This window comes from Desulfosarcina sp. (assembly GCF_046496365.1).
In the GTDB taxonomy this organism is placed as follows: Bacteria; Desulfobacterota; Desulfobacteria; order Desulfobacterales; family Desulfosarcinaceae; genus Desulfosarcina.
This window is the reverse complement of the sequence record NZ_JAWOHB010000074.1, coordinates 1-52798: the sequence shown is the minus strand read 5'-3', so window position 1 is coordinate 52798 and position 52798 is coordinate 1. Positions and strand designations below refer to the sequence as shown.

Below are 52798 nucleotides of genomic sequence, written 5' to 3'. Positions count from 1 at the left end.
CCAGAAACAAAAATATCCAGGGGTGCCACTGGAAAAAACTCCGAAGGTCCGCCTGGCCCATCTCGAAAAATTGGCTGATGTTAAAAGTGAAAAAACCGGCACCGCAAGCCGGTGATCTCCCGCCGATACAGGAGGACCTTCAGCAACCCCGACAGGCCGATGCGCCCGTTGAGACGCTTGAGCAAAGGATTGATATCGGGCAAAATTACGCACACCCCTGCCGGTTCATCCTCAAAATAGATGAAGAAGGCCAGGTCTGGATCCGCAATTTTTGCCATGCTGTTTCCGACCTCCACCATTTCATGATCGGTCATGGGCACGTACCCCCAGTTGTCGGACCAGCAGTCGTTGTATATCTCCCTGACCAAGGCAAATTCAGGGTCCGGATCCTTTAGCCGAAAACCCCGGATGTGAATCCCTTTTTTTTGAGCCATCCGTTCCGCAAGCCGATTCATCCACTCAGGCAATTGGTAGGGCGCATCGATCAGGAAGGCAAATAGATCCTTTTCTTTGGTGAAACCGCACGATTCGACCAGACTCGGATAATAAGGCGGATTGTAAGGCATCATCAAAGCAGGGGGATACTCAAACCCGTCAATTAGCAACCCCACCTCGTAATTGACCGATGGGTTGAGAGGGCCTCTCAGGAAGGTCATCCCCTTGCTTTGAGCCCAGGTCTCCACCGAAGAGAAGAGCGCTGCGGCCGCCCCCGGGTCGTCCGCACATTCAAAGAATCCCCATATACCCATCTGTTCGCCGTGCAGATCGTTATGATGGCGATCAATGATTCCCGCGATCCTGCCAACCGTCTCCGCGCCGCGTCGGGCCAGCAGGAGGATGCGCTCGGAAAACTCCCAGAAAGGGTGTATGCCGGGATCCAGCATCCGGCGGAGCTCTTTTTTGAGGGGAGGTACCCATTTGGGGTACTCGGCATAAATTTTCCAGGGCAGATCAATGAAGTCCTTGAGTTCCCGATTTCTTTCTACAGTAATGATCTCAATGCCGGCCATATCTGCTCTTTTATAAGGTCTCATTGCTATAGCCAATTTTCATTTTTGTACCAGGCGACGGTTAATTCAGCTCCCCGGGCAAGTGCGATCCGAGGCTTGAAACCCAATAAAGTTTTGGCTTTGGTGGTGTCGCAGAGCCAATTCTTACAGATCATTTCCCTTACCTTGCCTCTGCTCAGGATCGAAGGCTTGCCGGTGAATCTGGCGCAACATTCTGCAAAAAAGGCCAGGCCGAAAAGCACTTGTCCGGGAAGGCGGAGCGGCCGTGCGCTTAACTCCATCGCTTGCGCAAAGGCGTCTCCAATTTCCTCCATCCGGTAGTCATAACCATCTGACAGGAAAAATACTTCCCCGTTCATTGTATGGGCCTCGGCCGCCAGGAGGATCGCATGGACAAGATCCTGCACATAGCACATGCTGATGCATTGATCGTGGTCGGAGAGGCAAGGCTTGATGCGCCTGGAGAGGCATTTGAAAAGCGCGTAAAAGCCTTTATCCCTGGGGCCATAAACGGCACAGGGCCGCAGGATGACCAGAGGCAGCTCATGGGAATGGGACAGGGCCAATTCCTCCCCCAACAATTTGCTTTTCCCGTAGGGCGAGACCGGTTCACAAGGGTCCGATTCACTTTTCCGCCCTCCGTTTCGACCCGGACCCGCAGCTGCCTGGCTGGAAAGATAGATAAACTTTTTGAGACGGGTATTGTTTTCGAGGCAGGCCTGAACGAGGTTCTCCGTACCCAGTCCATTGACTTCGAAATACGTTTTTTCCTTGATGGCCGTTATCGCACCCGCCAGATGAAAAACCTGATCGACATTCTGAACAGCCTGTTTCAGAGAACGCTTCTCCTGGCAATTTCCGACCACAAACTCAACAGGGAGGTTTTTCACCCATCCTAAGCGCCGCATATCCCGTACGAGGCATCTGACCTGGACCCCTCGTTGCACCAGGGCTTCCACCAGGTGGCTGCCGATAAACCCCGTCGCTCCTGTAACCAAGGCCTTCAATTGCCATTTTCTCCCTTTTCAAGAACCCGGCGGCAGACATTGGCGATATTCAAAGCCGCCGAGTCGTTCTGAAGAGGCATAAGGCGCCGCAATGTGTCCATATCGAAGTCCGAGTAAGTATCCTTGCCGAGCGCAACTCCGACGAAGGCAGTCGACGAAAATCGCGTAATCAGGGCATCGCAGTTAGCAATCATTTCTTCCGCGCTTGCAGTCGCCAACACCATGGCTTCCGGTGCATGCGCTTTTATTTCACGGTTGGCGCGCTCGATATTTTCGTTCGGGTGCAGCTTAAAGATAAGCTGCCGGTTCCCGGCGATCTCCACCGCCCTGCGGATGAAGGCCGGGCGGTCCTCACGCCGGAATAGCTCCCTGAGGTTCGACGTGCAGGCCAGCACGTAGTGCCTGTAGGGAAAGTCGTTTGTGCAATATCGCCGGCAGTTATCAAAATTGGGTATCCCCGTAACGACGATCTTCTCGGGACGCGCACCTTTTTGGATGAAGAAATCGCGATATCCAGCACTGGCAACACAGAAAAAACGGTATCCATCGCTGAGACCGGTCATCGCTGTGTCCGCCATCCAGTGAGGAAGAAATCGGAACCGTTTGACGAGATGGAACATAATGGATTCCGGATCGATAATTCCTTCCTGAACCAGTACGATCCTGCTGTCTCGAATGTTCTTCTGGATGTAAACGTCCGAGCAGGTAACCACCAGATCGTAGGGCCGCTTCTTGCCCTGGAAGTCGATGCGGAGGCCATGATCCTGCAGATAGGTCCGACAGCGTTCCACCATCCTGTTGCCTGCTATCGTGAATTCGATCAACCCGAGCCTTCGAAGAATCTCGTCAAAGCCGTGGCAATAGTAGGGCGAGAAGGAATGCTCGTACTCGGAAAGGTGCCTGGAGATCTGGACCATCTGGGTTGTCTGATTCATCGAACCACAGATGAAGAAGATCCTTTTTCCCATTCGCCCTCCGCCGTTTTCCATTCGGCTTCAGGCCGATCAACACAAGCATTGCCATCCTGAAAGCCGTGATGTGCGTAAAGTTCCTATGTCCTGCCCATTATTTCCTTATTTTCTTCAAAACTTTATGTAGCATTTTGGTACCTCTCATTACAATTTTATTCTCCCCCTGATGGAATTTTGGTTGCATGCATCAATGGTTGTCAGTTGTGCGGCGCGTATCATGAGGGTCGAAAATTTTATTGCCCACGCCGAACGGCAAATCGATCCAATCCGCCGTCGCGTAATAGCGGGTGAAACCACCCCTCATCATGAAGTTGACGGTCCTAAAGGCGCGGCAATCCCAGATATTGGGGGGCATTCGTGTTTATCGGTGAGCCGTGAGCATTCATCAGAATCCATATCCATGACACCAATTTCTGAATTCTGTCCCAAGGAATAGCGGGGGGGTGTTTTTTTGAGGACCAATCAATTGTCATCGTTTACTGGTGATTAAAACCAAAAGCCTTGCACCGTCGCACCATAGAACACCATCTATCTGATGCCAGCGATAGGAAGGTATGGGCGCTTCTTTAGATTTTCAGAGCCCATTCGTTTAATCTACGCCCCCATTCAAATCTATTTAGAACGAGGACAATCAAAAAAGCAATGCCGCCCACAATACACGCTGAAATAAATTTAAACTTTTCCATCTTACCTCCTTGGTACTCAAATTACTTTTTCGGTCTCATGGTCAGCAAAAACCACTTTAATCCGAATTAATTCAAGGAATGTAATTATGGTTCACGCGGCAAATATTTTGTTCACATAAATTCGACCCCAAAGCCGCATTACTTAGCCATTGAATGCAACCGCCACGTAATAATTGGTCTATCATCTAGAAAGCAATATGTGTGCCAAAATAATTATATTAAATAATCATAGTAGGTTATTGTGATTGAAAGGTGTGGATTGAATTGAAAATCAGCAAATTGAGAGGATTCAGCCAAAAAATATAACCTTTTTTACATAGATATTGAGAAAAGGTCAATTTTTTTTACCCAAAATAAATCTTGATTCTGACATGAAATCAATATATTGGAATTGAAGATTTTCGGTCAGCCAAGAATTACAGACGCAAAATCCACCGGGGGCAACTCCGGGCCGCTTCGATTCCGGCCTCCGGCGCCAATACGAATAAAAACGGCGACCGGCGTTCAAAGGCGCGCCGTTTTTTTAAGGTCGCTGAGGTCAATTATGTCCTGCTTACCCAGCGGCGGCAACCGCGGCCGGCGTTAAGGAAACATACCACTCAGGAGGCCTGTCGATGTGGATTCAGATCAAAAAATATATCCTTATCGGTCTCATCGTCGCCGCCGGATATCACATCCTGAACCATCACTTCATTTATTATAAACGGGCGTTTTCCCTGTTGCCCAAAGCGGAACTGACCCTTAAATACACCTTCTACAGTCTAGAAAACAAACGCCCGGAAACGATTTTAAAAGTCGATGAACTGCGCTGGGCCGGAATTGGAGACATCATGGTGGAAAAGGGAATTATTTCCGAGAGCCAGATGCGGATGCTGGAAAACAAGGCGGAGATGGCAGCGGATAATTAAAAGCTCCCAGATGCTGATCATCTATTTAAAATTGCTGTTGACCGCCTTTTTTTGGGGGGGAACCTTTATTTCCGGTCGAATGCTGGCCGGTTCCGTTCCCCCGTTTTCCGCAGCATTTTTTCGTTTTCTTATTGCCGCAGTGTGTCTCTATGTCATTGTTGTGCGGCGCGAAGGCAGGATCCCCAGACTGCAGAGGCATCAGATTCTGCCCGTGTTGCTGCTGGGACTGACCGGCGTATTGGCTTACAATGTATTTTTCTTCAATGGATTGAAGCTGATACCCGCTGGCCGGGCCTCCATCATCATTGCCAATAACCCGATTGTCATTTCTGTTTTATCGGCCCTGTTTTTTAAGGAATCCCTGACCCCGATCAAGACTGCAGGTATTCTGATTTCCGTAACCGGGGCTGTCACCGCGATTTCCGGCGGAGATCCGCTGGCCCTGTTTACCGGCGGCATCGGCATTGGGGATTTATTCATTTTCGGATGCGTGTTGAGCTGGGCGGCCTATTCGCTGCTTGGTAAACGGGTGATGCGTGACCTTTCCGCTTTGGCTGCGGTATCCCATTCCGCGGGCGTCGGTGTGATGACATTACTGATTCCAGCCTGCATGGAGGGAATGCCTTTGGCCGCACCGGCATATTCACTGGCGGACTGGGGCAATCTGGCCTACCTTGGCTTATTCGGGACGGTATTGGGATTTGTCTGGTACTACGAGGGGATCCGCGTGATCGGTCCGGCCCGGGCCAGCATGTTCATCAATTTTGTGCCCATCAGCGCGATCTGCCTGGCTCACATCGTCCTCAAAGAACCACTCACGCCGTCACTGCTTGTCGGAGCCCTTTTGGTGGTAGTCGGCGTCACCTTGAACCACCTGCCGGTTTCAGGTTTCCACTTGGCCAAATCCAAGGTGCGCTTTTGAAACGCAAAAGCGCGCACGGCTTGACTGTCTGCGGTTGAGTTGACAAGCACGTCTGACTTCGACGAGCGACCGCTTTGAAAGGAGAACACCATGGCGTCTTTACAGATACCCGGTTTTGGAACGTTGACGCTTGAGAATCTTGTGCTCGACTATAATGGTACGTTGGCCGTTGATGGTGAGTTGCTTCCCGGTGTCAGGGATGCCCTCAACCGCCTCTCGTCCGAGATGGCGATATATGTGGTCACCGCCGATACTTTCGGCAAGGCTGCCGACGGCCTTGCGGGCGTCAATTGTCGGCTGACTGTTTTGGCGCCGGGGTGCCAGGACATGGCCAAGGTCAACTTTATCAAACAGCTGGGCGCGGATCGAACGGCCAGTATCGGCAACGGACGAAACGATGCGCTGATGCTGGCGGACTCCGCCCTGGGCATCGCGGTGATATTGGGTGAAGGGGCTTCCATGGCGAGCTTGAAAGCGGCGGACATCGTCTGTACGGATATCCTTTCGGCCCTTGAATTGCTCATGTATCCGTTGCGGCTCACGGCAACGCTGCGAAAATGATAAGAGGGCCCAAAGCCAGAATAATTGCCAATCCAGCACCACGTTGACGATTTGAAGGCGCAGTATGAGAACATGTGGAAAGCGAAATGGATGCATTAAATTATCTCATGGAAAATGGTGAAGAGGCCAACCGCCTTGAGATTAAAGTAGATGTCGACCAGATTACCGCACAGGTCAAATGGTCGGGTTTAAAGGCGGGCATGCGCATTGCGGATATGGGCTGCGGACCGGGGAAAATTACCGCACTTCTCCACCACTTGGCTGCCCCGGGCGGCAGGGCGGTAGGCATCGATAACTCTTTAGACCGTATTCAACATGCCGTTGACAATTATGGGGGGCCGGAGATCACCTTTGCGTGCAGAAATATTTTGAACCCACTGGATGATCTCGGCAGGTTCGATTATGTATTGATACGTTTTGTTCTCGAGTACTATCGGACCCGGGCATTCGATATTGTCAGCAATGTAACCCGTATGGTCAAGCCCGGAGGCATCTTGTGCCTGATTGATTTAGACCACAACTGCCTGAATCAATACGGCATCCCTGCTCGATTGAAAAACGCCATCCGTGCAATTATCAGCAAATTGGGTCGGGATGCTGATTTTGACCCCCATATGGGAATCAAGCTATACTCCATGCTATACGACCTTGATTTTAAATCCATCGACGTCACCATGAATACGCACCACCTAATCTTTGGAGAACTGGACCAGGTCCAGGATTACGATTGGACCAAAAAGGTGGAGGTGGCAGCCCAAAATTCAGGATATGGCTTTGAAGAATACGCAGATGGGTATGCCGGGTTCTATTCTGAATTTAAATCCGCTTTTGCCGATCCACGGCGCTTCATCTACACACCGGTCATTTGCTGTCGAGGTGTTCGAACCGGGTGAACCGCGATAGCGAGCGCACGCCTCGCCGCTTGCGGCGGGGTCAGCGAGCGGGGAATCGATTTTCATCCGTGCGCGTTTTTTACTGATGGCGAGGGCTGCGACGGAATTGGAAAGCGGCACGCTTTTTTCGGCAACGCTGCTTGCTTCGCCGCGGATGGGGGCAAACTGGATCGATGTCTTGTTTCAGGAAACCCGCTGCATCCGGATCATGTTTTCCTCCTCAAGGAATTGAGTCTCAAGTAATTCCTTTTCATAGTGTCGGGTGAAGGCATCAACGACCTTTTCGTCAAAATGAATTCCACGTCCCTTCTCCAATAAACGCAAGGCGTAATTAATGGGAAGCGGATCTCGATAATGGCGTTTAGCAGTCACAGCCTCAAAGAAATCGGCCACGGCGATGATTTTAGCCCCCAAAGGAATCTCATCTCCTTTAAGGCCATTGGGATATCCGCTTCCGTCCATCTTCTCATGATGGGATCCGGCAATTTCCGGGACCTGGCTGAATATCCCTTCGAAGTTGATTTGTTCCAGAATGGTTTGTGTCTTCTGGGCGTGGGTTTTTACCTTCTCGTACTCATCTTTGGTCAAGCGCCCCGGTTTCTTTAAAATGGAATCAGGGACACCGATTTTACCGTAATCATGCAAAAGGGAGGCAACACGTATCATTTCTCTGTAATTGGTGGACAGGTTCAACTCGTCACAGATCCCCAGCGCAAATTCGGTGACCTTCTCCGAATGGCCGGCGGTAAGGGGGTCCCTGGCGTCAATGCTTGCCGCCAGCACGTGCAGGATGGAACCAAACTGACGCTGTCGGGCCTCCAGCAGATCCGCGTTGTTGATGCTGATGCCGATCACCGATGCGATGCCCATGAGAAGGCTTAGATCACTTTGAACCAAGGGACGTTTGGATCTAAGGTTGTCGACAGCGAGTATGCCGATTGACTTTCCGTCACAGATAATGGGGCAGCAGATAAAAGACTGTGTGCCCATCTGGTGGGCAAATGCCAGGCTTCTTTTGGAAAGGTTGGGACTGATCTCTTCAATATCATTGATGAGAAAGGGCTTTTGCTCTCGAAAGGAAACGACAAAGACACCTTTTGAGTCCGCTTTATTCAAATGGAACGCGGATTTTTTTATGAAATCAAGTTTTTCCTGATCATATCCGAAACCGGCACGAAATTCCAACAAAGATCGGTCTTCATTGACCAGCAGGATGAAACCACGGTCGTAATCCAGGCGTTTTTCAAAAAGGGAGGCTACCGTTTCCATTACATCTTTAATATTGGTGAATTTGCTGATGGTCTGTCCGATTTCATTGGTCAGCAGTGTATTGTTGTAGTTAATCTGAGTTTCATCCATCAGTCGGTCAGCTGAGTCACTGAGGATATTCAAACTCTTTTTTAGCTCGCGTTGCTGAAACAGCAGGTGGGTGCATCCTAGAAACAAGAAAATGATCAGGAATAAGGGAAAATAAAACGAAACCGTTTCTTCAGGTTTGAAAAAAGCCAGCACGATGCAGGAAAAAATCAGAAAAAGTGTCAGGTAGTTCTGAATGATCCGGAAAATTTCAGAACTCGATATTTCCCAAGAAATTAAATATTTACAAGTTTCTGCGCCCGTAAAAATGCATTGGGTATGTTCGATCCGGGGAAGCTTGTTGGTAAACCCGATGGCAATGGCTTCTAAAAGGCCCATTCTGTTTTCACACTGATAGGGCTTTTCATTAACCCCGGGCTTTGGTGTTACGGTGATTTCTACTTTGTTGGCGGATATTTTTTTGGTTTGATAATTAGACGATCTGGCGTAGTTTTCAGAAGCGTGGCCGATGATTTGATATACTTTTCCCGGCCCCAACTGACCAAAAATGAAATGACCCAAGGCGGGAACCAGGGAGGGCGAGGCGGCGAAACGTCCCGCCTCTCTTGCAATATTCGTATTACCGGTAAGTTGGGCTACTTTCTCATAGAAGCGGTCAATCTGGACCTGGGTAAACCAGTGACCCTGGTCGGCGATTTCATACGGCTTCATGCCCGCATGGTCTAAAACCTCTTCAATATTCACATAGCTGTATTTCTCTTTTAGCAGCCTGACCCATACATTTATCCCCCGGCTGTTATACAGGGCGCTGTCTTCAGTGAATGTTTTTTTTGGGGGTTCGGGAGATGACCGCATAATCACGTTTTAATGTTTGAAGAATTTTAATAACCGCTTCAAATATCTAAAATAATCATCCGTATAGTTCAGGTCGAAAATCCACAGATTATATAGTTTTTCCATGGGAATGCCCAATGCCCTTGCGCTCTGCGCCGGATAGGTAAGTACGGGCATGTCTTCGAGCTGCAACCTGTCGAAGAGATCCGACAGGCTCGTTTGAATGATCTGACCATCAAGGCCCTCATGGTTCAGGATGATGATTTTGACGCAGTTGGTCAAATCGGACATGTTCAATCCGATATCGGCGATGTCGATAATGATCACGATTTTGAGTATATCCGCCATCTTGAGCGTAAAGAGATGGCGGCATCGAAGCAGCCCGATTTGCGCAAAGGCCTGCTCCGTCTCCTTGATGTCGTGGTTATCGGCACTTAAATCCAAAGCTTGAATCAGCAATCCACCGGATTGTTCTTCGTAGTAACACTCAAAATCGGCAAGGTCGCTGTCTGTTATGGGTTCAATGTGCCAGCCTTCGGGCAACTTGCATCCCCGATGCTCGATTTTTCGGAAATGATAATAGGCAAACTGGTCAACGGAGCATCTTTTGGGGTTTAGGATGCTTTTGGCCGCACCTCCGAACACATGGTTGGGGAATTTGTTGTCCGGGCGGTAGTAACAGAAGGCGTAACTCATCTTTATGGAGTTGAGCCGGTGCGAATCATTGATGAAACTGCCCATCTGGTTAAACACCGCCAAGCCTCCCCGATTGCTTGAAGATCGAATGGCAGCCAGGTGATGCATCATCCATGCCTTCTCGTAAAAGCGGACCACGGCCATGTGCGCCAGAATCTGGCCATTGCGCTGATGGATGAAGTGCCGGGCAATATTTGGATTTTGCGTGTAAAGTTTTTTGTAGGTCTCTTTGATGCGGGCTTTATGCTTCTCGATATATTCATATTTCTGGGGGTAAATGAAACCGGTTTCAAAGAAAAAATCCCACAGGTCATCCAGATTGACCCGGTGGCAGATATAGGCATTCTTGTTGTCGGTCTGATGAATGAGGGAGAGCACCTTAACGTGTTCATCCGCGGGAATGTCCAGAATTGCAAGTCCACACCGGATCATTGCCGTTTTGCCGACATCCTCGATCTGCTGGCTGTAGACCACCTGCACTGAACAGGTAACATGGGACCCGTCGCCAAAGCAGATTTGAAGGTCCGGAATGATCAATCCCGGCAACAGCATTGCGTGCTTGAACTCTTCCCGAACCGCCAGGCCGGACCCGGACAGGTTGAGCACTTCCAGGTTGACCTGTTTTTTTGATAACGGATGGACGAAGCTGATGGTCGGCAAGGGGACCATCAGCTGGCGGGTGCTTCTGAACTCTTTCGGATTGAACCGTCGTAGATGCCTGTTAACGGGTGTTACGATCCAGTCCTGACTTTTATGGCCGTGGCTTTTCTTGACAATTCGGCATGCTCCGGAAAATAAGGTTCGGCTGCCATCAAACAGGATGACATTCATCGGCAGGTCGTTATTCATCCAGTCAAAGGTCTGGGGCGGGGTGGTCCGAACCTGGATTTTGAAGGAGAAGGTGGAAAAATCAATCATCGAGCCATAAAACAAGGCCCCGTTCTGGGTCACATAAACGTTGACGCCCCTGCACGGGTAACGCCTCGTGCTGCGGGCGTCCTGGGCCCTGCAGGTTTCCGGAAGAATGAGCTGGATCGAATGTATATCGATTTCTTGTACATCCGGTTCGACCACCAGAAAACGCCTGCCGTCGGGGATGAGAATGTTCTTGAAACGAAAGGACTCCGGATGGTTGACAACGCTGCAGGCATCCTGCTGCCACAGGCAGGTTAAATGGTTGTCATGGCAGGGCTGCGGTTTGGCTTTCAAGGACAACCCCCGGTGGTAGGCTTGATGGCGAAAAGTAACGTAAAGGGGCTTGTCAAGAAAATTGAGGTGGTTGAGCTTGTTGATTAATTGGCGCTGGCTGATCTGTGTGGCGGTGCAGGCGGCCTCCATAACGGGTGATGGGGGGGGCGGGGCGGAAATGAGCAATTTTTCGTTTGGACTGACTGCCGTGTCTGCTTGGGCGGCATCCGGGTACAGGCTTGCCCGTTCCATGGTTGAACCTCAGTGTCGGCTACCGGATCAATGCAAGAAATTCAGATGAAATTGCTGTTCGGAACCAAGGTACCCGGATGGGCAGGTTGGTATCCCTGCATTCATCCGTAGAAACGCCTAACATAAATTCCCTTTTTATGCAAAGGGTTATATTAAAATTGGAATTGTGTCGGTGCGAAAATGGACAAGCAGGGGATGCCAACAAGGGGTAGTGGTCTGTCAACCACCGATACCCTGCATCTGGTCTTTAACGGTTGTCATACCGTCAGGGCAGAGCCGGTGTTTAGCCGCTTTTTGCTGCACGACAATTCGAAAAATCTCTGCCAGTTGTCCATCCGACCCACCGCTTCTTAACAACTCCCTGAGGGGGGCGTGGTGATCGGACAGCAGACAGGCGCGAAGCTTTCCGTCCGCCGTCAACCGCAGGCGGTTGCAATGGCTGCAGAAATGCTGGCTCAATGCGCTGATGAATCCGACCTCTCCCTGCGCACCTTTCAGGCAAAAGCGTCTGGCCGGACCGTCATTGTGACCATTGCTGACCGGAATCAACTCCCCGATGGTGGCAATCCTGGCTTGGATTTCCGGGGTCAGAATCTGATCACGGGAGCTGGTCCGGCTGTTTCCGATGGGCATGTATTCGATAAACCGGATGTGGAAGGGATGATTCAGTGAAAGCCTGCCGAAGTCCAGGATTTCGTCGTCGTTGATGCCTCGCATGGCAACGACATTGATTTTAATGGGCATAAAGCCGATTTCGAGAGCCCGCTCAATTCCCGTCCACACCTGCTTAAACTGGTCGTAGCCGGTGATCTGGGCATATTTTACCGCGTCCAGTGAATCCAGGCTGATATTGATCCGGCGAATGCCGGCATCAAATATGCGTTGGGCGTTGGGGGCGAGGAGAACGCCGTTGGTCGTCAATGAGACATCTTCCAATTCGCGTATACGCGTCAACTGGGCCAAAAAATCAATCACCCCTTTTCTAACCAGGGGTTCTCCGCCAGTGACGCGTACTTTACGGATGCCGAGGCCAATGCCGATGTGCACCAGTCGCAGAATCTCTTCGTAGCTGAGGATATCCCCATGTGGGAGTTTGGGAATTCGGCCCTCCGGCACGCAATAAAGGCACCGGAGGTTGCAGCGGTCGGTTATGGAAATCCGCAGGTAGTTCAGGTGGCGATTTTCCCGATCCACCAATTCACAGCCAATCCCTATCCCTTTCTCAAACGGGTTGCCCATAGCTGTTCCTGACACCAGCCGATGCTGGTGGATAAAATTTTCACAAAAAATTAACCACGGTAGCCCAAGATTGCCTGGACAAGACCGGGAATCGTGTACGTATCCGCCTCAATTGCAACCGAAAGGCCCAGATCCAGGGCTGTCTGGGATGTAATGGGGCCGATACTGGCCACGGTGACACCCTGCATCAGCCGTTCAGCACGGTCCGGTGGCAGCAGTCGGCAAAAGTTTTTCACTGTTGATGAACTGGTGAACGTGACCATGTCGATGGTGCCGGCAGCCAGGCGGGCGATCATGTCCTCCGCGTTGTTTGCCGCTTGAAGGGTTGCATAAGCCGTCACCTCATCCACAGTCGCACCCATGCGGGTCAACTCGAGCGGAAGCACGCTGCGCGCTTCCCTGGCCCTGGGCAGCAGGATCCTGCCGCCCTTTAGCGTCGTGGTGGAGAATGCCTTAACCACAGATTCGGCGCGGTAGCTTTCAGGGAGGAGGTCGCTTTTCAACCCCCAGGCCCTTAACCGGTCTGCAGTCGCAGGGCCGATGGTGGCGGTTTTGATGTGTCCCAGGGACCTCACATCCAGACCGTTTTCAAAGAGGCGCCGGAAAAAGTAATCCACCCCGTTGACGCTGGTGAAGACGACCCAGTCATACTGGGAGAGGATTCCGATGGCTTTGTCTAAAGATTCCCAGTTCGGGGGCGGAACCACCTGGATGGTGGGGCACTGAATACATTCGGCACCGCATTCCGTCAACTGGTGAACCAGGTCACTGGCTTGCTCACGGGCCCGGGTAACTACGATGCGCCGACCCATCAGGGGCCGGGTCTCAAACCACTGCATAGTTTTTCGAAGATTGACCACGCCGCCGACAATGATGATGGCAGGGGCTTTGAGTCCGGCTTTGCGGGTTTCGTCGACAATCGTATCCAGGGTGCCGGTCACGGTCTTCTGTTTGGGGGTGGTACCCCAGCGGATAACCGCGACGGGCGTATCGGCTGCACAGCCGTTGGAAACCAGATTTGCGGCGATGGTCGGCAGGTTCTTAACCCCCATAAAAAACACCAGCGTGCCGATGCCTGTTGCCAGGGCCTTCCAGTCGATACTGGATTCGGCCTTGGTCGGGTCCTCGTGGCCGGTGACAAAGGCAACATCGGATGTATAATCCCGGTGGGTCAACGGAATTCCCGCATAAGCCGATGCCCCGATGGCGGCAGTGACGCCCGGAACGACCTCGAACGGGATGCCTGCGGCGATGAGGACTTCTGCTTCCTCACCGCCGCGGCCGAAGATAAAGGGGTCCCCTCCCTTGAGTCGCACCACCACTTTTCCCTGTTTGGCTTTTTCTACAATCAGGGCGTTGATGCCGTCCTGGGGCAGGGTGTGGTCGCCCCCTTTTTTGCCAACGTAAATCATTTCCGCGTCCGGGTTGGTCTCCGCCAGCAGGACCGGCGACGCCAGATAGTCATAGACCACGACATCGGCCCCGGCGATGCAGTTCCGGCCCTTTACGGTGATCAGGCCGGGGTCGCCGGGACCGGCGCCTACCAGGAATACCTTGCCTGTTTTGTTTTTACTGTACATCTTCGTTCAGTCTTTCCAGGATCTCTCCGGCCCCCATGTCCAGCAGCGTTTCGGCCAACTCCAGGCCGATCCGTTCGCTTCGGATCACGGGACCGGTTCGTGATTGTTTGATTTGATGGGAGCCGTCGACATCGCACACCAGACCGGTGAGGGTGTATCCTTTTTCGTCGATATGCCCATGCCCGGCAATGGGAACCTGGCAGCCGCCTTCGAGGCGGTTTAAAAATGCTCGTTCGCCCAGAACCACCTGCCGTGTTGGTAAATGGTCCAGGGCGGCAACCACCGGGCCAACCCGCGGGTCTTTATCCCTGATTTCGATGCACAGAGCGCCTTGTCCCACCGCCGGAAGCATGACTGATTCCGCCAGGATTTCGGTGATTCGGTGGGCCAGCCCCAGACGGCGGACACCGGCGGCTGCCAGCACGATGGCTTCCAGTGCCTCGCTGTCCAACTTTTTCAGGCGGGTGTCCACATTCCCCCGCAGGGGAACGATGATCATGTCGGGGCGCACATGCAGCAGCTGGGCGGAGCGGCGAAGGCTGCTTGTGCCAACCCGGGCTCCCTTTTCCAACCGATCCAACGTCAGACCGCTGCGGGTGATCAGAACATCGCGGGCTTCTTCCCGATCAGGGATGGCACCGATGCAGAGACCATCGGGAATATCAGCGGGCATGTCCTTCATGCTGTGAACGGCAAGATCGATGCGCCCATCCAACAACGCCTCTTCGATTTCCTTGACGAACAGTCCTTTGCCACCCACTTTTGCCAACGGTACATCCAGAATCTTGTCTCCCCGGGTTTTGATGATGGTCAGTTCGACGGTTAGATCCGGATGGTGGCGGCAAAGGGAATCTTTCACCCAGTTCGCCTGCCAGAGAGCCAATTGGCTGCCCCGGGTTCCGATGGTGACGATGTCACCGGCCATCAGTGGCCACATCCGGCACAGCTTGATGCGCTGCATCCGGAGCATGACGACGATGAGGCCGATGTGTTCACCGTCTGGCCGCCGCTGCCTTTGCTGACAAAACCGCAGGTGGACATGAGTCGGCAAACCGTGTCGGCCTTGCACACGGGGCACTGGTCCGGTTCGCCGCCGCCCAGCACCAGATACTCGAAATCGTGGCCGCAGCCGTTGCAGTGGTATTCATAGATGGGCATGGAACATTCACTCCTTTTTTTTGCAAATTCAGGCATCATGGCAATCCCCGCGACAAGCCACGGGGAGCAATTATCATAAGCACGAAAGACGGGTTAACAACAGCCACCGGTCGCGCTTGACCATACGGACGGGCCGGCCCTGGCCACGCAAGGCACGGTTTAAGAAGCCTTTGCCTCCATCATGCGGTCCTGGGTTGCCGCGATCTGCGGTTGGCTGTCATGACCCAGCGCCACCGCCAGCTCAAATTCCGCCAGTGCATGGCCCAGTTTCCCCTGGTTTAGGTAAACATGACCCAGGCGGTGCCTGAAAATGCCGTTGTCCGGGGATAGCCGGACGCTTTGCTCGCACAGCACCGAAGCCACATCCAGGCTTTCACCCCGCTGGCTGTAGAGGCGGCCCAAAATTGAGAGCGACTCTGCGTCGACAGGGTTTATTTTAACTGCCCGCTTGTAAGCCTGGATCGCTTCCTTGGTCAACCCCAGCATTTCCAGGCATCGTCCGAGGCTTTTACATGCGGGTCCGGATCGGCGGTTGGCCCGGGAGGCGGCCTCCAGGTAGGGTCGGGCCTTTTCGGTGGCACCCATTTCCATGAACGTCTGGCCGAGGTGAAAGATCACTTCGAAAACATTGGGTTCCCGGGCATCTGCATCAAGGAAGCATTCCAGGGCCTGCTCGCGTTTGCCTTTGAGCAGGAGAATATATCCTTTGTTGTATATGGCCATCATTTCCTGCGGAGAAAGCCAGATTGCATTGTCAAAGGCGGTCAGGGCGTTATCGTAATCTTTTAAAACACCATGGCAGACCCCCAGGCTGTTGTGCAGGTTCATATCCACAGGATCAAGCCGCAATCCCTTTTGGTATTCAGCCATGGCGCCGGCGATATCGCCAGCCTGGTAATGGCGGTCTCCGCTGATGTTGAGGCTCACTGCATCGAAATCGATAATCGTGCCGGGACCGATAAATCCTGCGTGTTCAAGGGCTTTTTCAGCGTTTTCCACAGTTTGGCTGCGGGTGAAGTTGATCGTCGGGTATGTGGCCACGCCGATGGTTGTCAGCGGGCGCTGTTCGCCCTGGAATGCATCCAGAAGATGTCTGGCCGCGAGCCTGCCTTCAGCAGCGCCAAGCTGCGGCAACACGCAGGTGATACGATTGCGGGCGATCTGCGACCACGCGCCGCGGTGCCTTTGGCAGATTGTGGCGATGGGAATGATTGCCTCTTCCGGGAGGGCTGTCCGCGCCTCATCATCCGCTTTCACCCCGGCCGCCCACTCAAACCTGACCGCAATGGCACATAGTTTAGACGCGCCATGCAGGTGGGTGTCGATGAAAGCCAATAACTCCGTTCGGTCGAGCATGTCGGCAAAGTGACTGCGGGGTGCAGCGTTGCCGTCGCAACCGGTCAGGATGCCGGGCGACGTCTGGTCGTCCATGCCGTCATCTGAATGGGAGTAGAGGAATTCTTGTGTCGCGCTTCGATTTTTAAACAGATCCGGGGAATGTCTTGCCATTGATTCACCTTCTCGCGGCGCTGTCGGCCAGCATGTCTGTAAAGGCCTTTTCAATGATATCCAACTCTTCTTCCTGCAGGGTTCGCGGGTCGATGATAAATTGGTCATTTTCGATTCGGCCGATAATGGGCGGCGTGTTGTTGCGCATCCACAGTTCGACCGTATTGACCGAAACCCCGTCTACGGTGACACCGACACAGCGGCTGGGCAATTCCAAAAGGGGGAGCGAACCGCCGCCGGCCTTTGAAGAAAGATCCAGCAGCACTGCGCTGAGCCGTCCATCGAAATTCCTTTCCAGACGAGATTTCAATTCGGCGGCGCGCGCCTGGATGACGGCCAATGGCAGGGTCAGCATCCGCAAGGTGGGAATCTGAAGCACCGCCTGGTTCTCGTCACGGTAGAGCTGCAAGGTGGATTCCAGTGCGGCCAGTGTCAGTTTGTCGATGCGCAGGGCCCGGGTCAGCGCATTGGCCTTGATCCGGTCGATATGCTGCCTGGCACCCAAAATGATGCCTGCCTGGGGACCGCCCAGCAGTTTGTCACCGCTGAAGGTGACCACATCCACACCCGCAGCCAGGGATTCCTGGACGGTGGGCTCTTTGATCAGGCCGTATTTGGAAAGATCGACCAGGGTGCCGCTGCCCAGGTCTTCCATGACAGGCAGGTTGTGGCGCCGACCCATGGACACCAAATCGGGAAGTGACACCGCGGCCGTGAATCCCACGATGCGGTAGTTGCTGGTGTGGGCCTTGAGCAGCAGTCCGGTCTTTTCACCGATGGCGTTCTCGTAGTCCCGCGGATGGGTCCGGTTGGTTGCTCCCACTTCTTTAAGGATGGCACCGCTTTTTGCCATCACGTCGGGAATGCGAAATGAACCGCCGATTTCCACCAGTTCACCGCGTGAAACAATCACCTCCCGGCCTGCGGCCAGCGTATCCAGGCATAGCAATACGGCTGCGGCATTATTGTTCACGACCATGGCGGCCCCGGCTCCGCTCAACTCACACAGGATACCTTCCACGGCGCTATAACGGGAGCCACGCCGTCCTTTTTCAAGATCAAACTCCAGATTAGAATAGCGGCCGGAGATGGATGTCAAGCGTTCCATGACCACCGGCGAGAGCAATGAACGCCCTAGATTGGTGTGCACCACTACGCCGGTGGCGTTGACGGTGCGTTTCAGCTTTGGCGCCAGGGTTCGCCCGGCTCTTTTTTTAACCTCAGCCACAAGGCTGTCGCGGGAAAAGCGATCGCTGTCCAGGGGCGTCTGCGAAGTCAGAACCATGGCCCGCAGGTCGTCGATTGCAGCTCGGATGGCAGGGATCAATACCGATTTGGGGATGTGGTCGAAGTGTCGGCCCTCTGCCCCATATTCGAGCAAACGGTCCACCCCGGGGAGTTGTCTCAACTGTGTCTGCTTGTCTTCTTCCATGGACTCGGTTCTCAATCGGGTGTCGGGTCAGCTGCCGTTTTCATTTGGCTGCATGGTTGATTCCAAAATTTTGCTTGGAATCAGATCCACAAGTTCGTTGAACTGTCCGCTCGACAGGCCAAGGCGTGACAGGTGGTCGGTTAGATTTTCCGTGCCCATGCGCTCCAGCTCGAGACCGGAGTGAAACCTGGACATGAGCAGATCCGCCAGATAAACAATGGTGGTCAGGGCGTCGCTGCCCTGGTTCTCTTCCGGCCTGTGGTGAAATCGGATGGCGTTGGCCAGGCAGTCGGGCAGGGACCACCGCCTGGCCAGCAATGCACCCACACGGGTATGATCCATGCCAAGGATTCGGGTCTCCACGTCGATGATTTCTGACTGGCGGTTCTGAAATTCACGGTAGAGCATCGGGTAGGCCCCGGTGATATACTGGTCCAGGACGACCTTGCCGATATCGTGCAAAAGCCCGGCCGTGTAAGCGATGCCGGGCAAGGCTGTTGCGGTCAGGCCGGCAATCTTTTCAGCGAGCCTGGCCGTGCCGATGGCGTGATGGTAAAGGCCCCCTTTGCACAGGCTGTAGCCGTTGCCGCTCTGGCTGAAATAGCTTTGTACGGCAGCGGAGATGACCAGTCGGATAAACAGTTCCTGGCCAAGGAAGACCAGGGCATGATCCAGCGATGCCACATCGTGATGCTTGGTGAACATGGCCGAGTTGCACAACTGGATGGTTCGGGCGCTGATGACCTGATCTTTTTTCACCTCTTCGGCCACTTTATCGATCTCGTAGGCGCCTTCCTCGATGATGCGCAGGACCTTCAGGGCGACCTGGGGTATCGGCTGGATGGATTCGATGGTCTGCTGGACGTCTGCAGCCTGTGGTGACGCCTCGTCGCTGGTCATCCCCACCGCGTCGAACCCGACCGGTTGGATAGCGTATTGCCAGTTCTGCATGTCCAGTTCGATGCAGCAGGTGAAAAAACCGCCCGTCTCCGATCGCACCATCTGAATTCCTTCGGCATTCAGTGTAGCGATCACTTTTTCCGCGGTTCTGCCGCCGATATCCAGATGTATGTCCTGAGGCGTCAATGGGCCCACTAGTGCACCGCCGGCAATTACCGCCTGCATTTTTTTCCGGGTGGCGCCCAGTTCCAGCAGTTTGTTCAAAAACAGCGGCATGCCGGTGGTGGCAAATTTTTCAGGCTGGTCCATGCTTTGGATGCTGACGGGTTCCGGCAACAGCAGGTGGATAAGCCCTCCGACACCGGCGGTGTCATCGAACACGGCCACGCCGACGCAAGTGCCTAAAAATGCCTGAAGCCGGCGGGGTTGGGTGTTGCCCACCTCGAAGGATCCAGAGGCCACATGATAATTCTTTGATATTCCCATTCTGGCCTGCTTTCCATTCACGATAATTTCTAACCGCGAAGCATACCATTAATAACCTATGGTTTTCAACCATGGGATCACCTTTTCCAGATAGTTCCGGTGAACGCAAATCAGCCGGATTCAAGGCATTGGTCATTGACAGGGATGGGGATTTAACTTACAAGCGGGTGTAAAGGTGCGTTTCGCTTAATAGGGAATCCCGTGAGAACCGGGAGCGGTCCCGCCGCTGTAACCCTTCCCCTTTCGTCTGGACGAAAGGGAATCGTTGGGCCATATGCCACTGTCCCGGAATGCCGGTGTGGGAAGGCGCCCGGCGTTTGGGGAAGCCAGAAGACCTGCCTTGCACATGTGCCGGAGAAGCCTTCCTGGAAAAGCGTTCTCGGCCATTTAAATAGTTAAGGGCCAAGTAAACTGGGTGCAACCCTTCAGACCGGAAAACAGGTTTGAAGGGTTTTTTATTGGTTCAGGTAAAATCAAGATTCAACCAGACCCCGGAAGACCCATTTCACAAACGGGTTTTTCAAGCTGTGCCCGCTGGACCGGGTACCGGTTAAAAAATACCCGCAGAGACAGAACAACCATGCCCGACGCATTGTCCCAGAACCCGCCCAAACGCCTCCAGCACCACAGCCGTCTTTTGGTTGTGCTGCTGGCCCTGGCATTGCTGCTGACCATCAGCCTGTCGGCCGGTATGGGCTATCTGAAGATCGCCTGGCTGGATGTGCTGCGGGTTGTGGGCGGCAGCCTGACGGGAAGCGCAGCGTTGACCGCCGGCCTTGACGAATTGACCCGGGTCATCATCATGGAGGTTCGGTTGCCGCGCATTCTTACCGCTGCGGCGGTAGGCGGCGGGCTGGCGCTCTGCGGGGTGGTGTTTCAGGGCATATTGCTCAACCCGCTGGCTGATCCATACACCTTGGGGGTTTCCGCCGGCGCCGCCTTTGGCGCTGCCCTGGCGCTGTTGCTGAACCTGACCGCGGCGGGTATCTACAGCGTACCGGTGTGCGCCTTCATCGGGGCCACCGGTACGCTGCTGCTGGTCATTTACCTTTCTTCCTCCGCAGGTGGGGCCAACGCGAACAACCTTATCCTGTCGGGCATCATTGTGGCGGCCATCCTCTCCGCTGGCATCAGTTACCTGAAGTTCGTGGCCGACGAACAGGTGTCGGTGATTATTTTCTGGCTGATGGGCAGCTTCGCATCCAAAACCTGGACCGATGTGGGCTTGAGCGGCGCTTTCCTGCTCGTCGGCCTGGTGGTATTCGTCTTCTATGCCCGCGACCTGAACCTGCTGTGCCTGGGACGCCGGGCAGCCGCATCTTTGGGGGTGGACGCCCGCCGGGTTCCCTGGATTCTGCTCATCACCGCCTCACTGGTGGCGGCAGCCTGCGTCTCCGTTTCAGGCATCATTGGCTTCGTGGGGCTGCTGGTTCCCCATATGATGCGGGCCCTGGTGGGGCCGGACAACCGGCGCCTGCTCCCCCTTTCCCTTCTGGGTGGAGCGATTCTGCTTCTGTGGGCGGATACGGTGACCCGGGCGGTGCTGCCCCATGAGATCCCCATCGGCGTGCTCACGGCACTGATCGGTGGTCCCTTTTTCTGCTACCTGTTCCGCAAACGCCAGACCGGTACGAGGGGGATCTAAAGGTGGGATTTTCACTTTGCGGAGTTGGATTCGCCCATCCGGGCAAGACCCTTTTCGACGACCTGGATCTGGACCTGCGTGGCGGCTGTTTTACCGGCATCATCGGCCCCAACGGGTGCGGCAAGACCACCTTGCTGGACCTGATCTGCCGGCACCGGGTACCTCATAGGGGTGATCTGCGCTACAAAGATAAACCCCTGGCTGCCTACGGCAAGCGGGCGCTGGCCAGGCAGATCGCGCTGGTGCCCCAGGATTACGGCATCAACTTTCCCTTTACGGTCGAAGAGGTGGTCTTTATGGGGCGTTACCCCCACACCCCGCGGTTCGGTGCACCGTCCGTTGAAGATATGCAGTGGGTGGCGCAGACCATGGCTGACTGTGATGTGCGGGTATTCAAGGATCGTCCCATTACCTCCTTGAGTGGTGGGGAGCGCCAGCGGGTCATTTTTGCGCGGGCGCTGGCCCAAAATACACCGGTGCTGGTTCTGGACGAGGCAACCGCCAACCTGGACGTCTGCCATGCCCTGACGCTCCTGGATCGGGTGGCAGACCTGGTTCAGACTGAAAGACGGACGGTGATTGCCGTGTTTCAGGACCTGAATCTGGCTGCGGCTTACAGTCAGGAGCTGGTTATGCTGAAAGCGGGCCGGGTGGTGGCCGCCGGTCCCACAGAGGATGTGCTGACGCCGCAGAACCTGAAAACAGTATTCAACGTTCAGGCCCGGGTGGCGATTGATGACTTCACCGGACGCCTCCAGGTCCGCTGCAAAAGAACGTGATCGGGGAAATCAGACATTGAAGTGCAAATGGACAATCTGCAGCGTTGTGATCGCCGGGCTGTTTTGGGGTGGTGCCGGCTTTGCCACTGAATTTCAGCTGGATGAATCCGTTTGGAACCAGGGTCCGTATGGCCGCATCATTTCGCTTTACGGTGCTCATACCCAGAACCTGCTGGCCATGGGTGCAGCCGATCGGCTTATCGGCGTCGACGGCCAGTCATCCCGCCTGCCCGGAGCCGAAGGACTGCCGATTTATTCCTATCACGACGACCCGGAGCGGTTTCTGGCCGCCCGTCCGGACCTGGTCCTGATCAGGCCCATGATCGAACGCGGGTACGCACGGCTGGTGCAGCGGTTGGAAAAAAGCGCAATCCAGGTGGTGTCGCTGCAGCCTACCAGCGTGGATCAACTGGAGGAATACTGGCGGATTCTTGGCACGCTCTGCGGTCGGGAAGCGCAGGCCGACGACATGGTTCGTACTTTCAAGATGGCGGTGCACGATTTCAAACGTCTGGCTGCGCAGGTCGAGAATCCCCAGCGGGTCTATTTCGAGGCCATTCACAGCAAAATGAAAACGTTTGCACCGCAGGCCATGGCCATCTTTGCCCTGGAAACCGCCGGTGGAATCAATGTGGCCACGGATGCCCCGGTAAGGGCTGACAACAACATCGCCGTATACGGCAAGGAGCGGCTGCTGTCGCATGCCGCCGAGATCGATGTTTTTCTGTCCCAACACGGCGCCATGAACCAGGTTCCCGTGGAGGTGATCCGGTCGGAACCGGGATTTGGTGCCATTTCGGCAGTCAAATCGGAACGCGTCTACCTGGTCGATGAGGCGATCGTCTCACGGCCGACACTGGGGCTGCTCAGGGGCATCTATCGTATCGGCTGTCTGCTCTACCCGCAAATCTACTGTGAGGCAGGCCGGCGGATTCTGCGTTCAGCCGGCGTGAGCGACTGAAAACCCCCACCGCGCTGCCCAGGAAGGACATTGTCATCAAAGGTATCGTCATCGCCGGCACCCACAGCGGGGCAGGCAAAACCACTGTCACGTTAGGATTGATGGCGGCGCTTGCCGCCCGGGGATACACGGTCGCACCCTTCAAGGTGGGACCTGATTTTATCGATCCCGGCCACCACAGCCGCATCACCGGACGGACCAGCCGGAATTTGGACGGCTGGATGCTTTCGAAAGCCTACAACCTGGAGACCTTTGTCAGAAACACAGCCGGTGCCGATATGGCTGTGGTGGAAGGGGTGATGGGCCTTTTCGACGGCTTCGACGGCCGCAGCGAGGCCGGCTCCACCGCCCAGATGGCCAAGTGGCTCGGGCTTCCGGTGTTGCTGGTGGTGGGGGCACGTTCGATGGCCCGCAGCGCCGCCGCGCTGGTCAAGGGATTCGAAGGCTTCGACGATGGGCTCGCTTTTGCCGGTGTGCTGTTCAACCATCTGGGCAGCGAGCGCCACTTCACCTACCTGAAAGAGGCCATGGGTGGGCATGTAAGTATGCCGGTGCTTGGTGGTTTGATGCGCGATGCGGCCATCGCCTTTCCCGAGCGGCATCTGGGGCTGGTGACCTGGGAGGATCACGATCTGTCTCCGGACAGTCACGCGCGTTTGGCCGGGTTGATCGAAAATCAGCTGGATCTTGACCGGTTGATTCAGCGGCTGCCTGATATTGATTTCCAAGCGAAGCCGCCCGGTCCTGCAACCGTTGGGAACAGGTCCGGTGTGCGCATTGGTGTCGCCCGGGATGCCGCTTTCTGCTTTTACTATGCGGATAACCTGGAGCTTCTCCAGGCGGCCGGCGCCCGACTGGTTTTTTTCTCACCGCTGGCTGACAGCCGACTGCCGGAAGGCCTGGATGGTCTCTACTTCGGCGGCGGCTATCCGGAGCTGCATGCAGGCGCATTGGCCGAAAACCGCCTGATGCGACAGGAGATTCGGGAATCGAGCCGGATGAACATGCCCGTATACGGTGAGTGTGGCGGATTCATGTACCTATGCCGTGAAATGGGCGACCTTGACGGTAATGTTTTTCCCATGTGCGGCTGCCTGCCTTTTGCCATCCGTATGCTGGACCGGCTCAAGGCCCTGGGGTACCGGAAAATCATTCAGACCCGGGCCACGCTCCTGGGACCGGCCGGGCAGTCCATGCGGGGGCATGAATTTCATTACTCCACCATGATTGATGGGACCGCCGATGTCTCTGGCGCCTATCGGATGACCGACCGCGCCGGCGTGGAAGCGGCGACCGAAGGTTTTTGGGTTGGCCAGACGCTGGGCAGTTATGTGCACCTTCATTTTGGCAGCTGTCCACAGGCAGCCACCCATTTCGTGAACACCTGCGGACGGTGGCGGGCTGAAAAAAAGAAAAATAAAGGGACTACTTATGAAACCCCATGAGATTGAGCAGTTGAGTTTTCAGACAATCGACGGCGAGGCTGGCGATCACGGATTCTCAGCCGAACAATGGCCGGTGGTGCGCCGGGTGATTCATACCAGCGCTGATTTTGAGTGGCAGCAGATGATCCGTCTGCATCCGCAGGCCATCGCCAGCGGCGTGGCCGCCCTCCGCAGCGGCTGCGCCATCTTTACCGATACCCACATGGCCCGTGTGGGTATCCGCCAGCGGGATCTGGCGCGGTTCGGGGGCAGGGTGGTCTGTTATATGACCGATGAACGGGTGGCCGAGACGGCATCCCGGGAGGGCATTACGCGGGCCAGGGCGGCCGTGAACGTGGCTGCTCCGGAACTCAATGGCGGCATCTACGTGGTGGGCAACGCCCCCACGGCCCTGCTGCGGCTGATTGAACTCATCCACCAGGGCAAGGCCCGGCCCGCGCTGGTGGTGGGGCTGCCGGTGGGGTTTGTTAACGCCGCCGAATCCAAGGCCCTGCTGCTGGCGTGCGATGTGCCCTCTATTACCAACGTCGGCCGCAAAGGGGGGTCCAATGTGGCTGCAGCCGTGGTGAACGCGCTGATTATCATGGCCGGTGAGGAGCCATAGTGCGGCATCGTTTTTTCTGCTTTTAAACGGACATAAAAAAACAGGCGACACCATGAACACTATCCATTACGGAACGCTATACGGCATCGGCGTGGGGCCGGGTGATCCAGACCTGATTCCCCTCAAAGCGCTAAAGATCATCCAACGGGTTGCGCTGATCTTCGCGGCATCATCGACAAAAAATAGTCACAGTCAGGCTGTCACGATTGCCGCCCCGCACATCCCGGAAACCAGTGAGGTGAGACTTCTGCCTTTTCCCATGACCAAGAACCAGATCGAAAAAGAGGCCTGCTGGCAGGCCCACGCACGCACCATCATTGCCGAGTTGGAAAAGGGGCGCGATGTGGCTTTCCTCACCCTGGGAGACTCGCTGACCTACGCCACCTACGGCTATGTGCTCAAGTACGTGCTTGCCCTGGCGCCTGACGCACCGGTGGTCACCGTTCCCGGGATTACCGCCTATCAGGCTGCCGCCGCCCGGATCAACCGGCCCCTGGTGGAAGGGGAGGAATCGCTGCTGGTGTTGTCCGGGGTGGAGGGCGGCCACCGCCTGCGACTGCTTTCCGAAACCGTGGACAACGTGGTTTTCATGAAAGCCTACCGCAATGTCGGGGACATCACCGATGCCCTGGCGGAAAAGCACATGCTTGACAACAGTGTGGCCGTGGCCAACTGCTGCATGGCAGATGAAGAGGTGATCGAAGACATCAAAACTTTGAAAAAGCGCAAACCGGGATACTGGACCCTGATCCTGGCCAAAAAGAACCACAACCATGAAGCCCACTGAGCCGGGGTTGCCATACAAATCGATGGCTGTTTCTATAGTCATATCCCTTCTGGTGGTTGCCTGGGGGGTGTTGAACCTGGAAACGCTTACCGCCGATCGGTTGACGGTGCGTCTGTTATGGCCGTTGCTGCGTCTGCTGGTGTTCATCACCCTGGGGCTGGTGGTGGGGCATATCATCGAATCCACCGGATGGACCCGGCACCTGGCGGTGGTGGCGGCTCCTCTGTTCCGTTTCAGCAACCTGGGTGACCGCTGTTCGGCCGCTTTCACGACCTCATTTTTTTCAGGTGTGGCCGCAAACGCCATGCTGTGGGAGTTTTTCAAGGAAGAGAAGATTACCCGCCGGCAACTTTTTCTGGGCAATCTCATGAACCAGTTGCCGGCCTATTTCCTTCACCTTCCCACCACTTTTTTCATTGTCATCCCCCTTACCGGCTGGGCCGGAGCGCTCTACTTTCTGCTTACCTTTACGGCACAAGTGTTCAGAACGCTGATGGTGGTGATCTATGGCCGCATGTTCTGCCGATCAGATTCCATTTCCGGGGCGATTGCCGATCGGATCAATCAGACGGAAAGACCTGCACGGAAAAGGGCGGCAATGGTTGCCAGCATGAAAAAACGGCTGCCCGGGCGGCTGGTCCGCATTGCCCTGTATGTGATTCCGATTTATACGCTGGTGTTCATGGCCAGCGCCATGGGCGGGTTTGATGCGGCCCGGGATTGGCTGGCCCGTTTCGTGGTCACCAGCGTGCTGCCGGTGGAATCTTTGTCGGTAATCATCTTTAGCTTTGCCGCTGAATTCACTTCCGGCTTCGCTGCCGCCGGCGCCCTGATGGAGGCAGGGGTGTTGACCATCAAACAAACCGTGATCGCTCTGCTGGCGGGGAATGTGGTGGCGTTTCCCATCCGCGCCCTGCGACACCAGCTGCCGCACTACATGGGCATCTTCTCACCGGCCATGGGAGTTCAATTGCTGCTTCTCGGCCAGGGGCTGCGGGTTGTCAGCCTGGTGATCGTCGGCGTGGGTTATTATCTCTTTTTTTAGGGGCGGCCGCGGGAGTAAATGGGCCTGCCTTTATGCTGAACCGCGGTAGCGAGCGCATTCCCCGCGGCTTGCCGCGGGGAGGGTTCAACAACATTTTTTGAGCTTCAACCCAAGGGTGGATCGATGATCGAACTGTCAAAAGAAGTGATGGCCGGCCAGCGCTTGATGGTGGGCTTCGACGGCACCGGCTTCAACGATGACCTGAAATTTCTCATCGGCTGCCTGCGGGTAGGGGGGCTGATTCTCTTCTCCCGCAACCTGGATACACCGGCCCAGATCCGGCAGTTGTGTCGTGAATGCCAGGAATACGCAGGCAGGTGCGGATTGCCGCCGCTGTTTATTTCCATCGACCAGGAGGGCGGGCAGGTGGCCCGGCTCAAACCGCCTTTTTCCCAGTTTAGGGGAAATCCGGCCATGAAGCATCCCCGGGATGCCGTTCAATTCGCACGGGTTACAGCCAAAGAACTGAAGGATATGGGCATCAACATGAACATGTCGCCGGTGCTGGATGTCGTTCCCCAAGGGTTGAACAGCATCATGGCCGGCCGTGCCTTCGGCAGCGACCCAGCCTGGGTCTCCACCATGGGCATGACGGTAATCGATCATCTTCAACAGTGCGGGGTCATGGCGGTGGCCAAGCATTTTCCCGGCATCGGTCGTACCGTTGTGGACAGCCACCTGGCGCTGCCGGACCTGGATACGGAAAAGGATGATCTGACCGGTTTCGACCTGATTCCCTTCAAGGCTGCCATCGCCGGCAATGTGGCCGGCATCATGCTCTCCCATATCCGTTACACCGGCATCGATCCGATATGGCCGGCCAGCTTGAGTCCGGCGATTACAAAAGATCTGCTGCGCCTGGAAATGGGCTATCAAGGTGTCGTGATGACCGACGATCTGGATATGGGAGCCATCAAACCCAGCCACCCCATCGACACCGCCATCGGCCAGATCATGGCTGCCGATGTGGACATCGCGCTCATCTGCCACAAAGGCCCGGATATTGAAGCGGCCTGTGAAAAGATCCGCAAATCACTGGTTGACGAGCCCGATCTCAGGCAGATGGGACAGCGGTCGGTGGAGCGGATTCTGCGGCTGAAAAACACCTACTTGGCCGGGAGTTGGCCATCGAGATAAGTGCATCCCAGTAGACAGCACCGCCTCGCAATGCACGCAATAACCGTAGTCGCCGGAACCTATACGGTCCAGTGCGGTCCGGGTGCGTTGTTGTTCCATCTCCAGGAGACGTCCGGCCGCCTGAGCCATTTCCTGCGGCTGCAAACTGATCCTGTTCATCCATCGCAGTCAGCCGTGTCAACCGGATTGCCTGCACCGAGGAGAAGTCGGATTTCACCGGGTCGCCGCCGGCGCTTGCTTGCCATTGCGATATACTGTATTCAGCAGGCGGTAGAGAAGTCATCCTAACGACACGGAGCATAAATGGGCATCGCCACCGACATCATCATGCTTGTTGTAGCCGCATTTTTTTTCGGGCTGCTGATGCAGCGTCTGGGTCAACCCATCATCCTGGGTTACATCGCCGCCGGGGTTTTCCTGGGCCCGCATACGGGGGGCCTGACGGTCTCCCATATCCACGAGATCGAACTGCTTGCCGAAATCGGCATTGCGCTGCTGCTGTTTGCCCTCGGTCTCGAATTTTCTCTTAAGGATCTCAAACCAGTCAAAATGATCGCCCTGGTGGGGACGCCGATCCAAATGGCCGTGACCATCGGTCTCGGGTTTGGCATCGGGCTTTTGATGGGATGGGATTGGAAGCCATCGCTATGGTTGGGCGCCCTGATCTCTCTGTCCAGCACCATGGTGCTGCTCAAAACGCTGATGAACCAGGGCTGGTTGGGAACCATCTCCAGCAAGGTGATGATCGGGATGCTGATCGTCCAAGACCTGGCGGTTATCCCCATGATGATCATCCTTCCCCAGTTGAACAACCCGGCATTGGGAGTTCCGGCAATCGGCTTGGCGGCGCTCAAGGCCGGCGCATTCCTGGCCGGAATGGTCCTGCTGGGAACCAGATGGCTGCCGCGGCTGATGGCGCACATCGCAAGGCTGAACTCGAGGGAGCTTTTTATCCTGGCCATCACCGCCATCGGACTTGGGATCGGTTATGTCACGCATCTGGTCGGGCTCTCCTTCGCCTTCGGCGCATTTGTGGCCGGCATGGTTCTAAGCGAATCCGATTATGGCCACCAGGCCCTGAGCGACATTATCCCCTTGCGGGATCTTTTCGGGCTGCTCTTTTTTACATCGGTGGGCATGCTGTTCGACCCGGCATTTATGCTGGATCACATCCGGCAGGTCATCTTTGTGGTAATGGCCGTGTGTATCGGCAAAGGACTCATCTTCGCGTTGATCTCAAGGCTGTTCAACTATCGCAATGTCATCCCTCTGGCCGTTGGCCTGGGCCTGTTTCAAATCGGCGAGTTTTCCTTCGTTCTGGCCAGGGTGGGGATGTCGACCGGTTCCATCAGCAATGACCTTTACGCCCTGGTATTGACCGCGGCGATCCTGACCATGGTGCTCACGCCGTTGGTTTCAGGCCAGACAACCAGGCTGTATGCCTTCAAAAAGCGCTGGTTCCGCCATGAGGTGCTCGAGTCGTCCAACATCCCGGACGAGGGCTATAGCGGCCATGTCGTCATCATCGGCGGTGGTCGCGTGGGCTTCCAGATCGCACAGGTATTCAAGCGGTTGAATCTCCGGTTTGTCATCGTCGAGCTTGACCACCGGCGCTTTGAAGAGGCCAGGCAAGCCGGGATGGCTGTCGTTTATGGGGATGCTGGCCAGGAGATCGTTCTTGAGGCCGCCGGGATCCAAGCGGCGACCCTCCTGATCGTGACCCTGCCCGCGCTGGTGACAGCCAGATCGGTCATTGTTCAGTCAACGCGGCTGAACAAGCGCCTCAAAATCGTTGCACGAACCTCCGGTCGGGATTATTTCAGCCTGTTGAAGGAGTTAGGGGTTTCGGAAGTGGTTTTGCCGGAATTCGAGGCCAGCCTGGAGATGACCCGCCGGTCGCTTCTCCACCTCCAGGTCCCGCCGATGGAGGTTCAACGTCACACGGATACCATTCGGCAGGAACTCTATGGAGATTTGTTCAACAATGACGATGATTACCGCGTGCTGTCCCACCTTCGCGGCGCAGAACAGCAGTTTGACCTGCAATGGATACGTATCGCTGAGGAAAGTCCAATTGTACATCAGTCGATCGGTGAAAGCCAGATACGCAAAAAAACCGGTGCATCCGTGGTGGGCGTTGTTCGCGGGGGACGGCTCATGCCCAATCCCGATGCGGATTTCGTTTTACATCCGGATGACCTGGTCGCCATTATCGGGGGTGAGGAACATCGAAAGAACTTCGCGTTGATGAGTGCTCAGGCATGACTGGATGGGCCATTGCGGCCACTGGCGGGAGCACCTGAACGTTGCCTTCCTTTATGGGTTTGGTTCCTCCGTCTGTTTCCCGGAGGCAACCGGCAAGAGATTCTCTGTGTCTTTCAAAAGCTGTGCCTGTTGTGCCTGCCCCTCGATGACGACGGCTTCGCTGTATAACCCGGCTTCCGCCTTGGTGGACACCGCATCGCGCGCTTCTTGCCGCAATTGCGCCGGAGGTCGCTTTCTCGGCACAGCGCCTTGCACATCCGTCGGTTTTCCATCTATCACGGAGACGGGGACGCCTTGAGGAAACACCACCTCGCGGGCCTCGTCAGGCATTGAGATGCCACGATTCTGAAAGGCGCGTTTGACCAGCCGGATCACCGAAGAGCGCACCTTCAGCCAACTGTGCGTGCGACCGTTGAGCCAAAAGAAGACGCGCAGGTTAACCGTGGACCTTCCCAGGCTGTCCACGAGCACCGAGGGCTCGGGGTCGTTCAGGACGGCTGGGTGGTTTGCCAGCACCTCGCGTGCAATCTCCTGGGCCTCGTCGATCGCGTCGTCGTAACCGATACCGACCAAAAACTCCTCGCGCCGGTTGGCATTGGTCGTGAAATTGCGCAGGTTGCTCCTGTAAAGGATGGCGTTTGGGACCTGCACGAGATTCCCGTCGAGGGTCATCAGGATCGTCACGCGCATGTTCAACTGCTGCACGTACCCTATCTCGCCGGACACCTCGACCAGGTCGCCGGTCTCGAACGGCCGCTGCAGGCTTAGAAAAATGCTGGCCAGGAAGTTCTCGGTAATTTCCCGGAATGCAATGCCGACGATTAAACCGACCAGGCCGGTGCCGCCGACCACCGTCAATGCCAATTGGGTCAGACCGGAGACTCTCAGGATGAGATAGACGCCCCAGAGGAAGACGATCCCACCCACCCCACGCGCGATCACATTTTGCAGGAGCCTCGTCCGAATGCGTCGGCGCAGGAACGCACGGGATCCTCTTGCTGCCAGCAGGCCGGCAATCCAGGAGAGCGTCAGGATGAGCAGCCCAAACACAATAAAAGGAAGTGCGCGGATAAAATCGCGCCATAATATCGACAGTCCACTCGACGCCGAACTGAAATCCCACGCCGACGGCTCGCGTACCGCCATGCGGTTGACCACCGCTACGACGTCCTGGGTATTGCGCGCCAGATCGCCGGCCCATTTCTTGAGCTCATCGGAGGCCACCTGACCGTTGAGAAAGACGACACCTTCCTCAACCCTGACCTGTGGGTCGGTGAACCAGTCGGTGGCCTGCAGTACCTTCTGGAGTCGCCTGTGGATCTCTTCATCGCGCGCAACGGGGTTTACATCAACCTTTGAGGGTGCCGGGGAGAGCTCTTCCTGGGCGGGTGTGGTCAGTTTCTGTGGTCCGACCACTTTGCCGACAGGTTCCTGTGCCATGGCCGTCAGGGTCAACAGGCCATACACCGCAACGATTAAAATTGCCCACGCAACCATTTTGGAGCAATGGTATGTGGGTCGCTGCACGGGAACACGCGCCATGAACCTCGACAAATCACGGTTTTTCCATCGGTGCCTGCCCGAAGGAGGGGTTGTTTTCTTCATGTTTGCTCCTGCTTATCCACTGTCGGTTTGCCAGGATCTTCCAGCGTCCATGGATCGACGTTTTCGACAAAGGCCTGGCAGTTCTTCCCCGCCTCCCGAAGATCCCTGCCGAACTGGCAGCCTCTAAATATTCCAGAAATTTTTCACGGTCGCCAAGGCTGTTGAAGAGGCCTTCGCCGGCATTGCCGTGATTGATGATGTGGTAAAATGCGCCTGGAAATTCTACGCGCAATGGCCTGGCCAGGATAGGGAACCTTTGGGAAGGGTGAAACCACCGGGCAGCCTATCCGCCCTGATCGGGTATCTGTAATCTGAAGATACCAAACCAGTCAATAATGAATAATTAAGATGCGACCCCAATCATTAAAACAAGCGCTTACAATCGTCGGGATGGAAGTGGCGGGTCGTGAGGCACCTTAGCCAAGAGCCAAAATTCAATCAAGGAAATAATGGCTTCGATAGGTTGCGCTGCACCGATCCTTCCCAGAGCCGGCATGATCGCAAAAAGGGAGCATCCGCTTTTTACGGGCCGCCGGCCACCGCGGATGAGTCGACATATTCAAAGATCCGGTTGAAGATACGCTGTCGCAATTCCCGGCTCTCATTGGCCAGCTGGTGATTCGCGTTTTCGATCCGTTCAATTTCCAGAGGGCTGATTTTTGACTTCAGGAAGCCGAGATTATACTGCCAGTCAACGATGGCATCGTCGCGGCCCTGTATGACCAGCACCGGCTTTGAAATAACGCCGTAGGACTGTATTCTCCGGTTCCATGCATGCAGGGCGTCCAGGAATCGAACGCACAAACGTGTATTCTGGAGGGGGTCATTGCGGGTAAATTCGACAAAGGTTTCGTCCGAGGAGTTTCGCCTGTTCGCCCTGGGTATTGTTTCGACGAACGGCTTGAGCAGATGATAGCCTGCGGTTGACAGGCGCCAGTGGGCATTGCGAACCAGGGGTGCCAACAGGATGATCTTATCAAAAACGATGCGTGGGGCATGGTTCAGGTATTCATAGGCGATCGCACCGCCGGTGCTGTGGGCGGCCAGATGAAAGGGTGGCGGCAGGACCTGGCCGCAGCGGTTGATGAAATCGTTAAGCACGGCCACATATTCCGAAAAATCGTTGATGCAGCCCCTCTGGCCGGATGACAGGCCATGCCCGGGCAGGTCGAATGCGGCAACGGCAAAGCCTTTTTGCAGGCAGGCCTGGATCAGGCTTTTCAAGGTTCCGGAATGATCGAAGTATCCGTGCATCAGGAAAAATGTGCCCGCCGGATCGGCTGGAACCCATACGTGGCCGGCGATCAGATGGTTGCCGGATGGGAAGCTACCGAAATGATGGATCACATCTTCAAAATCAAGACCGTAGAATCGGAAATAATCGACCATGCGTTCCGCTTGTCCAGGCACCGCCGCAAAATCGAGTTCGGGCATCGTCCGGCTGACTTTTTCAATATCCAGACGCTGGCCGTCGGGTGCATGCGCCATTTGATCACCGGGGCCGAACAAACCGGCGATCAGAATCAGTGACAGGATACCTGAAAGCAGGCTGGTTGGCGTGAAAAAGCGCTGTGCGTTGGTAAGCTTCACGGCTGTCGAGCCCTATACTGCAGCAGGTATGGCGTTCGAATGCCACGCGTATGCCTTCCCCCGGCGGATGCCCAAAAGCAAAAAGGCCGCCACCGGATCAATACCGGCGGCGGCCCAGAGCAATCGGCAACCCGGCTCAATTCAGGCTGATTTTTTGAGAAAATGCGCGTCCAGGGCCTTGTGCAGGGTTTTGACGGCCAGTTGGATACAGTGGTGCTTTTTAACGGGAATCTCCTCCAGCACCTTGAAAACGGTGCCGTCATCGATGGTGCGGGCAAATTCCAGGCTCTTGCCTTTGATCAGATCCACCACCGCCATGGCGGCCGAGATGGCGCCGGCGCAGCCCATCACCTGATACTTTGCCTCCCCGACCACCCCATTGTTCATCTTGATGTAGATACCCATTGTGTCTCCGCAGGTACCGGTCATTTCGGAGGTGATGTCCGCATCGGGGATATGGCCCATGTAGGGTTTGTCGATATAATAATTGATGGCTGTGTCGGAGTAGCCGGATGCAGTCAGCATCTCTTGAATGGCTTTGGTTTCAGCTGACCGTGCTGCATGGATCTTTGTCATGTCCCGTTCCTTCGAGGTCCTGTTGGTTCTCTTTTTCTCCAGAGAAAACGAATAGACCTTTCTGGGACGGGTGTCAAGAAGCGGCATAAAAATTCAACCGCCTGACCTCCGCAAAGGATCAGGCCATGAGTCGGAGGCGCTCCTGATCCAGGATGCAGTTGCCGATACGAGTCACCAGCTTTAATCCCAGCCCCTGATCATCCTGTCGGACCACCCTGCCGGTGACCTTCAGCGGTGCTGCACCGGGAAAAACGACGGTTCCCCGGACGATGCGCAAACCGCCTGCTGCGGCGTCCGGCTGCAAACGCATGCCGGTGGTGCTCAGGTCGAGGATGGAAATCGTCCGATCTTCAATCGAAAGCACGAGCCGTTGATCGATCGGGTAGACAATGCGCGGGTGTTGCCGCCTTTCCGCGGTTCCTCGGGCGGCGCCCGCCGACACCGCTCTCGTGCAGTCAACCGGAATCGATTCCTGTTTTCTGGCGTTGAGAGCCGCCTCGATTGCAAGCAATTCGGACATGATCTGTTGTCGGCAAGCCGATTCATCTTTGTCCAGCGCCATGGATGGGCCCGGTCCGACACCGGACACGGGGCCGGGATAATCATGTTCCCGCGATCGGGTTCTCAGTCCGTCCACTTCAGCCCTGGCACCCTGAAAAAGCGCCAAGCGGTTGCGGGTTTCCAAAAATGTCTGGGTCAAGGTTTTCAACCGGGTCTTGGCCGTTTCCAGCCGGTCTTCGGCGCAGATTACTTCAGCGGCGGCCGCCTCTTCTGATTTGCCAAGGCGTCCGACCTCCTTTCGGGCCTTGTCTGCTTCGGCACCGGCCTCCATGGCCGCCCGTCTGGCCGCGACGACCCGGTTGCGGGCACGTTCGGCCAGGGCCATGGCGTCATCCATGGCCCGCTTGGCCTCTATTTCCAGCAGCAGCGACCGGGTTCTGTATGATTTTGCAGCCACAACAGCATTGATTCTTTCCTGTTTGGTCATTGCATAGCGTCGACTGGCTTGCGCCGCCGACGCCACGGCTGACGCCACCGCCTGGTGGGCATCAGGAAGGGCCAATTCCGTCTTCTCCAGGCACCGGGAGGTGATGGAGACCGCATCTTCAACGGTTTGGCTTTGCGTTGCACACTGGGATGCCTGCCCATCGAGGGCCGAAGCCTTGTCCACGTCAGCTGAAAAGTTAATCGTAAAGTGAAGGTCGGTTGATTGCCGCGTCCCCACGGCAAGGCAAGGGTCTGCGTGACCGGACAGATGGGCAACCGATTTTTCATAGGCGCAGGTCAGCAGCGCCATGTCCGCCTGCCGGTCCTCAAGGCCCTTGCCTCCGGCATCCTGGTGAAACCGGTCAATCCTGCGGTGCAGACAGGCATAGGCCTGGTTTGCGTCATCGATGGTCGCATCCGGGGGCAGATCAAGCAGTTTCAGGCTCGCTTCCAGCCCCATGTCTTCCTTGGCTTTAAAAAACGGCATCGTGGCATCCTGCAAGTGGGTTGGCTTTAAAACGGTTGAAGGCCATGGTCATATCGGCAACCGGGATTACAAGTTTCATGCCATGCAAAGACAACGACCCGATCGAACCCCAGGCCAGGATTTTCAAGGTGGACGAAAGCCCACCGGAGCACCGGCGCCCCGGCCAATGTCAAATAGATGGCAAAAGGGTCAAAAAACGGGGCCGGCGATGCCGGCGGAATTGACGGGACCCAGGATCGTGCGGTTTGCCGCCTTGACAAGAAAACGCCTGACTGTTAAGCAAAAAAAAAGTTGTGCGCCGGATGGCGACATAAGGATTCAACATGCACAAGACCTACAACCTGGGCAACATCGGTCTGTCCGATTCCGCCATACACACCTACCTGTCACTGCTTCAACACCACCCCGTGAACGGGTCCCAATTAAGCAAGTGTTCGGGGATCCCCCGGGCGAGAATATACGATATCCTTCGTACTTTGAAGAAGCGGGGCTTTGTCACGGAAGCCGAAAAAGGTGTATTTGTTCCGCTGCCGCCCGGGGAGTTGATCAAGCAATTGCGGCATGCTTATGAGGAGGATCTCGATCGTTTCGAAAGTTTGGCCAACGACGTCCGGGTTCCGGCCGATCACGATTTCATCTGGACTTTAACCGGGCATCAGCGCGTCATGGAGAAGGCCGTTGAGATGATCGATGCCGCGCGCAAAGAGATCTACGTCCGTCTTTCCCCGCCTGAAGCCGAAACCCTTGTGCGGCCTCTGAAAAAAGCCGAGAAAAAAGGGGTCCAGGTGAAATGCATTTTCATGGAACCCTTTCCAAAAACCTTTGCCATTCAGGTGATTCACCCACAGCATGAAATGGTCGAACGCAACCTGGGCGGGCGATCCTTCGACTTGGTGGTGGACAAAGAGGAGTTTCTCGGCGGCCTGTTCACCACCGGGAACACGCAGGAATGCCGCATCAACTGGGGCCGCAACCGATCGTTCGTCACAGCCGGGCGGGACAGCCTGCGGCACGACTTTTTTCATTATTTCCTCTACAAAACCCACACCCTGGGGCAGGCCATGGATGACCAGGAAAAGAAAATTTATGCAATCATCCTGGATGATATGTAGCCCGCCAGCGTTGCATGGATTGATTTATCGCGCTCAGACAACCGCGCTCTTTTTCCCGCCGTAGTATTTCATGAATTGAACGCGCTCGTACACGGATGGATCCACACTTTTTTCCTGGCTCATCCGACCCTTGAAGCCGCTTATGCGTTTGAATCCCTTTCTCGACATCCAGTTTTCCAGCCGTTCCCGCATCTGTCCCAGATAGTCGAGGCCGTTTTTGTACAGGCACGAAGCGACCTGAACCGCATCTGCTCCGGCCAGCAGCTGCTTGATGACCGCATCCCCATCATGGATGCCGGTGGAAGCGGCCAGATCGCAGTCGACCTTTTGGGACATGATGGCGATCCAGCGCAATGACATGGCCAGATCCGAAGGGGAGCTGAAAACAAAGGTGTTGCTGACCTGGAAGGTATCGATATCGATGTCCGGACTGAAATATCGATTGAACAGCACCAGACCTCCGATGCCTGTTTTGGACAGGCGCTGGATCATCGGACCGAGATCCGTAAAGTAGTGACTGATCTTCAAGGCGACAGGGATGGAAAGCGTTTTGGTGACTTCCTCGGTGATCTTGAAATAGACGCTTTCCTTGTCGACCCGGTTTTTTGTAAAGTCCGTGGGGGGAAAAAACATGTTCAGCTCAAGGGCATCGGCCCCGGCCGCTTCGAGTTGCTTCGCATAGGCAATCCATTCAACAGACTGCAGAAAACAGTTGATGCTGGCCATTACCGGAATGGAAACCGCTTTTTTACTTTCCTCGATCAGGGTGATGTACTTTTTCAGGTTCTCTTCACGGACCACGTAATCGTAGTACGCGATCGGGGTCTTGCGTCCCTCGTAATCGAAATACTGGCTGTCGCTGGCAAACGTCTGGGCCGTTTTCATAAAATCGGCATACGCCAGGGCCACCTCCTCCTCGAACATGGACTTGAGCACGACCGCACCGGCGCCGCATTTTTCGGCATGTTTAATCTTTTCGACCGAACCGGTTAATCCAGAGCTGCCCACAATAATTGGATTGGTTAACTCGAGGCCTAAGTATTGCGTGGTTAGATCCATTTCTCCTCCTCAACCTTTGATCGGTATAGTCAGTGTCCATCTCTGCAGCGGGTTGCCTCCGGCAAATTAAATGCATACGAGAAAATAATAACCCCAAACCGAGTAAAAGTCGAGCCGGGTTCACCACCCTCTTAAAAAAACTGGGGCCTCGTCGCGGTCTCGGACCGGGTTAAATGGAATCAGCGGCCATGGGGGGGCATGCAGCCCGAATGCGCTTGACACCAAACCGGCGAAATGATAGATGTTGTCCGGTTTGTGGCAACAATCGAGCGAGCACAGAAAATTCCTCTTTTGAAAGATCATTGCTTTATTATTCCCGTCCGCCTAACCGGGGGAAAAGGGTCGTAAGGGAGTTCCGATCATGAAGCGGATATTAATTTTGGGCGCCGGCCTGGTGGCTCGGCCCGCGGTTCGTTACCTGCTGGAGAAAGACGGCATGCAGGTCGTTCTGGCCGACCAGGCCATGGACAAATCCGAGTCCATCCTCGCCGGGCACCCCAACGGCCGTTCGGTCCGTCTGGATGTGAACGATTCGGAAAAACTGGGCGGCCAGATTGCGGCTGCCGACATCGTCGTCAGCCTGCTGCCATGGAGCCTTCACCCGACCATCGCCCGCTGGTGCGTGACCCACGGCAAGCACCTGATCACCGCCTCCTACGTCAAGGCGGAGATGCAGTCCATGGACCGGGATGCCCGCGAAAAGGGATTGTGCTTTCTCAACGAGGTCGGCGTCGACCCGGGTTTGGACCACATGTCGGCCATGCAGATCATCGACACGGTAAAGCAGCAGGGGGGCCGCATCGACAGCTTCTTTTCATATTGCGGCGGGCTGCCTGCCCTGGAAAACAACAACAACCCGTTGGGGTACAAGTTCTCCTGGAGCCCCGAAGGTGCCATGCTGGCCGCCACCAATGACGGCCGCTACATGGAGCACGGCAAGGTGATCGAGGTCCCCGGAGACGAACTGTTCAGGCACTACTGGTTGAAAAGTGTGCCTGCGGCAGGCGTGTTCGAGGCCTACGTCAACCGCGACGCACTGCCCTACCTCAAGATATACGGCATCGAGGATGCCGCCGGCATGTATCGCGGCACCCTGCGCAATGTAGGCTACTGTGAAACCTGGGATTTTATCAAACAGCTGGGGCTGCTCAACCGGAAGATGAAATTCGATTTCAATGAAATCACCCCGCGTGAAGTGTTGGCCAACATCGTCAACTGCCGGGGAAAGGATGTCCGTGCGGGTGTGGCCGCCTACCTCAAAATTCCGCCATACTCGCTGACCCTTAAAAAATTGGAGTGGCTGGGGCTGCTCTCCGACCGCCGGTTGAAAATCGGCACCGCGTCGGTTTTCGAGATGTTCGCCCACACACTTAAAAATCGCCTGGTATATGGCGAAGGCGAGATGGACCTGCTGGTCATGCACCATGAATTCGAAGCCATCTATCCGGACCTGCCCCGGCAGCGCATCCAGTCCACCCTCATCGACTGCGGCATTCCCGGGGGGGACAGCTCCATGTCCAGAACCGTAGGCTACCCGGTTGGAATCGCAGCCAGTCTCGTTGCTGAGGGCAAGGTCAACCAGGTGGGCGTGATCAGGCCGGTCCATCCTGAGATCTATACACCCCTCCTGGCCGAATGCCGGCGCCTGGGCATCTGTTTCAAAGAACGGCGATCCGAACTGGATGCCGACGAACGCAGCTATTGGGGGGATTGACGAAAATGAAGGCACTGTTGATTCGCGCCGAAGACAAAAACCGCTGGGAGCGCCGCGCACCGATCGTGCCGGCGGACCTGGCGGAGATACTCGCAAAAACCGGCGCGCACGCCTTTGTCGAAAAATCAGACAAGCGCTTTTTCAGCGAGGCGCAATACACGGCTGCCGGAGCGGTGGTTTGTGAAGGCATGACCGATGGGGATGTGATTCTTGGGGTCAAAGAAATTCCCGTCGAAAAAATCCAGGCGGGCAAGACCTATCTTTTTTTCTCCCACACCATCAAAGGACAGCCCGACAACATGCCCCTGCTGCAACGGATCCTCGACAGCGGGTCCACCCTGATCGACTATGAAAAGATTACCGATAAAAGCGGCCGCCGCCTGATCTATTTCGGCCCCTTTGCCGGGGATGCCGGGGCCATCGACATACTTTCACTGATGGGCGAACATTGGTCCGCCAAGGGTATTGCCACGCCCTTGGCCGCGGTCAGGCGGGCCCACCAGTACGATTCGGTGAAGGCGGCCCGGGCGCATTTAACCCAAATCGGTGATCAAATCCGCCGCAAGGGCTTTCCCCCGGAATTGAGTCCCTTCACCATCGGTATTTTAGGCTACGGCAATGTTTCCACTGGCGCCCAGCAGACCTTCGACTGCCTGCCGACCGAACGCATCCCCGCCGACAGGATCAATGCCTTTGTCAGCCAGGCGCAGGGTAACCGCCACACGGTCTACGTGACGGTTTTTAAAGAACAGGACCTGGTCAGGCCCATCGATGGGGGGGCAACCTTCGACCTGCAGGCGTATTTTGATCATCCGGAGCGTTATGAGAGCCGTTTCGAACCGTGTCTTGCCAGCTTGACTCTGCTGGTCAACGCAGTCTACTGGGAGCGGCGCTATCCAAAATTCGTCACCTGGTCGGGATTGAAACGCCTGGCCGAAACCTCAAAAACGCTTAAACTCAGCGGCATCGCCGACATTACCTGCGATACCCACGGGTCGATCGAGTGCAATGTCAAATCAACCGACAGCGACATGCCCGCCTATCGGGTGGATCCGATCGCGGGTACAACCGCCGACGGCCACCTGGGAGATGGGCTCGTGCTGCTGGCGGTGGACAATCTGCCCTGTGAGCTGCCCAACGATGCCTCAACGTTTTTCAGCAATCAGTTGAAGCCGTTCGTAGCCGGCCTGTTGAACGCCGATTACACAAGCAGCCTTGAGAATTCAGCCCTGCCGCCTGAGATTCAAAAAGCCGTGATTGTTTTCAACGGCCGGTTGACCAAAAATTACGCGTACCTCGCCGCCCATCTCAAGCAGGGGCGATTGAAAAAACCGACTGTTTTTTAATTGACATCCACGCTGTTTACATCAGCCAACCGCAAGGAGAAGACGATGAACATAGTGGTATTAGGCGCCGGACTGGTCGGCGCCCCCATGGCAAGGGATTTGGCCGCCAGCACCGACGTGCATGTAACGGTGGCCGACATCGACCCAAAGGCGTTGTCCCGGGTGACTGCAATGGATCGCATTGAAACCGTCAAGGCGGACCTGGCCGACAAAACGGTCCTGACCCGAATCCTTGAATCGGCGGACATGGCGATAAGTGCCGTGCCCGGGTTCATGGGTTATGCGACCCTGCAAACCATCCTGGAAGCGGGAAAAGATGTGGTCGACATCGCCTTTTTTCCCGAAGATCCATTTGCACTGGATGCCTTGGCAAAAGAGAGGGGCGTCACGGCGGTCGTGGACTGCGGCGTGGCGCCGGGAATGAGCAACATGCTGGTGGGCCATTGCCATCGCCAGTTGGACCGCACCGATTCAGCCCTCATCTACGTGGGTGGGTTGCCCGCAATCCGTCGGTGGCCCTATGAATACAAAGCCGTATTCTCTCCCATCGATGTCATTGAGGAATACACCCGTCCCGCCTTTTACGTGGAAAACGGTGTGCTGGTGAAACGGCCGGCCTTGAGCGATCCGGAATACGTCGATTTCCCGGGTATAGGCACCCTCGAAGCCTTCAACACCGACGGACTGCGCTCCCTCTACAAAACGCTGAAAATACCCAACATGAAAGAAAAAACACTGCGCTACCCCGGCCACATCGAGAAGATTGCCGTCCTGCGCGCCTCGGGTTTTTTCAACACCCAACCCATCGAAGTGAACGGGGTTAAGATCCGTCCCCTGGATGTGACCGCCAAACTGCTCTTTCCCATGTGGCAGCTCGACGAGGGAGAGGTGGATATCACGGTTATGAAGATCGTCGTCGAGGGAGAAAAAAGCGGCGCGCGGATTCGCACCACCTGGGACCTGGTTGACCGTTACGACCCGCAGTCCAAAATCCATTCCATGGCAAGGGCCACGGGTTATACGGCCACGGTGGTTGCCCGGCTGATCGGAGCGCGACGCTTCAGCCAAAAGGGTGTGATTGCACCGGAACAGATCGGCAGCGAGCCGGCCTGCATGACGTTCATCCTCGAAGGCCTGGCCGAGCGCGGCGTGGTGTATCGGGAGACGGTGGAGGATATCTGAATCTAACCAATCACCCGGATGGGGTCCGCATCCGGGTGATTGTTCCCCGAGGATCGGGTTTACTGCAGGGGGCACGGAGTGATCGTGTCGCAGTGACCTATCCAGCCACCTATAGAATCTGACTGAGAAACAGTTTGGTGCGGTCGTGGGTGGGATTGACGAAGAAATGCTCCGGGGTACCCTCCTCCACGATGGCACCGGCATCCATGAAGATAACGCGGTCGGCCACCTCCCGGGCAAAGCCCATTTCATGGGTCACCACCACCATGGTCATGCCCTCCTTGGCCAGGGTCTTCATGACGTCGAGCACCTCGCCGATCATCTCCGGATCCAGCGCCGACGTGGGCTCGTCGAACAGCATCACCTTGGGATCCATGGCCAGTGCCCGCGCAATGGCTACCCGCTGCTGTTGTCCGCCGGAAAGCTGATCCGGATAGACGTTTTTCTTGTCAACGATGCCTACCTTCTCAAGCAGGGCCATGGCCTTGTTCTCGCTGTCCTCCCCTGAACGCCTGCGCACCACTTTCTGGGCCAGGGTCACGTTTTCCAGGACCGTTTTGTGGGGAAACAGATTGAACGACTGGAAAACCATCCCCACCTCAGCCCGGATCTTGTTGATGTCGGTCTTCTGAGCCAGGATGTCGATGCCGTCGATAAAGATATGTCCGCTGGTGGCCTGCTCCAGGCGGTTGAGGCATCTTAAAAACGTACTCTTGCCCGAGCCCGACGGGCCGATCACCACCACCACCTCACCGGCTTTGATGCTGGCCGTCACATCCACCAATGCGTTGATCTCATGGGGTGCATAAAACGTTTTATATACATTTTTGGCCTGTATCACGATATTGCCATCCTCCTCTCAAGATACTGCACATACATGGAAAGGGAAAAGGTAAGCACCAGGTACAAAAGACCCAGAAGAATGTACACCTCAAAGGGTTGCAGCGTTGCCGTAACCGCTTCGCGGGCTGCCTTGGTCAATTCACGGATGGCAATGATCCCCAGCAGTGAGGAATCCTTGATCAGGCTGATGAACTGCCCGGCCAGGGGCGGAAGAATCCGGCGAAGGGCCTGGGGAAGGATAATATGGCGCATGGATTGGCCATAACTCATGCCCAGTGAGCGGGCCGCTTCAGTCTGGCCGCGGTGGATGGACTGGATGCCGGCACGCACAATTTCCGAGACGTAGGCGCCGGCAAAGCACGCCAGCGAGGCCACGCCGTACCACAGCGCCGGTATCTGCCCAAACCCATAAGCGTAGAGCAGGTCGTTGATCAGGGTTCCAAGGACAAAGTACCAGATCAGAATCTGAACCATCAGCGGAGACCCCCGGATCAGTTCCACGTAGACAATGGAGGTCCAACGCAGGGCCGGATTGTCGGAAATCCGCATCAGACCGCTGATGATGCCGATGATCACACCGAATATCGTCGAGAGCACGCTGATCTTGAGCGTGATCCACAACCCGATGACCAGCAGCCCGGGTTTCCATCGCTTATAGCTTGCAAGGGTTTCACCGGGGGATATGAATTCCCCTTGGGTCACCCGCAGGCCCGCTGCCGGTGCGCTGTACTCCTCCTCCTCACCGATGCCTTTAACCGTAATGATGGCCTTTTTGCCTTCCTTGCGAATGGATGCCACCTCGCCGTCAATGGCCGAGGTCACGTGAATGTCGTCCTGGTAGGCGAAATAGATCGGGGTGCGGTTCCATCTCCAGTTGTATTGAATCTTCTGGGTGGCGTAGTAGAACAGACCCATAAATACCAGTACACCGAGGCAGAAAACCATGACCCACCGGTTGTAATTGACGGGCCGTCCGGTAATCCGTTGACTGTTTTCATCGCTCATGGTCGCATCTTCTTCCTGCTGGGGTGAAAGCGTGGGGGCAATGGGTTTTTATCCTTTAAGACAATCGATTCGTACTGGGTTGCCGGTCGCCGCAGCATCGCCATACGGCTGGCTCCCAATCGTCCCGCCGTATTCATTATCTTAGAGAATTAAGAAAAGCCGGCGTCATGACGACACAGGCCGGCCGGTATGGTTCCGGCCGGCCTGTGGGCAAATCATGATCACCTACCATGTGTCAGGTCAGAAGGTTACTCGAGTTCTTTTTTCCAGTCCGAGCTCAAAATCCATTTGTTGTAGGCTTTTTCGTAAAATCCGTCGCCCTTGGCCTGCCTGAGGAAGTTATTCAGAAAGTTCAAAAAGTCCGGATCGCCCTGGTTGATGGCCCAGGCCAACGGCTCATAGGTGAATGGCTGGTCCAGGAAGACAGTTTTTCCCTGGCCCTGGCTGGAGTAGAGAATTCCGATGAAAGGCAGATCGTAAACCAGTGCATCGGCCTTGCCGTTGATCACTTCCATGCCGGCTTCGGCTTCGGACTCGAATCCCTTGTAGGTCGCCTTGGGGAGCATGCGTTTGATGGACTGCTCACCGGTGGTGCCCATGCGGGAGGTAAGGATGTATTTGGGGTCATTGAGATCCTTGTAAGATTTGACCGTGCCTTCGTGCTTGTTGTTGAGGAGGATGGCCTGGCCCACGACGATGTATGGATCGGCAAAAGAGACCTTCAGGTTTCTCTCCTGGGTGATGGTCATGCCACCCATGATGATGTCGAACTTATCGGTGACCAGCGCGGGAATGATACCGTCCCAGGCGGTATTGACGGGAACGAACTTGACGCCCATGGCCTGGGCCATCCGGCGGCCGAAATCCATGTCGAAACCGATGAATTCACCTTTTTTGTTGGTCATCTCAAAGGGCATATAACCGGATTCGAAGCCCACGCGCAGTTCGCCGCGCTCCAGGATTTTCTGGATGTGGGATTTCTTGGCCAGCTCGATGTCCGCGCCGAAGGCCGTTCCCATGCCAAAGGTCACTGCGGCAACAATCGCCAGTGCGGTAAAAAAACTTCTCTTCATACGTGATCCTCCTCCTTGATTGATTAGAACATAGCAAAGCCGCAATCCTGCGGCTGGATCCACCGTTCAGCTGAAAAAAAGTCGTCCCCGGAGTGCCCGGAAGCGTCACGCGATATCGGGATTGATGGTATTCATTAAAAAAGGCAAATCAAAATACAGTCAACTTTTATAATAAGACGCCGGCAAAGTAAAGCCCTGATTGGAATCCGTGGAACCGCCGCCCCATGCTTCAGGTGCACATGCCCTGGAACCTGCGCAAAAGCCCTTCACTTTGCGGCGTCTCCCGAACCGCCAGCAGCAGCTGGGCCACATCATCACCCTGCTGGCAGAGTTCTGCGGAAAAACGCTGAATGTAATGCCGCAGCACCGCTGCGTTGAATTCAGGGTGAAACTGGACGCCCCAGGCACGCCTTCCTATGACAAAGGCATGGTGGGGATCCAGGTCCGAGGAGGCCAGAAGCGTGGCGCCGGCCGGCAGTTTCAGTACGCTCTGGCTGTGGCAGGCCTGAGCTGAGAAGGTTGCGGGCATTTTGTCGAACAGCCGGTCCTGCAGACCCTGCCGGGTAAGCCGTATCGCCACCGTGCCGATCTCTTTACCCCCGGGGTTGTCCCCCACCACACCTCCCATGGCGTGGGCCAGCAATTGATGACCGTAGCAGACGCCCAATAAGGGAATCTGGGCCTCGACGGCCTGTTTGATCCAGCCGGCGGTCTTCTCGCTCCAGGGATGTTTTTCGGTCACCATGTCGTGGGATCCGGTAATGATAATGCCGCCAAGGGATATGGATGCGGGCAGCGGTTCACCGGCATAGGGGCAAACGGTTTCGATGGGAGCCGCCGAGCGGTCCAGGCGTGCGATGATCCAGTCTTCGAAATCGCCGCAGCGGGCCGCCATATCTGGATAGGTGGCCCCGGCCTTTACGATTAAAACGGGTTTTATGGACAAGGTTGATCCTTTTGCCATTGCGCAAAAACAAAACCGCATCCGCGTCCATCCGCCAAGGGTGGAGCTGGGTTCAGGCCAAGGCCCCAGAGCCCTCGCAACCGAAGGCGCTGCGTCGAGAATTTCAAGGGTCGAAGCACGCCGGCCTGGGCCGAAAGATGCCTTTTGCGGATGGGCACTCACTAACGGTTCACCGCCATGTTGTCAAGGTTCCTTTTGGGACAATGCCTGGCCTTTCCACCGTGCGTGCCCGTGGCCACATCGCATGCTTGTGCTTTGCTCTCAATAGGTTATACCTGACTGCATGCCTCCTTGAACGATACAATTGCCTTGACTTGCGCTGCAGCCCGGAGATAATAGAACCCAACGCGGATCGTTTCTCCAAGGCCGATCGGCTCCCGTCATCGGAAGCCCAATTCACCAACCCGCTCCATCATCCATTCAGGAGGGCTGAATGCCGGAACCATCCACCATCCAACTCGACAAGCTGCTCGACCACCCATCGATTACGGACGCCGTCGCCGATGTCAATCTGGAGTTGAAAGAGAGAATCGCCTACCAGCCACCCGTGTGCAATGTGTTCCAAAGCCCTGTCACCACCCTGGTGACCGACGCGCAGTACCGCTTCGAGATCGACAAGGAGTCCCACCGGCGGCTGCCGCATATCATCGCCAACACCGTCCAGCGGGTCGAAGGCGGCGACGGCGTCGCTCTGGCGGCCAAGGAGAAGTATAAAAAGGCCCGCAACATCGGCATCGTTTTCTCCGGCGGGCCTGCCCCGGGCGGCCACAACGTCATTGCCGGCCTGTTCGACGCCGCCAAGCGCATCAATCCGCAAACGCGGATCTTCGGATTCCTGATGGGGCCGGACGGCATTATCGAGGGCGACTACCTGGAACTGACCCGCGAACAGGTGGACCGCTACCGGAATGTGGGCGGGTTTACCATGATCAAGACCGGGCGCACCAAGATCGACAACCGGATGAAGATGGACCTGTCCCGGGCAACCTGCCAGCAACTGGGCTTGGACGCCCTGGTGGTGGTGGGGGGCGACGACTCCAACACCAATGCCGCCTTTCTGGCCCAGGAGATGTTCGACGACGGTATTCAGGTGATCGGCGTTCCCAAAACCATCGACGGCGACATCCAGGTCCGCGACGCCCGGGGCAAGGTGCTGTGCGCCATGTCTTTCGGCTTCCACACGGCCGCGCGCGCCTTCTCCCAGGCCGTCGCCAACCTGTGCACCGACGCCAGCTCCGACGTGAAGTACTGGCATGTCTGCAAGGTCATGGGGCGCGTGGCCAGCCACCTGGCGCTGGAGGTTGCCCTGCAGACCCACGCCAACATAACCCTGATCGGCGAAGACCTGGCCGATTACGTGGACCATGCCCGGCTCGAAAAGGCCGAAAAAGCCGGGGTGGTGGACTACACAGCCTACGGCATGACCCTGCGGCACCTCTCCCGGGTGATCTGCGACGCCATCATGGACCGGGCCGCCGTGGGGAAAAATTACGGCGTTCTGGTGGTCCCGGAGGGCATATTGGAGTTCATCAATGAAATCCAGGTCTTCATCATCAAGCTCAACACGATCATCGGCAACTACAACAAGATGCACGACCGGGATTTCCACACCGCCCTGCCCACCCTGGACGACAAGCTGGAATACCTGCGGCGGCTGGTCCGGGGCATCCGCTCGGACCTTTCCTACAACGTATGGAATGCACGGGACGACGAACTGTTCAACGACATTCCGGCCTTCTTTCAGGAAGGCCTGCTCACTGAGCGGGACAGCCACGGTAATTTTCAGTTCTCCCAGGTCAAGACGGAAAAGGTGCTCCTTGACCTGGTGAAAGACTACCTGGGGATTCTAAAGGAGAAGGGTCACTACAAGATCGGCATCCAGAATGCGCAGTTTGTCAAGACGATGCAAAAAGGGGGCCTCGATCCGGAGCTATACGGCCCCATTCTCTTCGAAAACTGGCAGCGGACCCATCACCTGATGGTCAAAAAAACCATCATCTCAAAAAAAACCCTCAAGGCCGCACTGGTCAGGGCCGACTGCCTGGCTGAGAAGGATTCCATTCCGGCGCCCATCGAAAAAATCTTCGACCAGTCCGTTCCCAAATTCAAGACCCAGGCCCACTTCTACGGCTACGACGGCCGCGGCAGCGACCCCACCCGCTTCGACTGCACCTACACGTACAACCTGGGCCAGACCGTTTTCAGCCTGATCGCCAACGGCGCAACCGGCCAGATGGCCGCCATCTTGAACCTGGAGCAGGATTTTGCCCACTGGCGCCCCATCGGCATTCCCATCGCACCGCTCATGCACCTGGAAGAGCGCAAAAGCAAGCTGGAGCTGGTGCTCGAAAAAAGCATCGTGGACGTCAACTCGCCGGCATTCAGGGTCGTGAAAATGTTCCGCGACAAGTGGCTGGCAGCGGTTCCGGGGGAAGACCATTTCCGTCACCCGGGCCCCATCCGCTTTGCCGGCAACAGCGAGGAGGACCGCCCCATCACCCTGCTGCTCAATGCCCTGGGGGATCAGCCCTCCATTAAAGACGGGGCGCGCGACGAACAAGCGTCGATTCAAGACCAATAGCAGGCACAGGGCTGATTGCGAACATGCAGGTCCCGGTCACAAACACGAAGCTGCCCATTGGCAGGCAGGGTCAACCCCTGCAAAAGGCCGGCTCCAATTGGAAGCGGGATGAAAACACCCAAGCCCGCTTATGGCTGCAGGCCCGGAGGAAACTGAAAAAGAATCTTGTCCACCGTGTGCTGGACTGCTGCGGTGGCTTCTTGCGGGGTTTTATGCGTTTTCAGGAGGTAAGTGCCCACCCCCCGCCACACCAGGTCACCCGAATCCGCTGCATGGAAATCGATGGTCAGACGGCCCTCTTCATACTGACGGATGCGCGTCTCGGTGCCGAAACCCCCATACCAGGGATTGTAGTAGCTGCCCACACCCACTGTTGAGTAGTACGTGTCGCCCTGGATTTTCTGTTGGATGGCCAGATGATAGGTCAGAAAAAGGTCCGGCTGCTGCTCAATCTTGATGCCGCGGCCGGCCAGATGCGTCTCGACAGCCCGGCGAATGCGTTTGTCCAGCAGGGGGTTGTCTATGCGGAGGTCTCCGGTCCGCGCCTGCACCGGCTCCCGCCACCGCCAGGTGCCGTAGTGCGAAAGATCCGCCTGGGGATCGTAATCCTGGCTAACCTGAACGGTGGCACAACCGCACAGGCCCGCTGCAGCAAGAAGTAAAATCCTGACTGCCATCGATATCATTGGCGCCTCCATTGGGTTGCGTCCATCATTTCAGATTATATAATCACTTCCACAGCCATTGCCACCGCTCACTCACCGAAATGGTGGTCGGCCGATTGACACGCCCCTGGGCAGCGGGTAATATTCTTTCAATCGGCCCTGACCCAAACCAAAGACGGCAGGCATGAGGGAGGCGCCATGAAATCACTTCACATCAGCTACAATGAGGCAACCCAGACCATTGACCGCATCGACAACGCCGCCCCGGAACACTGGGGTACCGTCTGCGAACGGTTCGACAACGATGTTCAGCGAATCAAGGATGTGTCCGACGCAAGCGGCTATAACGCCCTTTATGTCTGTTATGATGCAAATAATCAGCCGGAATATTATCTGGTGGAAGAAGACGCGGCGCTGCTTAAACTGCGCCGGAAAACATTTCTCAGCAAACTGGGCCAGACAAAGGTGTAAGCACTTTAAAAAAACTTCGGCTGAGATTGAACCGGATGGTGATTTTAAACGGGGCGGCGCCGAGGTTCACACCGCCGTCAGTCGGCATCATGCCTTTGTTCTGGTATAACCCGGGCCACCTTGTCCATAATCGCATCTACCGTGCGCATTATCTCGTCGATCTCAGCCTTCAGCAAGTCCTCATCGGTCTGGCTCATCTGAAAAATTCCTTTGTGGCCCACAGGCCCTGCAGAAGCATTATTTTTATCGAACCCTCCCCGCGGCAAACCGCGGGGAATGCGCTCGCAATCGCGGTTCACCGCGGGTAGTTGCCGTGGGTATAGATATAGTCGTAGCAGTAGGCCTGATATTCTAAGTCAGGATTGGCCCCCACCTGCTGATCGGGATCAACAATTTTCTCCAAGCGCCCCAGCCACTGTGACTTGGCAAACTCGTAGAGCTCGTCCCTGACCAGTTCGGGCGTTTCACAGACCTCCGGATTGTTTTTGACAAAAAGCGCCACGCCATCGATCAATGTCTTCACCGTGAGGATATATTCGCTGAGATCCTGCCGGCATTCGGTGGAAACATCCAAAAATTTATTCAATACCGTCTTTGCCATACCCTCTACAGCGTCGATACAATTCATTGCCCCTGATCCTGTATCCCTGCCCCGGGCCAGGTCGACCCACGGCTGTTATTAACTCTGCAGACTGCTTTGTTCAATAAAATCATGCGGCTAGTAGCAATTATACGCAAGACCGGATGATGTCAAGTCCATAAGGTGCAACAGACACAGGGAACTTGCCTGCCATGATCGGGTCAAAAGCGTCGGTCAGCGCCCGGCCAGCACCGCGTCAATCTCTTCGAGAAAGCGGCTGCGGGGGTTGAACTGACCTTTGCGGAAGTTGGCCGAGGTGATGTACAGGCAGCGCTCCGCCCGGGTCACCGCCACATACATGAGTCGCCGCTCCTCCTCAAGATCCTCGGCCCGGTCCATGGATCGCCAGTGGGGAAACAGCTGTTCTTCGCACCCGATGACAAACACGGTATGAAACTCCAGCCCCTTGGCGCCGTGAACGGTGGATAGGTTAACACCGGCGGACTCCTCTTCATCATCCTTATCCTCGCGGACCAAGGCCGCTTCCTCCAGGTAATCCACAATCGTCTCTTTTTGGGCAGCCGAATGGATCAGCTGTTCGATGTTTTCCTGCCTGGCGGTGAGGTCCATGGAATTGCTTCGGGTATAACTTTCCAGATGGTCCATGTAACCGGTGCGGGCAATCGTCCGCCGGATGGCTTCGTCGGGCCGCAGGTCGCGGATCTCACCCAGAAGGTCCAGCAAGGCTTTCAACCCGTTGGTGAGTTTGGTGGAGAGCACCCGTTCGGCCACCGCCCTGCGGGCCGCCTCCTTGAGGCTCATTGAGCCGCTGCGCATCTGGGCTATCTTTTTGACGGTTCCCGGACCGATGCCCCTTTTGGGCGTATTGAGAACCCGTTCGAAGGCCGTGTCATCCTTGTCGAACACCGCAGCGGTGATGTAACAGTTCAGGTCAAGGATCTCCACCCTGTCAAAAAAACCTTTCCCACCCATCATTCGATAGGGAATGTGTGCCCGGCGAAAGGCCTGCTCGAAGGGCAGGGAACAAAACTTGGTGCGATAGAGCACGGCCATCTTTTCATAAGGGATGTTCATTCTGACCAGGCTGTGAATCTTGTCCGCCACCCAGCGGGCCTCCTCCTGATCGGTATAGAACCCATGCGTTTCCACCACGCCGCCCGCCCGGTCGGAAAAACAGGCCTTGTCCATACGGTTTTCATTGTAACCGATGACCCGGTTGCCCAGTTGGACGATTTCGTCGGCGCTGCGGTAATTCTGTTCCAACCTGAAGATCCGTGCCCCCTTGTATTTGTTTTTGAAAGAGAGGAAGTGGCTGACGTTGCTCATCCTGAACGAGTAGATCGACTGCCAGTCGTCGCCAACGGCAAAGAGATTTCCATCTTTGAGCAGCAGGGCGGTAATCTCTTCGTTCAGGTCGTTGGTATCCTGGTATTCGTCGCACAGGATGTACGCAAAACGCGTCTGGTACTGCTGCCGGATGTCCGCGTGGTCCCGCAGCAAATTGCGGGTCAGCAGCAGAATATTGTCGAAATCCAATGCATTGGCCGCTTTGAGCCTGCTTTCGTAGTGTGCGTACACATCGATCATACGGATATTGCCCTGGCGGGGGTGGTTGTCAAAATAAGCACCCGGATCTCCGCTGTTTTTGGCGTTGGAAATCTGGCCCAGCACGGACATGGCATGTTTTTTATCGAAATTAAGGGAAAGCAGCACCTCTTTGACCGTCTTTTGCTGGTGATAGGCCGTAAAGACCTGAATCGGAGGATGATACCCCAACCGGTGGCCGTGCTCCTTGAAGATCTGGAAGCAGGCGGAATGGTAGGTCCGCACCCAGGGAAAGCGCTGCAGCCCCATACCGGTCATATGGATCAGGCGGCCTTTCATTTCGTCAGCCGCTTTGTTGGTGAACGTAATTGCCAGAATCCGTTCAGGCGGCAGGCCCGATTTCACCAGGTGGGCAAATTTGGCAGTCAGGGTGCGGGTTTTTCCCGATCCGGCACCGGCAACGACCAGCGCCGGAGACCCGCTATGCTCGACAGCGGCTTGTTGCTGGGGTGAAAGCTGCATGGAAAATTTCTCCTGTAGCGGCTGAAAAAGCTGCATCACCGCAAGGGGTATAGGGGGCATGGACCGCCAATCGCAAAACGGCGGTTGCAAAAGCGATGCGGGTTGCGCTAATAAGGCGGCCCATCGGCGGTCGTCCGCCGCCCCGGGACCCACCCCGTTCCGGATTTGAAGATTCCCAGAGCAGTTCAAGGGAAATTTCAACCCAGCATGCTAGCCGGCTTTCAGTTCGCTGACCGTCACGGTTCAAAAAAAACGGGTTCCCGCAAGGCGACAAGGGAACCCGAAACTGGCTATGGAGCCGGCGCGCGGACTTGAACCGCGGACCTGCTGATTACGAATCAGCTGCTCTACCAGCTGAGCTACGCCGGCTTAAAAACAGGGAAATCAAGTATAGTGTTTATGGACCAAATGCAAGCAAAAGGATTCCGTTAGACCCGGCGCTTTGAGATTTTCGAGCTTCGGTTATACTTGGCATAGTTAGCCTGGCGTAGTTTTGGGGATACTAAAAAAAGATAGTAGCAAAGATTTTTAGAGTTGCACATAAAATTTCTTGGCGGCTCTGCGACTTGGCGTGAGACTCTTAATTTTTCACTGAACGCTTTTATCTTTCACCAACCGTCAGGGCGTTCATTGGGAGGGAAAAACTTATGATC

General features: G+C 55.7%; 43 protein-coding genes, 1 tRNA gene and 1 riboswitch. Of the genes, 19 read left to right on the top strand and 25 right to left on the bottom strand.

The window, feature by feature from the left end; genetic code table 11:
• Positions 1 to 80: 80 nt before the first annotated feature.
• Genes R6V78_RS06485 through R6V78_RS06475 form a run of 3 tightly spaced genes read right to left on the bottom strand, consistent with a single transcriptional unit; the run spans position 81 to position 2985 of the window.
• Positions 81 to 1010 carry an acyl-CoA N-acyltransferase gene (locus tag R6V78_RS06485; protein ID WP_410288522.1) on the bottom strand — a complete coding sequence of 310 codons (930 nt, stop codon included), beginning with the start codon at positions 1008 to 1010 and terminating at the stop codon, positions 81 to 83.
• Positions 1011 to 1036: 26 nt separating this feature from the next.
• Positions 1037 to 2008, bottom strand: coding sequence for an NAD-dependent epimerase/dehydratase family protein (locus R6V78_RS06480; RefSeq protein WP_410288524.1), 972 nt, complete (start codon positions 2006 to 2008; stop codon positions 1037 to 1039).
• Positions 2009 to 2013: 5 nt separating this feature from the next.
• Positions 2014 to 2985 carry a hypothetical protein gene (locus tag R6V78_RS06475; protein ID WP_410288521.1) on the bottom strand — a complete coding sequence of 324 codons (972 nt, stop codon included), beginning with the start codon at positions 2983 to 2985 and terminating at the stop codon, positions 2014 to 2016.
• Positions 2986 to 4288: 1303 nt separating this feature from the next.
• Here R6V78_RS06475 and R6V78_RS06470 point away from each other — a divergent pair.
• From R6V78_RS06470 to R6V78_RS06455, 4 genes are all read left to right on the top strand, one after another.
• The gene (locus tag R6V78_RS06470) at positions 4289 to 4582 is read left to right on the top strand and encodes a hypothetical protein (protein WP_410288520.1); all 294 of its coding nucleotides are present in this window, start codon (positions 4289 to 4291) and stop codon (positions 4580 to 4582) included.
• A gap of 10 nt (positions 4583 to 4592) precedes the next feature.
• Positions 4593 to 5504: a DMT family transporter gene (locus R6V78_RS06465; protein ID WP_410288519.1), complete on the top strand. Its 912-nt coding sequence runs from the start codon at positions 4593 to 4595 to the stop codon at positions 5502 to 5504.
• A gap of 90 nt (positions 5505 to 5594) precedes the next feature.
• A complete protein-coding gene (locus R6V78_RS06460; protein ID WP_410288518.1) occupies positions 5595 to 6065 on the top strand; it encodes an HAD family hydrolase in 471 nt (156 codons plus the stop codon).
• Positions 6066 to 6151: 86 nt separating this feature from the next.
• On the top strand, positions 6152 to 6958 hold the full coding sequence (locus R6V78_RS06455; RefSeq protein WP_410288517.1) for a methyltransferase domain-containing protein: 807 nt from the start codon (positions 6152 to 6154) through the stop codon (positions 6956 to 6958).
• Positions 6959 to 7141: 183 nt separating this feature from the next.
• Here the strand turns inward: R6V78_RS06455 and R6V78_RS06450 are convergent, their stop codons facing one another.
• The 9 genes from R6V78_RS06450 to R6V78_RS06410 all read right to left on the bottom strand — a co-directional run bounded on the left by R6V78_RS06450 (position 7142) and on the right by R6V78_RS06410 (position 19549).
• Positions 7142 to 9019 (bottom strand): HD domain-containing phosphohydrolase, encoded by a 1878-nt coding sequence (locus tag R6V78_RS06450; RefSeq protein WP_410288516.1) that lies wholly within the window; start codon positions 9017 to 9019, stop codon positions 7142 to 7144.
• A gap of 120 nt (positions 9020 to 9139) precedes the next feature.
• Complete coding sequence (locus tag R6V78_RS06445; protein ID WP_410288515.1) at positions 9140 to 11245, bottom strand: hypothetical protein; 2106 nt, start codon at positions 11243 to 11245, stop codon at positions 9140 to 9142.
• 219 nt (positions 11246 to 11464) lie between these two features.
• Positions 11465 to 12484 (bottom strand): GTP 3',8-cyclase MoaA, encoded by a 1020-nt coding sequence (moaA, locus tag R6V78_RS06440; RefSeq protein ID WP_410288514.1) that lies wholly within the window; start codon positions 12482 to 12484, stop codon positions 11465 to 11467.
• Between the two features lie 50 nt (positions 12485 to 12534).
• Positions 12535 to 14064, bottom strand: coding sequence for a uroporphyrinogen-III C-methyltransferase (gene cobA, locus R6V78_RS06435; protein WP_410288513.1), 1530 nt, complete (start codon positions 14062 to 14064; stop codon positions 12535 to 12537).
• Positions 14054 to 14989, bottom strand: coding sequence for a hydroxymethylbilane synthase (hemC, locus tag R6V78_RS06430; RefSeq protein ID WP_410288512.1), 936 nt, complete (start codon positions 14987 to 14989; stop codon positions 14054 to 14056). The genes cobA and hemC overlap by 11 nt, the downstream gene beginning before the upstream one ends.
• Positions 14989 to 15222, bottom strand: a complete 234-nt coding sequence (locus R6V78_RS06425; RefSeq protein WP_410288511.1) for an FmdB family zinc ribbon protein — start codon at positions 15220 to 15222, stop codon at positions 14989 to 14991. Before R6V78_RS06425 ends, hemC begins: the two co-directional genes overlap by 1 nt.
• Positions 15223 to 15381: 159 nt before the next feature.
• Positions 15382 to 16731: a tetratricopeptide repeat protein gene (locus tag R6V78_RS06420; protein ID WP_410288510.1), complete on the bottom strand. Its 1350-nt coding sequence runs from the start codon at positions 16729 to 16731 to the stop codon at positions 15382 to 15384.
• Positions 16732 to 16735: 4 nt separating this feature from the next.
• Complete coding sequence (selA, locus tag R6V78_RS06415; protein ID WP_410288509.1) at positions 16736 to 18163, bottom strand: L-seryl-tRNA(Sec) selenium transferase; 1428 nt, start codon at positions 18161 to 18163, stop codon at positions 16736 to 16738.
• Positions 18164 to 18190: 27 nt separating this feature from the next.
• Positions 18191 to 19549 carry an HDOD domain-containing protein gene (locus R6V78_RS06410; RefSeq protein ID WP_410288508.1) on the bottom strand — a complete coding sequence of 453 codons (1359 nt, stop codon included), beginning with the start codon at positions 19547 to 19549 and terminating at the stop codon, positions 18191 to 18193.
• Positions 19550 to 19705: 156 nt separating this feature from the next.
• A riboswitch (cobalamin riboswitch) is annotated at positions 19706 to 19907 on the top strand.
• Between the two features lie 222 nt (positions 19908 to 20129).
• Here R6V78_RS06410 and R6V78_RS06405 point away from each other — a divergent pair.
• The 9 genes from R6V78_RS06405 (at position 20130) to R6V78_RS06365 (ending at position 30217) form a co-directional block, all read left to right on the top strand.
• Positions 20130 to 21194 carry a FecCD family ABC transporter permease gene (locus tag R6V78_RS06405; RefSeq protein ID WP_410288507.1) on the top strand — a complete coding sequence of 355 codons (1065 nt, stop codon included), beginning with the start codon at positions 20130 to 20132 and terminating at the stop codon, positions 21192 to 21194.
• A 2-nt stretch (positions 21195 to 21196) separates the two neighbouring features.
• Positions 21197 to 21973 (top strand): ABC transporter ATP-binding protein, encoded by a 777-nt coding sequence (locus tag R6V78_RS06400; protein WP_410288506.1) that lies wholly within the window; start codon positions 21197 to 21199, stop codon positions 21971 to 21973.
• 16 nt (positions 21974 to 21989) lie between these two features.
• A complete protein-coding gene (locus R6V78_RS06395) occupies positions 21990 to 22934 on the top strand; it encodes an ABC transporter substrate-binding protein (RefSeq protein WP_410288505.1) in 945 nt (314 codons plus the stop codon).
• On the top strand, positions 22931 to 24379 hold the full coding sequence (locus tag R6V78_RS06390) for a cobyrinate a,c-diamide synthase (protein ID WP_410288523.1): 1449 nt from the start codon (positions 22931 to 22933) through the stop codon (positions 24377 to 24379). The genes R6V78_RS06395 and R6V78_RS06390 overlap by 4 nt, the downstream gene beginning before the upstream one ends.
• Positions 24366 to 24983: a precorrin-8X methylmutase gene (locus R6V78_RS06385; protein WP_410288504.1), complete on the top strand. Its 618-nt coding sequence runs from the start codon at positions 24366 to 24368 to the stop codon at positions 24981 to 24983. The genes R6V78_RS06390 and R6V78_RS06385 overlap by 14 nt, the downstream gene beginning before the upstream one ends.
• Positions 24984 to 25035: 52 nt before the next feature.
• Positions 25036 to 25770, top strand: coding sequence for a precorrin-2 C(20)-methyltransferase (gene cobI, locus R6V78_RS06380; protein WP_410288503.1), 735 nt, complete (start codon positions 25036 to 25038; stop codon positions 25768 to 25770).
• A complete protein-coding gene (locus tag R6V78_RS06375) occupies positions 25757 to 26815 on the top strand; it encodes a nucleoside recognition protein (RefSeq protein WP_410288502.1) in 1059 nt (352 codons plus the stop codon). Before cobI ends, R6V78_RS06375 begins: the two co-directional genes overlap by 14 nt.
• 123 nt (positions 26816 to 26938) lie before the next feature.
• On the top strand, positions 26939 to 27952 hold the full coding sequence (locus R6V78_RS06370; protein WP_410288501.1) for a glycoside hydrolase family 3 N-terminal domain-containing protein: 1014 nt from the start codon (positions 26939 to 26941) through the stop codon (positions 27950 to 27952).
• Positions 27953 to 28255: 303 nt separating this feature from the next.
• Entirely contained in the window at positions 28256 to 30217 is a 1962-nt protein-coding gene (locus R6V78_RS06365) for a cation:proton antiporter (RefSeq protein WP_410288500.1), read from the top strand.
• A 51-nt stretch (positions 30218 to 30268) separates the two neighbouring features.
• Here the strand turns inward: R6V78_RS06365 and R6V78_RS06360 are convergent, their stop codons facing one another.
• The 4 genes from R6V78_RS06360 to R6V78_RS06345 all read right to left on the bottom strand — a co-directional run bounded on the left by R6V78_RS06360 (position 30269) and on the right by R6V78_RS06345 (position 35462).
• Entirely contained in the window at positions 30269 to 31822 is a 1554-nt protein-coding gene (locus R6V78_RS06360; RefSeq protein WP_410288499.1) for a mechanosensitive ion channel domain-containing protein, read from the bottom strand.
• Between the two features lie 522 nt (positions 31823 to 32344).
• Positions 32345 to 33412 (bottom strand): alpha/beta hydrolase, encoded by a 1068-nt coding sequence (locus tag R6V78_RS06355; RefSeq protein ID WP_410288498.1) that lies wholly within the window; start codon positions 33410 to 33412, stop codon positions 32345 to 32347.
• Between the two features lie 141 nt (positions 33413 to 33553).
• Complete coding sequence (locus R6V78_RS06350) at positions 33554 to 33988, bottom strand: iron-sulfur cluster assembly scaffold protein (protein ID WP_410288497.1); 435 nt, start codon at positions 33986 to 33988, stop codon at positions 33554 to 33556.
• Positions 33989 to 34106: 118 nt separating this feature from the next.
• Entirely contained in the window at positions 34107 to 35462 is a 1356-nt protein-coding gene (locus tag R6V78_RS06345; RefSeq protein ID WP_410288496.1) for a PilZ domain-containing protein, read from the bottom strand.
• Positions 35463 to 35785: 323 nt separating this feature from the next.
• Between R6V78_RS06345 and R6V78_RS06340 the strand changes: the two genes are divergently transcribed.
• Entirely contained in the window at positions 35786 to 36574 is a 789-nt protein-coding gene (locus tag R6V78_RS06340; RefSeq protein WP_410288495.1) for a TrmB family transcriptional regulator, read from the top strand.
• 33 nt (positions 36575 to 36607) lie between these two features.
• On the opposite strand, the gene R6V78_RS06335 is transcribed toward R6V78_RS06340, so the two are convergent.
• Complete coding sequence (locus R6V78_RS06335; RefSeq protein ID WP_410288494.1) at positions 36608 to 37633, bottom strand: dihydroorotate dehydrogenase-like protein; 1026 nt, start codon at positions 37631 to 37633, stop codon at positions 36608 to 36610.
• Positions 37634 to 37994: 361 nt separating this feature from the next.
• Between R6V78_RS06335 and R6V78_RS06330 the strand changes: the two genes are divergently transcribed.
• The 3 genes from R6V78_RS06330 to R6V78_RS06320 are packed head-to-tail and all read left to right on the top strand — an operon-like array spanning position 37995 to position 41875.
• Positions 37995 to 39347, top strand: a complete 1353-nt coding sequence (locus tag R6V78_RS06330; protein ID WP_410288493.1) for a saccharopine dehydrogenase C-terminal domain-containing protein — start codon at positions 37995 to 37997, stop codon at positions 39345 to 39347.
• A gap of 5 nt (positions 39348 to 39352) precedes the next feature.
• The gene (locus R6V78_RS06325; protein WP_410288492.1) at positions 39353 to 40693 is read left to right on the top strand and encodes a bifunctional lysine ketoglutarate reductase /saccharopine dehydrogenase family protein; all 1341 of its coding nucleotides are present in this window, start codon (positions 39353 to 39355) and stop codon (positions 40691 to 40693) included.
• 45 nt (positions 40694 to 40738) lie between these two features.
• Entirely contained in the window at positions 40739 to 41875 is a 1137-nt protein-coding gene (locus tag R6V78_RS06320) for a saccharopine dehydrogenase family protein (RefSeq protein ID WP_410288491.1), read from the top strand.
• Positions 41876 to 41984: 109 nt separating this feature from the next.
• Here the strand turns inward: R6V78_RS06320 and R6V78_RS06315 are convergent, their stop codons facing one another.
• The 4 genes from R6V78_RS06315 to R6V78_RS06300 form a co-directional block, all read right to left on the bottom strand.
• Positions 41985 to 42716, bottom strand: coding sequence for an amino acid ABC transporter ATP-binding protein (locus tag R6V78_RS06315; RefSeq protein WP_410288490.1), 732 nt, complete (start codon positions 42714 to 42716; stop codon positions 41985 to 41987).
• A complete protein-coding gene (locus R6V78_RS06310; protein WP_410288489.1) occupies positions 42713 to 43723 on the bottom strand; it encodes an ABC transporter permease subunit in 1011 nt (336 codons plus the stop codon). Before R6V78_RS06310 ends, R6V78_RS06315 begins: the two co-directional genes overlap by 4 nt.
• Before the next feature lie 248 nt (positions 43724 to 43971).
• Entirely contained in the window at positions 43972 to 44796 is an 825-nt protein-coding gene (locus tag R6V78_RS06305) for a transporter substrate-binding domain-containing protein (protein WP_410288488.1), read from the bottom strand.
• 229 nt (positions 44797 to 45025) lie between these two features.
• Positions 45026 to 45742: a glutamine amidotransferase gene (locus R6V78_RS06300; RefSeq protein WP_410288487.1), complete on the bottom strand. Its 717-nt coding sequence runs from the start codon at positions 45740 to 45742 to the stop codon at positions 45026 to 45028.
• A 451-nt stretch (positions 45743 to 46193) separates the two neighbouring features.
• Between R6V78_RS06300 and R6V78_RS06295 the strand changes: the two genes are divergently transcribed.
• A complete protein-coding gene (locus tag R6V78_RS06295) occupies positions 46194 to 48341 on the top strand; it encodes a 6-phosphofructokinase (RefSeq protein ID WP_410288486.1) in 2148 nt (715 codons plus the stop codon).
• Between the two features lie 128 nt (positions 48342 to 48469).
• Here R6V78_RS06295 and R6V78_RS06290 read toward each other — a convergent pair whose 3' ends face one another.
• Positions 48470 to 49027: a DUF4136 domain-containing protein gene (locus R6V78_RS06290; protein ID WP_410288485.1), complete on the bottom strand. Its 558-nt coding sequence runs from the start codon at positions 49025 to 49027 to the stop codon at positions 48470 to 48472.
• A 177-nt stretch (positions 49028 to 49204) separates the two neighbouring features.
• Here R6V78_RS06290 and R6V78_RS06285 point away from each other — a divergent pair, with 177 nt between their 5' ends.
• Positions 49205 to 49477: a hypothetical protein gene (locus R6V78_RS06285; protein ID WP_410288484.1), complete on the top strand. Its 273-nt coding sequence runs from the start codon at positions 49205 to 49207 to the stop codon at positions 49475 to 49477.
• A gap of 295 nt (positions 49478 to 49772) precedes the next feature.
• Here R6V78_RS06285 and R6V78_RS06280 read toward each other — a convergent pair whose 3' ends face one another.
• The 3 genes from R6V78_RS06280 to R6V78_RS06270 form a co-directional block, all read right to left on the bottom strand.
• Entirely contained in the window at positions 49773 to 50105 is a 333-nt protein-coding gene (locus R6V78_RS06280; protein WP_410288483.1) for a hypothetical protein, read from the bottom strand.
• 186 nt (positions 50106 to 50291) lie between these two features.
• The gene (locus tag R6V78_RS06275; protein WP_410288482.1) at positions 50292 to 52145 is read right to left on the bottom strand and encodes an ATP-dependent helicase; all 1854 of its coding nucleotides are present in this window, start codon (positions 52143 to 52145) and stop codon (positions 50292 to 50294) included.
• A 293-nt stretch (positions 52146 to 52438) separates the two neighbouring features.
• A tRNA-Thr gene (locus R6V78_RS06270) sits at positions 52439 to 52514 on the bottom strand.
• Positions 52515 to 52798: the final 284 nt, after the last annotated feature.

Coding starts and splice junctions, on each gene's coding strand:
- R6V78_RS06285 (WP_410288484.1), top strand. CDS start 49,205: ATGAAATCACTTCACATCAGCTACAATGAGGCAACCCAGACCATTGAC.
- R6V78_RS06280 (WP_410288483.1), bottom strand. CDS start 50,105: ATGAATTGTATCGACGCTGTAGAGGGTATGGCAAAGACGGTATTGAAT.
- R6V78_RS06485 (WP_410288522.1), bottom strand. CDS start 1,010: ATGGCCGGCATTGAGATCATTACTGTAGAAAGAAATCGGGAACTCAAG.
- moaA (WP_410288514.1), bottom strand. CDS start 12,484: ATGGGCAACCCGTTTGAGAAAGGGATAGGGATTGGCTGTGAATTGGTG.
- R6V78_RS06305 (WP_410288488.1), bottom strand. CDS start 44,796: ATGAAGAGAAGTTTTTTTACCGCACTGGCGATTGTTGCCGCAGTGACC.
- R6V78_RS06335 (WP_410288494.1), bottom strand. CDS start 37,633: ATGGATCTAACCACGCAATACTTAGGCCTCGAGTTAACCAATCCAATT.
- R6V78_RS06360 (WP_410288499.1), bottom strand. CDS start 31,822: ATGAAGAAAACAACCCCTCCTTCGGGCAGGCACCGATGGAAAAACCGT.
- R6V78_RS06340 (WP_410288495.1), top strand. CDS start 35,786: ATGCACAAGACCTACAACCTGGGCAACATCGGTCTGTCCGATTCCGCC.
- R6V78_RS06370 (WP_410288501.1), top strand. CDS start 26,939: ATGATCGAACTGTCAAAAGAAGTGATGGCCGGCCAGCGCTTGATGGTG.
- R6V78_RS06345 (WP_410288496.1), bottom strand. CDS start 35,462: ATGCCGTTTTTTAAAGCCAAGGAAGACATGGGGCTGGAAGCGAGCCTG.
- selA (WP_410288509.1), bottom strand. CDS start 18,163: ATGGAAGAAGACAAGCAGACACAGTTGAGACAACTCCCCGGGGTGGAC.
- R6V78_RS06470 (WP_410288520.1), top strand. CDS start 4,289: ATGTGGATTCAGATCAAAAAATATATCCTTATCGGTCTCATCGTCGCC.
- R6V78_RS06455 (WP_410288517.1), top strand. CDS start 6,152: ATGGATGCATTAAATTATCTCATGGAAAATGGTGAAGAGGCCAACCGC.
- R6V78_RS06320 (WP_410288491.1), top strand. CDS start 40,739: ATGAACATAGTGGTATTAGGCGCCGGACTGGTCGGCGCCCCCATGGCA.
- cobA (WP_410288513.1), bottom strand. CDS start 14,064: ATGTACAGTAAAAACAAAACAGGCAAGGTATTCCTGGTAGGCGCCGGT.
- R6V78_RS06290 (WP_410288485.1), bottom strand. CDS start 49,027: ATGATATCGATGGCAGTCAGGATTTTACTTCTTGCTGCAGCGGGCCTG.
- R6V78_RS06310 (WP_410288489.1), bottom strand. CDS start 43,723: ATGAGCGATGAAAACAGTCAACGGATTACCGGACGGCCCGTCAATTAC.
- R6V78_RS06460 (WP_410288518.1), top strand. CDS start 5,595: ATGGCGTCTTTACAGATACCCGGTTTTGGAACGTTGACGCTTGAGAAT.
- R6V78_RS06425 (WP_410288511.1), bottom strand. CDS start 15,222: ATGCCCATCTATGAATACCACTGCAACGGCTGCGGCCACGATTTCGAG.
- cobI (WP_410288503.1), top strand. CDS start 25,036: ATGAACACTATCCATTACGGAACGCTATACGGCATCGGCGTGGGGCCG.
- R6V78_RS06405 (WP_410288507.1), top strand. CDS start 20,130: ATGCCCGACGCATTGTCCCAGAACCCGCCCAAACGCCTCCAGCACCAC.
- R6V78_RS06375 (WP_410288502.1), top strand. CDS start 25,757: ATGAAGCCCACTGAGCCGGGGTTGCCATACAAATCGATGGCTGTTTCT.
- R6V78_RS06385 (WP_410288504.1), top strand. CDS start 24,366: ATGAAACCCCATGAGATTGAGCAGTTGAGTTTTCAGACAATCGACGGC.
- R6V78_RS06475 (WP_410288521.1), bottom strand. CDS start 2,985: ATGGGAAAAAGGATCTTCTTCATCTGTGGTTCGATGAATCAGACAACC.
- R6V78_RS06350 (WP_410288497.1), bottom strand. CDS start 33,988: ATGACAAAGATCCATGCAGCACGGTCAGCTGAAACCAAAGCCATTCAA.
- R6V78_RS06325 (WP_410288492.1), top strand. CDS start 39,353: ATGAAGGCACTGTTGATTCGCGCCGAAGACAAAAACCGCTGGGAGCGC.
- R6V78_RS06275 (WP_410288482.1), bottom strand. CDS start 52,145: ATGCAGCTTTCACCCCAGCAACAAGCCGCTGTCGAGCATAGCGGGTCT.
- R6V78_RS06365 (WP_410288500.1), top strand. CDS start 28,256: ATGGGCATCGCCACCGACATCATCATGCTTGTTGTAGCCGCATTTTTT.
- hemC (WP_410288512.1), bottom strand. CDS start 14,989: ATGGCCGGTGACATCGTCACCATCGGAACCCGGGGCAGCCAATTGGCT.
- R6V78_RS06420 (WP_410288510.1), bottom strand. CDS start 16,731: ATGGCAAGACATTCCCCGGATCTGTTTAAAAATCGAAGCGCGACACAA.
- R6V78_RS06330 (WP_410288493.1), top strand. CDS start 37,995: ATGAAGCGGATATTAATTTTGGGCGCCGGCCTGGTGGCTCGGCCCGCG.
- R6V78_RS06445 (WP_410288515.1), bottom strand. CDS start 11,245: ATGGAACGGGCAAGCCTGTACCCGGATGCCGCCCAAGCAGACACGGCA.
- R6V78_RS06465 (WP_410288519.1), top strand. CDS start 4,593: ATGCTGATCATCTATTTAAAATTGCTGTTGACCGCCTTTTTTTGGGGG.
- R6V78_RS06410 (WP_410288508.1), bottom strand. CDS start 19,549: ATGGGAATATCAAAGAATTATCATGTGGCCTCTGGATCCTTCGAGGTG.
- R6V78_RS06295 (WP_410288486.1), top strand. CDS start 46,194: ATGCCGGAACCATCCACCATCCAACTCGACAAGCTGCTCGACCACCCA.